General features: G+C 45.3%; 52 protein-coding genes, 2 tRNA genes, 1 rRNA gene, 3 pseudogenes and 2 riboswitches (1 of these 60 running past the window's edge). Of the genes and pseudogenes, 17 read left to right on the top strand and 41 right to left on the bottom strand.

From position 1 onward, the window contains the following. From purS to ACWHAR_RS17200, 12 genes are all read right to left on the bottom strand, one after another. Positions 1–133 carry the 5' portion of a phosphoribosylformylglycinamidine synthase subunit PurS gene (purS, locus tag ACWHAR_RS17255; RefSeq protein WP_003155758.1) on the bottom strand. The gene continues 122 nt to the left of window position 1, outside the view, so the window shows 133 of its 255 coding nt (coding positions 1–133); its start codon is at positions 131–133; the stop codon falls past the left edge of the window. After that, the gene (gene purC / locus ACWHAR_RS17250; RefSeq protein ID WP_032872544.1) at positions 133–852 is read right to left on the bottom strand and encodes a phosphoribosylaminoimidazolesuccinocarboxamide synthase; all 720 of its coding nucleotides are present in this window, start codon (positions 850–852) and stop codon (positions 133–135) included. Before purC ends, purS begins: the two co-directional genes overlap by 1 nt. Positions 853–927: 75 nt before the next feature. Beyond that, on the bottom strand, positions 928–2220 hold the full coding sequence (purB, locus tag ACWHAR_RS17245; RefSeq protein ID WP_032872546.1) for an adenylosuccinate lyase: 1293 nt from the start codon (positions 2218–2220) through the stop codon (positions 928–930). Continuing rightward, on the bottom strand, positions 2220–3401 hold the full coding sequence (gene purK, locus ACWHAR_RS17240) for a 5-(carboxyamino)imidazole ribonucleotide synthase (protein ID WP_042634928.1): 1182 nt from the start codon (positions 3399–3401) through the stop codon (positions 2220–2222). Before purK ends, purB begins: the two co-directional genes overlap by 1 nt. After that, positions 3355–3843 carry a 5-(carboxyamino)imidazole ribonucleotide mutase gene (gene purE / locus ACWHAR_RS17235; protein ID WP_003155768.1) on the bottom strand — a complete coding sequence of 163 codons (489 nt, stop codon included), beginning with the start codon at positions 3841–3843 and terminating at the stop codon, positions 3355–3357. The genes purK and purE overlap by 47 nt, the downstream gene beginning before the upstream one ends. 132 nt (positions 3844–3975) lie before the next feature. Beyond that, positions 3976–4077: riboswitch (purine riboswitch) on the bottom strand. A gap of 78 nt (positions 4078–4155) precedes the next feature. After that, positions 4156–4353 carry an NETI motif-containing protein gene (locus tag ACWHAR_RS17230; RefSeq protein ID WP_007609843.1) on the bottom strand — a complete coding sequence of 66 codons (198 nt, stop codon included), beginning with the start codon at positions 4351–4353 and terminating at the stop codon, positions 4156–4158. Next, positions 4350–4904, bottom strand: coding sequence for a DUF2179 domain-containing protein (locus ACWHAR_RS17225; protein WP_007609840.1), 555 nt, complete (start codon positions 4902–4904; stop codon positions 4350–4352). The genes ACWHAR_RS17230 and ACWHAR_RS17225 overlap by 4 nt, the downstream gene beginning before the upstream one ends. Before the next feature lie 121 nt (positions 4905–5025). Next, positions 5026–5199, bottom strand: coding sequence for a Fur-regulated basic protein FbpA (locus ACWHAR_RS17220; protein ID WP_003155777.1), 174 nt, complete (start codon positions 5197–5199; stop codon positions 5026–5028). Positions 5200–5337: 138 nt separating this feature from the next. After that, on the bottom strand, positions 5338–6120 hold the full coding sequence (locus tag ACWHAR_RS17215) for a hypothetical protein (RefSeq protein WP_032872549.1): 783 nt from the start codon (positions 6118–6120) through the stop codon (positions 5338–5340). 197 nt (positions 6121–6317) lie between these two features. Beyond that, the gene (locus ACWHAR_RS17210) at positions 6318–7640 is read right to left on the bottom strand and encodes an NCS2 family permease (RefSeq protein WP_007408891.1); all 1323 of its coding nucleotides are present in this window, start codon (positions 7638–7640) and stop codon (positions 6318–6320) included. Positions 7641–7771: 131 nt separating this feature from the next. After that, positions 7772–7873, bottom strand: a riboswitch (purine riboswitch). A 123-nt stretch (positions 7874–7996) separates the two neighbouring features. Continuing rightward, a complete protein-coding gene (locus ACWHAR_RS17205; RefSeq protein WP_032872552.1) occupies positions 7997–9436 on the bottom strand; it encodes a DUF4179 domain-containing protein in 1440 nt (479 codons plus the stop codon). Next, positions 9418–9951 (bottom strand): sigma-70 family RNA polymerase sigma factor, encoded by a 534-nt coding sequence (locus ACWHAR_RS17200; RefSeq protein ID WP_032872554.1) that lies wholly within the window; start codon positions 9949–9951, stop codon positions 9418–9420. The genes ACWHAR_RS17205 and ACWHAR_RS17200 overlap by 19 nt, the downstream gene beginning before the upstream one ends. 489 nt (positions 9952–10440) lie before the next feature. Here ACWHAR_RS17200 and ACWHAR_RS17195 point away from each other — a divergent pair, with 489 nt between their 5' ends. Beyond that, the gene (locus tag ACWHAR_RS17195; protein ID WP_223204432.1) at positions 10441–12348 is read left to right on the top strand and encodes a hypothetical protein; all 1908 of its coding nucleotides are present in this window, start codon (positions 10441–10443) and stop codon (positions 12346–12348) included. Positions 12349–12421: 73 nt separating this feature from the next. Here ACWHAR_RS17195 and guaA read toward each other — a convergent pair whose 3' ends face one another. The 4 genes from guaA to ACWHAR_RS17175 all read right to left on the bottom strand — a co-directional run bounded on the left by guaA (position 12422) and on the right by ACWHAR_RS17175 (position 18499). Continuing rightward, positions 12422–13963, bottom strand: a complete 1542-nt coding sequence (gene guaA / locus ACWHAR_RS17190; protein ID WP_007408887.1) for a glutamine-hydrolyzing GMP synthase — start codon at positions 13961–13963, stop codon at positions 12422–12424. 163 nt (positions 13964–14126) lie between these two features. Beyond that, positions 14127–16334 carry a DUF4129 domain-containing transglutaminase family protein gene (locus tag ACWHAR_RS17185; protein ID WP_032872556.1) on the bottom strand — a complete coding sequence of 736 codons (2208 nt, stop codon included), beginning with the start codon at positions 16332–16334 and terminating at the stop codon, positions 14127–14129. A gap of 18 nt (positions 16335–16352) precedes the next feature. After that, positions 16353–17537, bottom strand: a complete 1185-nt coding sequence (locus ACWHAR_RS17180; RefSeq protein WP_032872558.1) for a DUF58 domain-containing protein — start codon at positions 17535–17537, stop codon at positions 16353–16355. Next, on the bottom strand, positions 17537–18499 hold the full coding sequence (locus ACWHAR_RS17175) for an AAA family ATPase (RefSeq protein ID WP_032872559.1): 963 nt from the start codon (positions 18497–18499) through the stop codon (positions 17537–17539). Before ACWHAR_RS17175 ends, ACWHAR_RS17180 begins: the two co-directional genes overlap by 1 nt. A gap of 334 nt (positions 18500–18833) precedes the next feature. Here ACWHAR_RS17175 and gabP point away from each other — a divergent pair, with 334 nt between their 5' ends. The 3 genes from gabP (at position 18834) to ACWHAR_RS17160 (ending at position 22283) form a co-directional block, all read left to right on the top strand. Then, positions 18834–20219, top strand: a complete 1386-nt coding sequence (gene gabP, locus ACWHAR_RS17170) for a GABA permease (RefSeq protein WP_012116987.1) — start codon at positions 18834–18836, stop codon at positions 20217–20219. Between the two features lie 111 nt (positions 20220–20330). Further along, positions 20331–21869: an outer spore coat copper-dependent laccase CotA gene (gene cotA / locus ACWHAR_RS17165; RefSeq protein ID WP_032872561.1), complete on the top strand. Its 1539-nt coding sequence runs from the start codon at positions 20331–20333 to the stop codon at positions 21867–21869. 204 nt (positions 21870–22073) lie between these two features. After that, positions 22074–22283 (top strand): cold-shock protein, encoded by a 210-nt coding sequence (locus ACWHAR_RS17160; RefSeq protein WP_007408879.1) that lies wholly within the window; start codon positions 22074–22076, stop codon positions 22281–22283. Between the two features lie 286 nt (positions 22284–22569). On the opposite strand, the gene ACWHAR_RS17155 is transcribed toward ACWHAR_RS17160, so the two are convergent. Then, positions 22570–23616: a TolB family protein gene (locus ACWHAR_RS17155; RefSeq protein ID WP_032872563.1), complete on the bottom strand. Its 1047-nt coding sequence runs from the start codon at positions 23614–23616 to the stop codon at positions 22570–22572. 65 nt (positions 23617–23681) lie between these two features. After that, the gene (locus ACWHAR_RS17150) at positions 23682–24050 is read right to left on the bottom strand and encodes a septal ring lytic transglycosylase RlpA family protein (RefSeq protein ID WP_014417081.1); all 369 of its coding nucleotides are present in this window, start codon (positions 24048–24050) and stop codon (positions 23682–23684) included. Between the two features lie 363 nt (positions 24051–24413). On the opposite strand from ACWHAR_RS17150, the gene ACWHAR_RS17145 reads away from it, so the two are divergent. The 4 genes from ACWHAR_RS17145 (at position 24414) to ACWHAR_RS17130 (ending at position 29203) form a co-directional block, all read left to right on the top strand. Then, the gene (locus ACWHAR_RS17145) at positions 24414–25454 is read left to right on the top strand and encodes a 2,3-butanediol dehydrogenase (protein WP_007408876.1); all 1041 of its coding nucleotides are present in this window, start codon (positions 24414–24416) and stop codon (positions 25452–25454) included. A 188-nt stretch (positions 25455–25642) separates the two neighbouring features. Beyond that, positions 25643–26140: an RNA polymerase sigma factor gene (locus ACWHAR_RS17140; RefSeq protein ID WP_003155802.1), complete on the top strand. Its 498-nt coding sequence runs from the start codon at positions 25643–25645 to the stop codon at positions 26138–26140. Continuing rightward, positions 26140–27000 carry an anti-sigma-V factor RsiV gene (gene rsiV / locus ACWHAR_RS17135; protein ID WP_007609813.1) on the top strand — a complete coding sequence of 287 codons (861 nt, stop codon included), beginning with the start codon at positions 26140–26142 and terminating at the stop codon, positions 26998–27000. The genes ACWHAR_RS17140 and rsiV overlap by 1 nt, the downstream gene beginning before the upstream one ends. 271 nt (positions 27001–27271) lie before the next feature. Next, complete coding sequence (locus ACWHAR_RS17130) at positions 27272–29203, top strand: acyltransferase family protein (RefSeq protein ID WP_032872565.1); 1932 nt, start codon at positions 27272–27274, stop codon at positions 29201–29203. 41 nt (positions 29204–29244) lie between these two features. On the opposite strand, the gene ACWHAR_RS17125 is transcribed toward ACWHAR_RS17130, so the two are convergent. From ACWHAR_RS17125 to gutB, 8 genes are all read right to left on the bottom strand, one after another. Then, the gene (locus ACWHAR_RS17125; protein ID WP_029973761.1) at positions 29245–30249 is read right to left on the bottom strand and encodes an SPFH domain-containing protein; all 1005 of its coding nucleotides are present in this window, start codon (positions 30247–30249) and stop codon (positions 29245–29247) included. A gap of 26 nt (positions 30250–30275) precedes the next feature. Next, positions 30276–31034 (bottom strand): TPM domain-containing protein, encoded by a 759-nt coding sequence (locus ACWHAR_RS17120; RefSeq protein ID WP_032872567.1) that lies wholly within the window; start codon positions 31032–31034, stop codon positions 30276–30278. Beyond that, positions 31034–32059, bottom strand: a complete 1026-nt coding sequence (locus ACWHAR_RS17115; protein WP_032872569.1) for a TFIIB-type zinc ribbon-containing protein — start codon at positions 32057–32059, stop codon at positions 31034–31036. Before ACWHAR_RS17115 ends, ACWHAR_RS17120 begins: the two co-directional genes overlap by 1 nt. Before the next feature lie 50 nt (positions 32060–32109). Further along, positions 32110–32796 carry a PspA/IM30 family protein gene (locus tag ACWHAR_RS17110; RefSeq protein ID WP_032872571.1) on the bottom strand — a complete coding sequence of 229 codons (687 nt, stop codon included), beginning with the start codon at positions 32794–32796 and terminating at the stop codon, positions 32110–32112. Between the two features lie 113 nt (positions 32797–32909). Beyond that, positions 32910–33227, bottom strand: a complete 318-nt coding sequence (locus tag ACWHAR_RS17105; protein WP_032872573.1) for a YjdJ family protein — start codon at positions 33225–33227, stop codon at positions 32910–32912. Between the two features lie 233 nt (positions 33228–33460). Continuing rightward, entirely contained in the window at positions 33461–34423 is a 963-nt protein-coding gene (locus ACWHAR_RS17100) for a carbohydrate kinase family protein (protein ID WP_032872575.1), read from the bottom strand. Positions 34424–34524: 101 nt separating this feature from the next. Next, entirely contained in the window at positions 34525–35901 is a 1377-nt protein-coding gene (locus ACWHAR_RS17095) for an MFS transporter (RefSeq protein WP_032872604.1), read from the bottom strand. Between the two features lie 73 nt (positions 35902–35974). Beyond that, a complete protein-coding gene (gene gutB, locus ACWHAR_RS17090) occupies positions 35975–37036 on the bottom strand; it encodes a sorbitol dehydrogenase (RefSeq protein ID WP_032872577.1) in 1062 nt (353 codons plus the stop codon). 200 nt (positions 37037–37236) lie between these two features. Here gutB and ACWHAR_RS17085 point away from each other — a divergent pair, with 200 nt between their 5' ends. From ACWHAR_RS17085 to ACWHAR_RS17075, 3 genes and pseudogenes are all read left to right on the top strand, one after another. After that, on the top strand, positions 37237–39738 hold the full coding sequence (locus ACWHAR_RS17085) for a tetratricopeptide repeat protein (protein ID WP_032872580.1): 2502 nt from the start codon (positions 37237–37239) through the stop codon (positions 39736–39738). Next, positions 39713–40192: pseudogene (locus tag ACWHAR_RS17080) on the top strand (LuxR C-terminal-related transcriptional regulator); the annotation flags it as partial. The gene ACWHAR_RS17085 and the pseudogene ACWHAR_RS17080, both read left to right, overlap by 26 nt. A gap of 465 nt (positions 40193–40657) precedes the next feature. Next, positions 40658–40735, top strand: a pseudogene (locus tag ACWHAR_RS17075) (recombinase family protein); the annotation flags it as partial. A gap of 94 nt (positions 40736–40829) precedes the next feature. On the opposite strand, the gene ACWHAR_RS17070 reads toward ACWHAR_RS17075, so the two are convergent. After that, positions 40830–42857 (bottom strand): serine hydrolase, encoded by a 2028-nt coding sequence (locus tag ACWHAR_RS17070; RefSeq protein ID WP_032872584.1) that lies wholly within the window; start codon positions 42855–42857, stop codon positions 40830–40832. Between the two features lie 279 nt (positions 42858–43136). Here ACWHAR_RS17070 and ACWHAR_RS17065 point away from each other — a divergent pair, with 279 nt between their 5' ends. The 3 genes and pseudogenes from ACWHAR_RS17065 to ACWHAR_RS17055 form a co-directional block, all read left to right on the top strand. Further along, the gene (locus ACWHAR_RS17065) at positions 43137–43727 is read left to right on the top strand and encodes a sensor domain-containing protein (RefSeq protein WP_032872586.1); all 591 of its coding nucleotides are present in this window, start codon (positions 43137–43139) and stop codon (positions 43725–43727) included. Positions 43728–43731: 4 nt separating this feature from the next. After that, positions 43732–45522, top strand: coding sequence for a helix-turn-helix transcriptional regulator (locus ACWHAR_RS17060; protein WP_032872588.1), 1791 nt, complete (start codon positions 43732–43734; stop codon positions 45520–45522). A 177-nt stretch (positions 45523–45699) separates the two neighbouring features. Further along, a pseudogene (locus ACWHAR_RS17055) lies at positions 45700–45898 on the top strand (tyrosine-type recombinase/integrase); the annotation flags it as partial. 104 nt (positions 45899–46002) lie between these two features. Here the strand turns inward: ACWHAR_RS17055 and groL are convergent. Beyond that, entirely contained in the window at positions 46003–47637 is a 1635-nt protein-coding gene (groL, locus tag ACWHAR_RS17050) for a chaperonin GroEL (RefSeq protein ID WP_003155941.1), read from the bottom strand. A 41-nt stretch (positions 47638–47678) separates the two neighbouring features. Then, complete coding sequence (gene groES / locus ACWHAR_RS17045) at positions 47679–47963, bottom strand: co-chaperone GroES (RefSeq protein WP_003155970.1); 285 nt, start codon at positions 47961–47963, stop codon at positions 47679–47681. Between the two features lie 236 nt (positions 47964–48199). Between groES and ACWHAR_RS17040 the strand changes: the two genes are divergently transcribed. Beyond that, complete coding sequence (locus ACWHAR_RS17040) at positions 48200–48934, top strand: CPBP family intramembrane glutamic endopeptidase (RefSeq protein ID WP_032872592.1); 735 nt, start codon at positions 48200–48202, stop codon at positions 48932–48934. Then, a complete protein-coding gene (locus ACWHAR_RS17035) occupies positions 48931–49122 on the top strand; it encodes a YdiK family protein (RefSeq protein WP_003155975.1) in 192 nt (63 codons plus the stop codon). The genes ACWHAR_RS17040 and ACWHAR_RS17035 overlap by 4 nt, the downstream gene beginning before the upstream one ends. Before the next feature lie 37 nt (positions 49123–49159). On the opposite strand, the gene tatC is transcribed toward ACWHAR_RS17035, so the two are convergent. Genes tatC through moaC form a run of 4 tightly spaced genes read right to left on the bottom strand, consistent with a single transcriptional unit; the run spans position 49160 to position 51270 of the window. Further along, positions 49160–49918 (bottom strand): twin-arginine translocase subunit TatC, encoded by a 759-nt coding sequence (gene tatC / locus ACWHAR_RS17030; RefSeq protein WP_007609791.1) that lies wholly within the window; start codon positions 49916–49918, stop codon positions 49160–49162. A 6-nt stretch (positions 49919–49924) separates the two neighbouring features. Beyond that, positions 49925–50095 carry a twin-arginine translocase TatA/TatE family subunit gene (locus tag ACWHAR_RS17025; protein WP_003155981.1) on the bottom strand — a complete coding sequence of 57 codons (171 nt, stop codon included), beginning with the start codon at positions 50093–50095 and terminating at the stop codon, positions 49925–49927. A gap of 18 nt (positions 50096–50113) precedes the next feature. Further along, positions 50114–50761 (bottom strand): redox-sensing transcriptional repressor Rex, encoded by a 648-nt coding sequence (locus tag ACWHAR_RS17020; protein WP_003155984.1) that lies wholly within the window; start codon positions 50759–50761, stop codon positions 50114–50116. After that, positions 50758–51270, bottom strand: coding sequence for a cyclic pyranopterin monophosphate synthase MoaC (gene moaC / locus ACWHAR_RS17015; RefSeq protein WP_032872595.1), 513 nt, complete (start codon positions 51268–51270; stop codon positions 50758–50760). Before moaC ends, ACWHAR_RS17020 begins: the two co-directional genes overlap by 4 nt. 139 nt (positions 51271–51409) lie before the next feature. Between moaC and ACWHAR_RS17010 the strand changes: the two genes are divergently transcribed. Next, entirely contained in the window at positions 51410–53338 is a 1929-nt protein-coding gene (locus ACWHAR_RS17010; RefSeq protein WP_032872597.1) for an ABC-F family ATP-binding cassette domain-containing protein, read from the top strand. A gap of 222 nt (positions 53339–53560) precedes the next feature. Here the strand turns inward: ACWHAR_RS17010 and tsaD are convergent, their stop codons facing one another. The 8 genes from tsaD to rrf form a co-directional block, all read right to left on the bottom strand. Next, complete coding sequence (gene tsaD, locus ACWHAR_RS17005; RefSeq protein WP_020955419.1) at positions 53561–54601, bottom strand: tRNA (adenosine(37)-N6)-threonylcarbamoyltransferase complex transferase subunit TsaD; 1041 nt, start codon at positions 54599–54601, stop codon at positions 53561–53563. Continuing rightward, positions 54594–55049, bottom strand: a complete 456-nt coding sequence (gene rimI, locus ACWHAR_RS17000) for a ribosomal protein S18-alanine N-acetyltransferase (RefSeq protein WP_003155993.1) — start codon at positions 55047–55049, stop codon at positions 54594–54596. The genes tsaD and rimI overlap by 8 nt, the downstream gene beginning before the upstream one ends. A gap of 10 nt (positions 55050–55059) precedes the next feature. Continuing rightward, entirely contained in the window at positions 55060–55749 is a 690-nt protein-coding gene (gene tsaB / locus ACWHAR_RS16995; protein ID WP_007408854.1) for a tRNA (adenosine(37)-N6)-threonylcarbamoyltransferase complex dimerization subunit type 1 TsaB, read from the bottom strand. Further along, positions 55730–56206, bottom strand: coding sequence for a tRNA (adenosine(37)-N6)-threonylcarbamoyltransferase complex ATPase subunit type 1 TsaE (tsaE, locus tag ACWHAR_RS16990; protein WP_007408853.1), 477 nt, complete (start codon positions 56204–56206; stop codon positions 55730–55732). Before tsaE ends, tsaB begins: the two co-directional genes overlap by 20 nt. 15 nt (positions 56207–56221) lie before the next feature. Continuing rightward, positions 56222–57199: a thiamine-phosphate kinase gene (thiL, locus tag ACWHAR_RS16985; protein WP_032872599.1), complete on the bottom strand. Its 978-nt coding sequence runs from the start codon at positions 57197–57199 to the stop codon at positions 56222–56224. A 182-nt stretch (positions 57200–57381) separates the two neighbouring features. Continuing rightward, positions 57382–57458: transfer RNA gene (locus tag ACWHAR_RS16980), tRNA-Asp, on the bottom strand. Positions 57459–57465: 7 nt separating this feature from the next. Then, a tRNA-Met gene (locus ACWHAR_RS16975) sits at positions 57466–57542 on the bottom strand. Positions 57543–57561: 19 nt separating this feature from the next. Further along, a 5S ribosomal RNA gene (gene rrf, locus ACWHAR_RS16970) occupies positions 57562–57671 on the bottom strand; the annotation flags it as partial.

Here is a 57671-nt window from a genome sequence, read left to right as displayed (position 1 = left end):
GCTCCATGTATTTTCCGATGCGCACATCCTGCACTTCATTGTAGGTCATGCTGTGCAATGCATGCTGCACTGCGCTTCCTTGAGGATCGAGCACACTTTCTTTTAAGCTGACATAAACTTTCACTTTATACATTATGAAATGCCTCCCAGTCTTTTGAAAATCTCTTCATATGCGTCGGTTAAGCTTCCCAGGTTCCGTCTGAACAAATCTTTATCGAGCTTTTCGTTTGTGTCTTTGTCCCACAGACGGCACGTGTCAGGAGAAATTTCATCCGCTAAAAGCACCCGTCCCTCTGCGTCTAAGCCGAATTCCAGCTTAAAATCTATTAATCTGACGCCGCAGTCTTCAAAAATATGCTGAAGTTCTTGATTCACCTGGTTTGTAATCGATTTGATCGTTTTGACCTGCTCAGGAGCCGCAGCTTTCAAGAGCCGGATATGATCTTCTGTGATGAGCGGATCACCCAGTGCGTCATCCTTGTAGTAAAATTCGATAATCGGCTGCGGAAGCTCTGTTCCTTCCGGGATGCCGAGACGTTTCGACATGCTTCCGGCGGCAATGTTTCTGACCACGACTTCAAGCGGAATGATGCTCACTTTTTTGATGAGCTGCTCTGATTCTGAAACACGCTCCACAAAGTGGTTGTCAATTCCTTTGGCGTGCAGATGTTTGAAAATCAGGCTTGAAATTTCATTGTTCAGACGGCCCTTTCCGCTGATCTCCGCTTTTTTCTCACCGTTAAAGGCTGTTGCGGAATCCTTGTAGACCACGCGGAGAATCTGTTCGTCTTCAGTTTGATAAATTCGTTTCGCTTTTCCTTCATAAAGAAGATTATTGTTCACAATATTCACGGAAGGCCTCCTAACCCGAATGTTGGGAATATTCAATCTGCGGCGGCTGAAGAAGCCGCCTCCGGCTGGCTTCTTCTATAAACCTAAACGCTCAAAGATCAAGTCGACGTTTTTCAGATGATAATTGTAGTCAAAGCAATCGGCAATCTGTTCCGGTGTGAGGCGGGACGTGATTTTTTCCTCCGCTTCGACAAGCTGGCGGAACGGCACTTGTTTTTCCCAAGCTTCCATCGCTTTCGGCTGAACCGTGTCATATGCTTCTTCACGAGGCAGACCCGTGTCGATTAAAGCGAGCAGCACGCGCTGAGAATAGATTAAACCGAGTGTGCGGTCCATGTTGCGTTTCATATTTTCCGGGAATACCGTTAAGTTTTTGACGATGTTGCTGAATCGGTTCAGCATGTAATTCAGCGCGATTGTCGCGTCAGGAAGAATGATGCGCTCAGCTGATGAATGAGAAATATCACGCTCATGCCATAACGGTACATTTTCGTATGCCGTCAGCATGTACCCGCGGATCACGCGCGCCATGCCCGTCATATTTTCCGACCCGATCGGATTCCGTTTATGAGGCATAGCCGATGAGCCTTTTTGTCCTTTTGCAAAAAACTCTTCCACTTCACGTGTTTCACTCTTTTGCAGACCGCGGATTTCCACTGCGAATTTTTCAATGCTCGTCGCGATCAAAGCCAGTGCCGCCATGTAATCCGCATGACGGTCGCGCTGTAATGTCTGAGTGGAAATCGGCGCCGCTTTCAGGCCGAGTTTTTCGCAGACATACCGCTCTACGAACGGATCAATATTTGCATATGTGCCGACCGCGCCGGAAAGCTTCCCGACTTCGATCCCTTCTTTTGCCTGCTTGAAACGTTCAAGGTTGCGTTTCATTTCTTCGTGCCAAAGCGCGAGTTTCAGGCCGAAAGTCGTCGGTTCCGCGTGTACGCCGTGCGTGCGGCCCATCATGACCGTGTATTTATGTTCTTTCGCTTTTTCTTTTATAATGTCAACAAATCTCTCAATGTCCTTGAGCAAGATCTCATTCGCCTGTTTTAATAGATAGGAAAGAGCGGTATCCACGACATCTGTTGACGTCAGGCCGTAGTGGACCCATTTTCTTTCTTCGCCTAATGATTCTGAAACCGCCCGGGTAAATGCAACGACGTCATGGCGCGTATCCTGCTCGATTTCCAAAATGCGGTTGATGTCAAAAGACGCGTTTTCGCGCATGACCTTGACGTCTTCTTTCGGAATGACGCCAAGCTCAGCCCAGGCTTCACAGGCTAAAATCTCGACTTCCAGCCATGCCTGGTATCTGTTTTCGTCCGTCCAGATCGCGGACATTTCAGGTCTTGAATAACGTTCGATCATTATGCTCGTCCTCCGTCTCTTTTCATCCATATGTTCGTGATGTCCTGAATCCATGTTTCATCAGGCTTCCGCAAAAATGTCATATGCCCCATTTTGCGGCCTTTTTTAATCTCATGTTTTCCGTACAGGTACAGTTTGGCTTCTTTTAAAAGCTCCGTATGCTCCTCCGCAAGCTTCACTTCATCACCGAGCAGATTCACCATCATTCCCGGTTTGAGAAGATCGGTTCTGCCGAGAGGAAGTCCGCAGACCGCTCTGATGTGCTGTTCGAACTGGCTCGTTTCACAAAGGTCGAGCGTATAATGCCCGGAGTTGTGAGGACGCGGCGCCAGTTCATTGATCAAAAGGTCTCCGTCTTCCGTGACGAACATTTCCACCGCAAGCGGCCCGACAAGCTCCAATTTCTCCGCGAGCTGGACGGCAAGCGCCTCTGCCCGCTTTTGAACCGTTTCCTCCGCTCTCGCGGGCACGATGCTTTGGAACAGAATATTATTTTTGTGGATATTTTCAGCAGCCGGAAAGGTTGAAATCTCACCGTGCACCGATCTCGTCACGATAACGGAAAGCTCCATCCGGAACGATACCCAGCTTTCCAGTATGCACGTGCCGTTTTCTAGCAGCGCGGCCGCTTCGTCTGTCTGTCCTTCTTCCTTAATGACAAATTGGCCTTTGCCGTCATATCCGCCGCGGCATGTTTTCAGCACAGCCGGGAGCCCCAGTGCCTGAACAGCTTCCTCAAGCTCCCGTCCGCTGTTTACGATCCGATAAGGAGCGACTTGACAGCCTGCTGACTGGATCGCCTTTTTTTCCGTTTCCCTGTTTTGGGTGATGAGCAGCAGCTCGCTTCCCTGGGGAAGATATGCATGTTCTTTGAGCCAGTTGAGCGCCTCGTAATCGATATTTTCAAATTCGTACGTAATGATGTCACTGACTCCGGCCAATTTTTGAATCGCTTCACGGTCATTATACTGGGCGGTAATCTCAATATCGGCGATCTGTCCGCATGGCGAGTCTTTCACGGGATCGACGACTGCGACTTTATAGCCCATCTGTTTTGCGGCGACAGCCATCATTTTTCCGAGCTGTCCGCCTCCGATAATGCCGATGACGGCGCCGGGATAAATCGTTTTTTTATCAGACAAGCTGATCACTGCTTTCCAGCACCGTTTGTTTTGTCGCATTTCTTCTCGCCTCTAGTTTATCCGCAATGTCACCGTCAAATGCCGACAAAATCTGCGCGGCTAACAGACCCGCGTTCACTGCGCCCGCTTTTCCGATCGCCGTCGTCGCGACCGGCACGCCGCCGGGCATCTGTACGATAGACAGAAGAGAATCAAGCCCGTTAAGCGATTTCGTCTGAACCGGTACGCCGATCACCGGCAGCGTCGTTTTGGCCGCCGTCATTCCCGGCAGATGCGCCGCTCCCCCGGCTCCGGCAATAATGACTTTTAAGCCCCTGTCTCTGGCGCTTTCTGCATATTCAAACATCAAATCAGGCGTCCGGTGCGCGGATACCACCTGTTTTTCATAAGGAATGTGAAGTTCGTCAAGTATGTCGCATGCATGTTTCATTGTCTCCCAATCGGAGGTGCTTCCCATGATGATTCCTGCTAGCGGCTGCATTCTGTTCCCACCTTCTCATGCTTTGTTTTTCAGAAAAAAAAGCCCGGCTTATATTGCAACTATGAGGAAGCAATACAAACCGGGCATGGCGCGCGTATCGTCAGTCGTTCGCTTCTGCGATATCCATGTCAGCTGTTTATCACTTTCCTGCATAGTCCGGCCGTTTACGGCAGCCGGGTAGAAACTTATGGGCCATATTCCCAAGATTATATGAGGTCGTGTTTTGATTTCATGTTTATCTTAACAACGGACTTGGATAATGTCAACGACATTATCGAACGATATAAAAATTCTTTCTTTTAATGTTCGTGTTTAGATCAATTTCCCTTCAAATACGATTTTTTTCCCGCAAGGAACGACTTGAATTGATCCATTTTCTTTCTTTTCTGTAAAGATCGGCTCTTCCATCCGCCGGACGGGCATATAGCCCTCTTCCTTCATTAAAGTGAGAATGGTGTCAATCGTTTCGTCTTCCGTTACTTCAAACCGTTTCTTTTTTGGCTTTGTCATTCCTTAATTCTCCTCTTCTTCACTGCTTTCACCCAGAATCCGCCATGGATCGTTTTCGGCTCAAAAGCGATCATAAACGCTTTTTCATCAAGCGTTTTAATCGTATCATAAAGCTGAAGCTCATATTTGCGCGGTGTCAGTATCTGCATGGCGGTCCGGTCTCCTTCAAGTCCTCCCGCAACCCAGCTTGTAACCCCGTATCCTTTTTCCCGGAGCTGTTTCGGCAGGTCCAGATCGAGCTCCTTCGTAATGACGTTGACTGTAATATAGCCGAGCGCCAGTTTTTCTTCAATTTTCATTCCCACTATGACGCCGAGACCGTAGCCGAGTGCATAGGCAATGACGTTTTGAATTTGATTCAGATTGCCGAGCACGAGACTCAGGCCGGTCACATACACAAGGATTTCAATCGTACTGATGCCTGCGGCGAAATAGCGCTGTCCCTTTAATGTCAGAATCATCCTGATCGTAAAGAAAGAGACATATATAATGTTAATGATGAGAATAATGAGAACCATACCTATACTGTTGGATAAAATCGTCTGCATCATTGATTCCCCCTCCTCTGATAATTTGAAAAGCCAATCTTTCAATTAAGGATAGTTTACCCTCTTTTGATCATTTTCAAAAGAAAAAAAAGCCCGCCCCGCAAGGCAGACTTTCAAGCTCTTATCAGTGAAGCTCGGCTTTTTTCAATCGTTTGACGGCTTCATATTCCTTTTCAAGCTCACTCAGCGTGTATCCGGACAGTTCCTGAACATGGTCTTGATAAAACCCTGAGCGGATCAGTTTTGTCCTCAGGTGCTGTTTTTTCCGATTAATGGCTTCTCGCAACAACGGGGCCATCTTCATCATCCCTTTCCGAATCATAAAGAGTAGTGCCGCTTTCGAATTGCTGTTGCTCTCATCATATCTCGGCCGGGTCTTCAAAACAACACGCTTTATTAGAAAAATTTGTAAACATTGTGAAAGACAAATTTCGACTTATAAAGGGATCAGCGAAGCAGTAAAGTACTCTGAAATGAGCGGCCATGTCACAGCCGTAAAAATGAGCATGATGATGACCGCCGCGGAAATACAGTACATCACGTCAGCCGCAGGCTTTTCAGCCGATTTGTAAAGAATCTGCACAAATTGCACCATCGCCGAGGCGGCCAGAAACAAGGTCAGCGCCGTAAACACCACGGTGATGACCGGCAGATTCAATATCGCGAAAATCATCCACACGATAGAGCAGGTGACAGCCGGAACCAAAAGCGATCCGACCCCCGCGGCCGCATCCCGCATCGTGATTTTCTGTTTCATCATATAACGTGATACAAGCCAGACCGCCCCGGCCGCAGCGGCAAAAAAGACGAGCGTATACACGAGAACGACGGTAAAGCCGTCAAAAAACGTATGATGCCGCTCTCCGTATCCGAGAGGCCTTTGCTGGCTTGCCCTCAGCTGAAACCAATTTCCGATTGAGAAAAAGATACTGAACACAAGCATTGAAATAAGAGCATATTTAAAGCGGGAAAAGCCGTCTTCCCCAACGACCTTCACCGGTGATGTCAAAATGCGCAGCGCGAAACGGCAATAACGTTTGACCGCGGCCCATACAGAAGCGAGTTTTTCCGTAAAAGCCCGAGCCGGGCGCCGTTCCTTTTCTTTCTTCTTTTGCTTTTGATAACGTCCCGCTTTTCTGGACATTCTCGAGAGCGGTTCTTCATCAGTTCCCTGATGCTGTTTTTCTTCTTCCAACGTTTCTTTTCTTTCTTCCGTCATGTCAGCAACTCCTATCAAAAAAATACGGCGGAATTTGTTAAGCAAGAAAATAAAACACTTATATAAGGTACCGAAGCGTCCTTAAACAGTCAAGCGGTTTTCTTCACCCGGACACCCACATGACGTTTTATAGTATGTATTGGTTTTACGGAATAGGACAAAAACAAAAAACCGGCTGAACTCAGCCGGTTTTTCCGTTATTTCAAGAAGATGAAATACAGGATAAAGATGACGAACAGCCCGTACATAATCGGATGAACGCTTTTTCCTTTTCCTTTGCAGATCATTGTAATCGGGTAGAATATAAAACCGATCGCAATCCCCGTCGCAATGCTGTACGTCAGCGGCATCATAATCATCGTTAAGAATGCCGGCACAGCCACCTCGAATTTATCCCAGGCGATCTTACCGAGCGGCGCCACCATCAGCGCGCCGACAATAATTAAAGCCGGAGCCGTCACATTCGTGGTGACAACTGACAGAAGCGGCGAGAAAAACATCGCCAGCAAAAAGAGAATGCCCGTCACAACAGCCGCGAAGCCGGAGCGCGCCCCCGCCGCAACGCCTGAGCTTGATTCAACATAAGAAGTCGTTGTAGACGTACCGAGTACGGCTCCGATAACGATTGATGTCGAATCCGCCAGAAGCGCTCTTCCCGCACGCGGAAGTTTATTTTCCTTCATCAGCCCGGCCTGTGTCGCTACAGCCACCAGCGTTCCGGCCGTATCGAAAAACCCGACGAACAGGAACGTTAAAATGACAATCAGCATTTGGACGGAGAAGATATCCGGAAGATGCATCCACGCCTGTCCGAAAGTCGGCGCAAGACTCGGCACGCTGCCGACAATGTGCGTCGGAACCGGAATCAGTCCGCAGACCATGCCGGCAACCGCCGTCAGAAGCATTCCGATAAATACGCCGCCGTTTACGCGAAGCACCATCAGAATGACCGTCACAATAACACCGAAAACCGTCAGCAGCACAGGGCCGCTGTGAATATTGCCGATAGACACCAAAGTCGATGAGTTCGCTTCAATAATGCCCGAACCCTGCAAACCGACAAATGTGATGAACAAACCGATACCCGCGCCGACCGCCAATTTCAGCTCAGGCGGAATCGCATTAATGATTTTTTCCCGCAATCCCGTCAGCGAAAGCGCCACGAAGATAATTCCGGAAATCAAGACGCCGGAAAGCGCGGCCTGCCATGAAATCCCCATGCCGAGGACGACAGAGAAAGCAAAAAACGCATTTAATCCCATACCCGGCGCAATCGCGATCGGATACTTTGCAATGAGCCCCATTAAAATACAGCCGGCCGCAGACGCCAAGGCTGTAGCGGTGAACACCGCGCCCTGATCAATTTTTAATGCTTCGGGAAATCCCTTCACACCGTTTAAAGACAATGTCAGCGGATTGACGAACAGAATGTACGCCATTGACAAAAAGGTCGTTAAACCGCCGATGATTTCATTACGATAGCTTGTCCCCAGCTCATCAAACTGAAAAAATTGCTTCAAGCCAATTGCCTCCTTCATTCTCTCCCATTTATTCTGCCCGATATCCGCCAAATAAAAAACGCCCCAAATACATTTGGGACGCTTGACTACATACGTTCAGTCTGAATAAATAAGAATGGATTATTTATATCAAACGATTGAGATTGATCCGTAGTCAAGCCATTTACGGTAGCTTGGTAGAAACTTGCGGGCCATATCCCCGCCATTATACGATATCTGCATATTTGATTTCTGAGTCTATTGTATCAATTCAATTTTGAAAACTCAATAAAAAAAACGAACAATCCCGTTAAAAAAATTTGGTTTATTCGTTAATTGACCAAAAATGGAAGACGGCAAAAGCCGCCTTCCTGACATCATTTTCCGTCTGCAGGCCAGACCGGCACCGAGAATGTGATTCCGCTGTCATCGGCCAGCAAGTTCATAACCGTTTGATTGACGTACAAAGCATATGAATCGAATGAAAAATCGCGCAATGAATAGTCTTTATTGGTTGAATCATCCAATTCAAAAACGGATTCCATTTCACCCGTTTTAAGGTTCGTGACTTTCGCCTTATTCCCTTTCAGATAATAGCCTTTTTCATACTCATTAAGCGATGGCCAGGTTTTCATTTTTTTCGTATTGCCGAGACCGATAGACTCACCGACATTGATCAGCTGATCTTTATCCGTTTTGCTGTCATTAATTCCTGTGAATTGATAATCGACGATCACCCGTCTGCCTTGCTGTTTGATCTTTTTGATGGTAATGCCGACATGATGATGTTTCGTTTTATAGCTGGCGGGCAGTTTTGTTTTCAGAGGGACGATTTCTCCCGGCTCTGATTCTGATTTTAAATTACCCGTTATGAAAAGTGTTTTCGCTTTCGGGTCTATCGGTTTGCTGAATTGAGTTTGGCCGCGTATTCTTTTCCCGCCGCCGGGAAGGTTCTTTCTGCTGCCAAGTTCAATATTCGACATCGTCATTTCATAATGGTTTCCAGCATCATCCGTTGCTTCGTCAATCGAGATGGCATCATTTTTAGCTGCATCTTGAAAGTCGACTGAATACAGGAGAGCCGATCCCATCGTTCCGTTTTCCGCCCGGATATCGAAAAAGCGGTATAACCCGTTTACATTCACAGCTTTCGTCCCTTCAAGAGAAACGGACTTTTGTTTTTTAATCGGGAGTGTAAAGCGCCAGTTTCCGGGAATATCCTTGATCTGTGTAATGACAAGCGGAAGCTTATCACCGTCTTTCATCTTTGGGCCGTCCGCAAAAAAGCGAAGCTGCCCCCCGTACTGCCCGTCTTTCATTTTTTTCATGCCCTGACTGTCATAATCCAAAGATAATATATTCCGGATGTCTTTATAATCTACTTCAAAAGGAATATCCTCCTCATCAGATTTCAAATTGTCAACGGTAAAATTGTAAACGAGCTGTCCGCTGTCGTAATACACACTTTTCACTGTCACCGTGATTCCGCGTGATTCTGCTTTCTCATTCAGTTTTGTCACCAAATTGCTTTTAAACAGCGCAGAACCTGCCTTATCCTGAAATACCCTGTAAATCTGCCCGGCAACAGGGATGTTTCCCATAGCCGTATTAACGGAGGGTATGAATAAGCCTGAGGACAAATACAGAATAAACAAAGCGGCAGCAACCGCGAGTCCGTTTATCACTTTTCGTCCCCATCTCCGTCTGACGGCGCCTTCTTTTCCGGCACGGACAGCGGCGCTATGTATCACGTTTTTCAATTCAGCTTTCGGCACGTCAATGTCCTGATACAATTGCTTCATTTGATGCTTTTCCATATATGTTTATCCTCCTTTTCCAGCTCCTGCTTCAATGCTTTTCTCGCCCTGTGAAGATGCGTTTTTACAGTGCCTTCCGCCATACCGGTCTGTTCAGCGATCATAGCAATCGAGAAATCTTGAAAATAATAAAGCTGAATGGTCAGCTGTATATGTTCGTCAAGGGTTTCCAGGGCATTCCGAAGATCTATGTATTCTTCAATGTTCTTATTCTCCGCGCGCGTATCATGTTGCGGCTCAAACGGAATGACGTCTCCGTGCTTTTTCCTCATCGCAAAAATCGTATGAAGCAAAATCCGGATCAGCCACGTTTTAAAATATTTCGGCTCCTTCAGCTGTGCGATATAAAGAAAAGCCTTGTAAGCCGTTTCCTGAACAGCGTCCAGTGTATCTTCCTTGTGATGCAAATAGAGATAAGCTGTTTTATATAAAGTATCCTGGTGTGCTGTGATCAGTTTTTCAAAGGCTGCGGCATCACCTTTTTTCGCCTTTTTGATCAATCGTTCTTCCTTCACCTTATCCACCTCCTATGCTGTTAGATATGAATCAGGGCAAAACGGTTTCAAAAAGATGAAAAAAAACGCCTCTTTTTTAAAAAGAGACGTTTTTTATCTTCATTTATTCCCACTCAATGTTCTCTAAACAGTATAAGAGTTCTTTGATTAAAGCATATCTTGATTTCTGTTATTTGTAAATTGTTTGCACTCTTTTACAATGATACTTTTTATTTGTGGACTTTGTAGGAAATCTTAAATATGTAATCAAAACGAAAAAAACCTTAACGACTACTTTTTTAGGCTAAAGATAATTTAGATACTCATCATTCCATTCAACCATTTGAAATTGACTCTGACCGATTAAAAATGATTTCCCGTAGATCATGCTAAGTCTCATAGAAACTTGATTTCTAATCATAAATGTTAAAAGAAATTTAAAAAATTTGATGATATAATTTAAAAGTAGAGAAATCTACCTTTAAATTATAGACAAAGTGGGGTGTTTTTTTGCAATTAGATCAATTTAATAGAGATTCGCTATATAGTAAAGCATTGGAGTATTGGTATGAAGAATGGAAATCTTTAATATCACAAGTGAAAAATGGGACAATAGGAATTGATATAGTTAATATTCGTCTTGTGTTATTGGATGTGATTAATGAATATGAACTAAATAAATTTGAGAGTGACAACAATCGTAAAGTTTATATAAAATTAATCGAAAATCTTATTAGTGAAAGACATATGAAATTATATAGAGATGAATTACTCATTTTAAAAGGGAAATTGGAAAGGAAAGATAGTCAGGCAGTTTATGTTATTGCTAAGGAACTTTCTAAAAAAATTTCTAAAGCAAATTTTGCACAAATATTATTTGACGAATTATTAGAAATTATCGAAAAGAAATTATTCTTAAAAAAAGATAGAACTAAAATTAAAAATTTAACTAAGGATATCATTATAGACTTAGTAACTTCAGGGAAAAGTGTGAAGGATATCGAAAACTTACTCAGTGACGTATTCCAAACATATAATGTAAATGGAGAAGATATCTTTATTCTTTTCAAATATACTCCTGCTGGCTTGTCTCCTGAACAAGCCAAAGTATATATTGATAATTTAAGTGTAAAAGATAGATTAGAGATATTTAGAAAAAATTTAATAGCAAAGAAAAGTGACTATCTTTTTATATTTCCTGTATGGGGAATGATTGCACCTCCTCTTAAAGATGAAAACGATACAATATTTGGTTTTTATGTATATGATCCAGTCCGAGAAAAAAAAACTCCAGATGCCGAATTGTTTGACGAAACGTTTAACACAAAAAAACAAGAAGAAGTTGTTGAAGATACATATAAATTTGATAGTAGATGTAATGTACTAGTTAAAGTACAGGCTATTTCTAATAATGTGGCGAAAAAAATTGCAGAAGAAAAGTATTTAATTTTTTTAAGGTTAGCAAATTTGAAGTTTGCTAGCAAGTTTAAAGAGTTTTTTTGGGATGGACAGTATATAGGAAAAAATCTTGATAGCGAATCTAGTTTTGGTACTGCATTTAGCTTAGGTAGAGATGACAGAGTTTTTAGAAGAAAACTCAGCAAAGATAATCCAGTTTATTTTAGTAATGAAAAGTTTAAACAAATGAAAGATTATTCTAAGGTAATTGATGCCCTTGAAAAAAGGAATATGTTCATTGAATTAAATTCTATTATTAATGTAATTGAATTGATGTCTAATTCTATTTGGGAAACCGAGAACAATAAGCTGTTGAATTATTGGATTTGCATTGAAAGTTTAGCAAACATTTCAAAGGCATATAATGAATCTAAATTTACTTTTATTAAAGAAGCAATATCAAATATGTATTTTCTTTGGGAACAATTTAGACCAATTCATAATCTCTTTTTATTAACTGTAAAGTATACTGAACACTCATTTAGAAATGATGATTCCATCAATATACCGGAGGAATTTGCCCATGATGTTGGCATTTACCAAGCGCGGTCTGAGGACTCAGTAGTTTCACTGGTTAAATTTCACAAACGGATGAAGGATTTATTGTCTTATACCACAAAAGAAAGCTTTTTAGATAGTATTGAAGATACTCTTGATTTTTATCAAAATAATAAAAAGGCTTTACAGATGCTCCGAAACAAAAAAGATGAAGTTAAGTTAACAATTGATTATATATATAAGTCTAGAAATCAAATTGTTCATAATGGTTATGTAGCAAAAAACCTTATACCTTACTTAGTAAATTTTGCAGAGAGTTATGCAGAGTCATTATTCCAGAGAATTATAGACGTATATCTTGAAGATGAATTTGATCTTCAGAACTATTTTATCAAAGAACAATATGAAGGTGTTTTATTGGAAAAGAAGCTTTCAAGTGAGACTTTTATAAAATTGGTTTAGAAGAATAAATTTATTTTTTGAAAAAACAAGAGCTTAGAACCCTTATAAACCAAGGATTCTAAGCTTCTTTTGACTATTCCCACTCAATCGTTGCAGGCGGCTTGCTCGTAATGTCATACACGACGCGGTTGATGTGTTTCACTTCGTTGACGATCCGTGTCGAAATCACTTCAAGCACATCCCAAGGGATACGCGCCCAGTCAGATGTCATGCCGTCGATTGATGTTACGGCACGGATACCGATTGTGTAATCATACGTTCTCGCATCTCCCATGACACCGACGCTGCGGATGTCAGGAAGAACCGTGAAGTACTGCCAGATGTCGCGCTCTAGGCCGTGGTTCGCCACTTCTTCACGCAGAATCGCGTCTGATTCACGAACGATCTCAAGTTTTTCTTCCGTTACTTCACCGAGTACGCGGATGCCAAGGCCAGGGCCAGGGAACGGCTGACGCCATACGATATCATCCGGAAGGCCGAGCTCCGTGCCAAGCGCGCGCACTTCGTCTTTGAAAAGGGTGTTCAGCGGCTCTATCAGTTCAAACTGCATATCTTCAGGAAGTCCGCCGACATTGTGATGCGATTTGATCGTTTGCGCCGTTGCAGTACCGCTCTCGATAATATCCGTGTAAAGCGTTCCTTGCGCAAGGTAATCGATGCCTTTCAGCTTGTCCGCTTCATCATCAAACACGTAAATGAATTCGTTGCCGATGATTTTGCGTTTTTGCTCAGGATCAGAAACACCTTTCAGCTTGTTTAAGAATCTGTCTTTCGCATCAACTTTAATGACATTCATATTAAAGCCTTCGCTGAACGTTTTCATGACGCCTTCCGCTTCGCCTTTACGGAGCAGGCCGTGATCGACGAAAATACAAGTCAGCTGGTCGCCGATCGCTTTATGAATTAAAGCAGCCACAACAGAGGAATCAACACCGCCGCTTAGCGCGCAAAGAACCTGTTTGTCTCCGACTGTTTCACGGATTTTTTGCATTTCGATTTCGATAAAGTTTTCCATTGACCATTTGCCTTCACAATCGCAAACGCCGAATACAAAGTTTTTCAGAAGATCATTGCCGTATTCAGAGTGGCGCACTTCCGGGTGGAACTGAACGCCATACCAATTCTTGTCCGCTTTGCTCATCGCTGAATTCGGGCAGTGATGGCTTGTTGCGTCAACAGTGAAGCCTTCAGGAACTTCTACAACCAAATCGCCGTGGCTCATCCACACAACCTGTTCTTCCGGAAGATCCTTGAACAAGTCAGGAGTTCCTTGAATCTGAATGTTCGCTTTTCCGTATTCGCGCTGGCTTGCCGCCTCGACTTTCCCTCCGAGGTAATGAGTCATCAGCTGCATGCCGTAGCAGATGCCCAATACAGGAATATCGAGTTCAAAGATTTTTTCATCACAGCGGAAAGATCCTTCATCATATACACTGTTCGGTCCGCCTGAAAGGATAATTCCTTTTGGATTCATTTCTTTGATTTCCTCAGCTGTCAACGTATGGGGGTGCAGCTCGCTATATACGCCAAATTCACGGATCCGGCGGGTAATCAGCTGGTTATACTGACTGCCGAAATCAAGAACAAGAATCATTTCATTCACTAACTTCGTCATGGTTGTCACCTAATCTCCTCTAAGTTTTTGACACAGAAAAAACGGAGGACAAACGTTCAGCCCTCTGTCGCGCAAGACTTGTACGGAAGCCCGGCTTTTTAACGCTCCCGGGCTCCCATTTAACATTCATTTATTCTAACAACAGGACGATATGCGGTCAAGACTATCTTGTTTTAATTATATTTTCCCACAACTGTCCTGATTCATTCCAAAGCTTTGCGGCATTATCCCTGCGGTATAAGGCCCGCTCATAGCGCAACGTCAGCTCGGACATGTCGTTTGTATGGTGCGCCTCGTCAATCCTCGCAGCAAAATCGCGCAGTGTTTCTCCGTCTCCCCTGCTGAAACCTTTTCGTTTCAGCTGGCGGAGCAGCGCGGCATATGCGTCGAAAAAGACGTCTTCATCCGTGCGCCGCTTCAATCTGGCTGCTGTAACGTGCGGAATCCAGCGCGCCCGGAACAGCCAGACGAGTGCCGCCGCGGCTGAAATCACGATGGCGATGGCTGCATACGGCCACAGGTGTGCCGCGGTTTTGTTGCGGATCACAGGATGCGGTACCGCGCTGTGATCCCGCTTTTTCGGTGTTTCTTCTTTTTCCGGCTTTGTTTCCTGACGCTGCTTGTCAGACGGTGCATCCGAATTCCCCGCTGAGCCTCCGCTGTCTTTTGCCGCGGTATGATTTTGCTCTGACGTAAACTCCGTCGGATTGGTGAAGCCTTTTGTCGGCTCAAACGTCACCCAGCCCTGATCGGGAAAATACACTTCTACCCACGAATGGGCGTTGTTGTTTGTGACTTCATAAATGTGGCCGTTATGGTCGCCTGCCCCTTTATATTCGCCGGATGTATAGCCCTTCACCCAACGGGCGGGAATTCCCGCGGAGCGGAGCAGCACCGCCATTGCCGATGAAAAGTTATCACAATATCCTCTTTTCGTTTCAAACAGAAATTGATCGACATAATCCTGATTGTGCTCCGGAACCGCGACATCCTGTGTATTATACGAAAATGCGGAAGATCCGAGATAATCCTCGATCGCCTTCGCTTTATCGAACATATTATGATGATCCCGCGTCAGTCTGTCCGCAAGCTGTCTCACTCTTTTCGGAAGGCTGTCGGGGACCTGTAAATACCGGTCATTGAATTGATTCTGCTCACGGTATCGTTTCACTTTCACTTTTCTGAGATCATTCAGCTTAAAGACGGGCGCCTGAAAGGTCACCGTGTACCTTCCCATATTGCGGATGTTGCCCACTTGTTCACTGACCGGCGTAATTTGCTCGGTGTTTCCGTTCATTTCAAGCTGAATCGAGTGCTTCGGTTTAATATTGGAGACGCCGATCGGATACATGACGTGATTATAGAGATAATTCTCATCAATGGACACCTGTGCCGTATACCGTCTCGTCTGCACACTCCGGTCAAACCATATATCTTCCACGTTGCCGCCGTTCAGTTTATAAGACATGCCCTGATCGGTCTCCACCCAGCCTTTCCCCGTGTATGTATCCTTCGTTTCCACCCGGAAGTACGCCCGTTCTTTTCCTTTCCATGTAAAAACCGGCGTATCATCCTGCTGAAAAGGACCGCCCAATGTTTCATCATGATTGCCGTAGCCGATTTTGCTTTCGGCGGCGGGCACTTCTTTGTGGTTTGTTATTTTTTTAAGAAACGGCACGGGGTCCGGCCAGTTCGGGTCTGATTTCGGAGCAGCCAGACCGAACACGACGGAAGCGCAGATAAACAGCATCAGCGGCAGAAACCATTTGAGTATCAATCTTTTTTTAAACGCTATATGTTCCGTAAGCCGGATGCGCTCCATATACAAAAGCCCCATCATCAAAAAGCCGATAAAGACGATCCGGATGACGGCGTACGCGGCATCATAGGGAGTAAACGTATCAAGCACGGTGATATACGCTACCGTCATGATAAAAAAGAATAATATTTTCCGCTGATAGATCACCCAGTAATGCAGCAAATACACGAGCAGCCATAAAAGCACAAAAAACAGCAACGTGCGGAATGACGGGTTCATGTCATTCCATCTTCCGGACCCGATGTGGCGGGCATTTTGCATCACGTCCCGCAAAAAAGAAACGAGCCATTCCGGCTGAAAAACCGAACCTTTATAAAACAGGATGTGAATACTGATCAACGTAAACAGAATGCAGGACGGCACGGTGACGTACCACCTCATCCGGAAGAATGACAGCAGAAATGCCAAACCGATAAAAACGATGAAAAAACCGGTATGTTTTGTATCCGTAAAATTGTGCAGCGGCCTGAGCCATTCCCATAACAATAAAAAAGCGAGAAAATAAAACAGCAGCAGACTCAGCCTGCTTCCCTGGTTCTCGTCATGCGGCATGGCGCGCCACCTCTCTTTCTAAACAACATGGGACACCCGTTTGTCCCTGATCATTTGCACCTTAATATTTTTTTGAGCGAAGATGAGAGCGAGTTTCCGTTCTTTCTCCGAAAGCGCGGCATTCGTTTCTTTCGCCAAAAACACCGTCATGTCAGCACGGCCGGGCTCAGCCTGTTTGAGAAGGTCTTCTGTAAGACTGCCCGTCACGACGGCAATGGAAGCTTTGCGGACACGCGGATCCGCCAGCTCTTTTCCTAAACGCCCGCCTGCATCGGCTTCTTCCGATTCTGAAGCTGATGCCAGGTAACGCAGCATCTTTCTGAAATGCCGGTCTCCCTCCCGGACGGGAAATACAGTCCGGTCTCTCCCCAATGAGATAAATCCTGCGGGAGAGCCCTTCACAAGCGCCGTGTAAAGCAGGGATGCCGAAGCGGATACCGCGGCTTCAAACGATGGGGACGGCCTGCAGTCCAAAAGGAGAATCATATTCACACTCTGCAGCGGGTCAAATTCCTTCGTCATCAGCTCATTTCGCCGCGCCGATGTTTTCCAGTCAAGTGCGGAAAACCGGTCGCCCGGCTGATAATTTCTGACGCTCGCAGCCATTGCGGAGCGGTGTACCTGAAACGGAGCGCCGGCAGCCGCACCCTCTTCCCCGGAGGCAGCCTGCGGCTTATAGTGAACAGACCCGTACGCCGGGAAAACCAGAACCGTATCCGTAACGGAAAACGACGCCGTCTTGTCCAAAAGCCCGAGAACATCTCCCGTCCGCACTCTTATCGTATGTAAATGATGCTCTCCGCGCGGCACCTGCGGCAGCTCATATTGTAACGTCAGCTTCCTTTGAAACCACGGAAACACAAGCTGTTTCGCACTGCGCCTCTCGCCAAGCGTTTCCGGCATCACATCTTCAATGACCATATATGTCAGCGGAAACGGCAGGCGCCTCGCCAGCCTGATGGTGACAGACAGCCTGTCGCCTGAGGTTAACTGGGCGGAGGACACGTCACGCGTCACCTGAAACGCCCGCAGCGGGTACACAGCGACCAGCCCGGCGTAAACGGTAAACGGCAAAAACGCATAAAATAAAAACCAGCTCACAAATCCGCCCTGAAACATGGCATAAGAAAAGACAGCCGCCGTCAGTACGGCCAACATAAGCAGCTTCCATCCATATAGAAGCCAATGCATCTTCTTTCTCATTAGCGGACCGACATCCTTTGGACGGGGACTTTTTCCGTTTGCATGATGTCTTCTATAACCGCTTCCGGTGTCACATCGTTAAATTTCGCCTCGGCGGTCAAGATCATTCTGTGCGGCAGCGTATACGGAGCCAAATACTGGACGTCATCAGGAATGACGTAATCGCGGTCATGAAGCAGCGCGTACGCCTGCGCGGCTTTCATTAATGAGATTGAACCGCGCGGACTTACGCCCAGATGTACGGACGGATGCCGGCGGGTATGCTGAGTAATGTCGACGATATACGCTTTTATTCCATCATCCACCCGCACCTGCTCCAGTTTTTGCTGAAGGCTGATAAACTGTTCTTTAGAAATGACGGGCTCGATTGTTTCAAGCGGATTGCGCCCTTCCTGCAAAGACAGAACCCGAAGCTCCTCCTCGGCAGTCGGGTAGCCCATGCGCAGCTTAAATAAAAACCGGTCAAGCTGGGCTTCGGGAAGCGGATACGTTCCTTCATATTCAACCGGGTTTTGTGTGGCCATGACGAAAAACGGCTCAGCCAGCCGCATTGTCTTTCCGTCAATGGTGACATTCCCTTCCTCCATTGCCTCAAGCAGAGAAGACTGCGTTTTCGGAGAGGTTCTGTTAATTTCATCAGCCAGCACGATATTCCCCATGATCGGTCCAGGGCGGTATTCAAATTCCATCGTTTTCGTATTATAAATAGAGACACCCGTCACATCTGACGGCAGAAGATCCGGCGTGAACTGAATCCTCTTAAAGTCAGCTCCGATCAGTTTGGCCAAAGCGCGGACCATCATCGTTTTTCCGACTCCCGGCACGTCTTCCAGCAGCACATGCCCTTTTGCGAGAATGGCGGCCAGACTGAGTATGGCGATATCCCGTTTTCCTATGATGATGTTTTCAATATGCTCAACGGCTTTCTCCAGCAGCGGATGCAGCTCTTCTTTATAAGCCATTCTTCTCCTCCTAGTCATCTCTCAAATTTCAATTATCGTAACCTAACTTTACCACAAAATATAAACAGTATAAAAAAACGTTTCCAGCGAATTGTTTCCAGTCTGAAAAAGGAAAAAGCTCCCTTTAGAAAGGAAGCTTTATTTCAGCTGGAGAGGCTCCATATGAACGTGTGAATGGTCAATGGCATGTTCCTCTTTCATCCCGGCACCTTCTGCTGTACGGACGAGAAAAAATGTCATATTTTCTTACATCATTTTCAACTGCCTGTGGCATTTATGATAGAATAATACTTGTCGGAATATTCAGCATAAACAAACCAAAAGGAGGCAAAGAATGAATCAGCCTAACTCTTTATCAAAGGGATTAAAAACCCGGCATATGACTATGATTTCAATTGCCGGCGTGATCGGCGCCGGATTATTTGTCGGAAGCGGATCCGTCATTCATTCCACCGGACCCGGAGCGATTGTCTCCTACGCATTAGCAGGACTATTAGTTATTTTTATTATGAGAATGCTGGGGGAAATGTCCTCCGTCAACCCGACAAGCGGTTCGTTTTCACAGTACGCGCATGACGCCATCGGTCCTTGGGCCGGTTTTACGATCGGATGGCTGTATTGGTTTTTCTGGGTCATCGTCATTGCCATTGAAGCCATTGCAGGCGCCGGAATCATACAGTACTGGTTCCCGGGCATTCCGTTATGGCTGACGAGTCTGCTTCTGACCGTGCTGTTAACACTGACGAATATTTATTCAGTTAAATCGTTCGGCGAATTTGAATACTGGCTTTCCTTAGTGAAGGTAGCGACGATCGTTGTCTTCTTAATCGCGGGATTTGCGTTCATTTTCGGAATCGTCCCCGGCAGCAAACCGGTCGGGCTGGAAAATCTGGCGGGCAGCGGCGGATTTTTCCCTAAAGGTCCAAGTTCCGTTCTGCTCGGCATCGTCGTTGTCATTTTTTCTTTCATGGGATCTGAAATCGTCGCAATCGCAGCGGGAGAAACGTCAAATCCGGTCGAATCCGTCACAAAGGCGACCCGCTCAGTCGTTTGGCGGATCATTATTTTTTACGTCGGTTCCATTGCGGTTGTGGTCACACTGCTGCCGTGGGATTCAGCCAATATTTTGGAAAGCCCCTTCGTTGCCGTTTTGAGCCATATCGGGGTTCCCGCAGCCGCTCAAATCATGAATTTCATCGTCCTGACAGCCGTTCTGTCCTGCCTGAACTCCGGGCTTTATACGACGTCACGGATGCTGTATTCACTGGCAGAGCGAAATGAAGCGCCGCGGCGTTTTATGAAACTGAGTAAAAGAGGCGTACCGGTTCAAGCCATTATCGCCGGCACCTTTTTCTCCTATATTGCCGTTGTTATGAACTACTTTTCTCCCGACTCCGTATTTTTGTTCCTGGTCAATTCATCAGGGGCGATCGCACTGCTCGTTTATCTCGTTATCGCCGTCTCACATCTGAGAATGAGAAAGAAAATCGAACGGACAAACCCTGAATCTCTTAAAATCAAAATGTGGTTCTATCCGTACTTAACCTACCTGACGATCATCGCCATTTGCGCCATCTTGTTATCTATGCTGTTTATCAGTTCAATGCGGTCTGAATTTCTGCTGACAGGATTTATTACTCTGCTGGTACTTGCCTCATATGTATTCCGCAAAAAACAAAAACCGAAAGAGAGCGCTTCCGAAAGCCGGGTTGCGCAATAACCGCAAACACCCCCCCCCTCAAAAAAGGGCGGGTGTTTTTTTAACCAACCTGTTCAAGGCAGCATTAACTGTAGTACAGGATTTCAATAATTGATAAGGACAGGATGAAAAATGGCACTAGAAAAATTTGCAGATGAACTGCCGATTATCGAAACACTCCAGCCGCAGAAGAAATCAGACGGCAGCACGTATTATGAAGTCACCATGAAGGAATGCTTTCACAAGCTGCACCGCGATCTCCCGCCCACCCGGCTGTGGGGGTATAACGGTTTATTTCCCGGCCCGACGATCGAGGTGAACAAAGATGAGAACGTCTATATTAAATGGATGAATGACCTTCCGGATAAGCATTTTCTGCCTGTGGATCATACCATTCACCATTCAGAAAGCGGCCATCAGGAACCCGATGTCAAAACCGTCGTCCATTTACACGGAGGAGCAACCCCGCCGGACAGCGACGGCTACCCGGAAGCCTGGTTCACAAAGGATTTTAAGGAAACGGGTCCTTATTTTGAGAAAGAGGTATACCATTATCCAAACAAACAGCGCGGGGCTCTGTTATGGTATCACGATCACGCCATGGCGATTACGAGGCTCAATGTGTACGCCGGGCTTGCCGGGATGTATATCATTCGCGAGAGAAAAGAAAAGCAGCTGAAGCTTCCCTCCGGAGAGTACGACGTACCGCTTATGATTTTGGACCGCACGTTAAATGACGACGGTTCCTTGTCTTATCCGAGCGGACCTGCTACCCCTTCCGAAACGCTGCCCGACCCTTCCATCGTCCCGTTTTTTTGCGGAAATACCATTCTCGTCAATGGTAAAGCGTGGCCGTATATGGAAGTTGAACCGCGGACATATCGTTTCCGCATCCTTAATGCCTCCAATACAAGAACATTTTCTCTCTCGCTCAATAACGGCGGCAAGTTTATCCAAATCGGTTCTGACGGCGGACTGCTTCCCCGCTCTGTCAAAACACAATCTATCAGCTTAGCCCCGGCAGAGCGGTATGATGTGCTCATCGATTTCTCCGCCTTTGACGGAGAACATATCATTTTAACGAACGGCACCGGCTGCGGGGGCGACGTCGATCCGGATACAGACGCCAATGTGATGCAATTCCGCGTCACAAAACCGCTGAAGGGAGAAGACACAAGCCGGAAGCCTAAATATCTTTCAACAATGCCTAATGTAACATCAAAGAGAATACACAATATCAGGACGCTTAAACTCACAAATACGCAAGACAAATACGGCCGGCCCGTTTTGACGCTGAATAACAAGCGATGGCATGATCCTGTGACAGAAGCGCCGAAGCTCGGCACAACGGAAATCTGGTCGATTATCAATCCGATGGGGGGAACCCATCCGATACACCTGCATCTTGTTTCCTTCCAAATCCTTGACCGGCGTCCTTTTGACTTAGAGCGTTATAACAAATTCGGCGACATTGTGTATACAGGGCCAGCCGTCCCGCCTCCTCCAAGTGAAAAAGGCTGGAAAGATACCGTGCAGGCGCACTCGGGAGAGGTCATCAGAATCGCGGCGACCTTCGCTCCTTACAGCGGACGCTACGTATGGCACTGTCATATTTTAGAACACGAAGATTACGACATGATGAGACCGATGGACGTCACGGATAAGCAGTAAACAAATATCACCCCTTTTAGAGAAGGGGCTTTTTTATTTATCCAAAAAGAAAAAATAAGAAGACACTTATTTGCATATACTGTAATAACAGGAAGACGATGCACCCTCATTGGAAATCTGGATAGAAAAAGGAATTAGGAGATTAGGGAAAAGTATGAGACAATGAAGGAGTGCACGAAAATTCATAAGGGAAGAAGTGACTTTATGTCTTACTACAACAAACGTAATCAGGAACCGCTGCCTAAAGAAGATGTCAGTACGTGGGAATGCACAAAAGAGGACTGTATCGGCTGGAGCAGAAAGAATTTTGCCGGCAGTGATACCCCGACTTGCCCCCTTTGCGGCAGTAAAATGATCGACGGCGTCCGTTCGTTGGTAAATCTCCAAAACAATAATCAAACGGCATCAAGTTAGACCTCCCTTTTACGAGTCTCAACATAGAGAAGGCCTCCATGTCTCATGAGAGGCCTTTGCGTTATCATGCCCTTTTATGATGTAAAGGAGCAATGAACATGAAAAACGATCGGCAGCAGAAAGATCTGAAGGAAATGGCAAAACGGCGGAAAATGAACCTTGCCGCCAGTCATTCATCGAAACGCTTCATTTTGCCGTTCCGATTCTCCGTTTTTTCAAATGGCTCGCCTCAGCCGCAGCCAGCTTTGTTCATTAAAAAACACCCAGCGGGCGCTGAGTGTTTTTTTCATGATTGGATGACGGAAAAACTGTTGATAATGCCGTTGTCATTTTCCCAGACTTTTTCGCATTTTTTCGTATCCAAATGATAAGCATAAATGGTCCGGACCTTCGCATTCCGCCCCGTTTCATCCTTCAGACGCTTAGCGCCTTTTGCTTCCGCCATGAAATAAATAATGCTGCCGTCTTTAGAAAACTGAGGCTGGGCATCAATCAGCGGAGTGAAGTCCTTCCCGTTTGAGATAATCGTTTCATCTTTTTTCGACTTGACATTCATCAGACGGATGGACGCTTTTTGTTCCGTCCCTTTTTGTGTATAAGATGTAAAGACAAGGTTCTTTCCGTCCGGTGACACCGCCACGTCGCTGATAAACTGTTCAAGGTTTGTCAGATCCTGAAGGTGTTCTCCCGCTCCTGCTGCAAACCGGATATTCGTCGGTTCAGGGTCAATCCCCTTCTCATTTGCCTCATCCGTTTTTTGATAATCCTCTTTCACGGAATAATGCAGAAGCGCAAAATCGTTTTGGCTGCGGTTATAAAAGAAGCTGCTCACACTGTCGTCTTTCTCATCGGCGGCGGGATACAGATTTTCGTAACGTTTCGTTTTCAAATCAAAAGATGCGAGACGGAAAATATCTTCATCCGCTTTTCCGAGACGGAAATAAATGTGCGTCAGATCCTTTGATAAAAACAGACTGTCAGCGCTTGCCGTTCCTTTATAAAGCACCGTCTTCTTTTTCGTCTTCAGATCAAGCTTATACAGACGCATCTCATTTTGGTCATTATTCCCGACAAAATAGAGCACCTGATGGGCGTCATCCAGCGCAAACGCCGGATATGCCGAAAGCTTTTCCTCGTACAGCACGCGGCCGTCTTCGTAATATTTCGTCATCAGATCTTTGTCTGTAATGGAAACAAGCAGCTTGTCATGGCCGCCGGAGACAACGGCTTTCCCGCCGCCGTCGCTTTTTCCTTTAATCAGTAAAACGGCCGCGATGACCGCCGCCGCCAAAACGGCGGCCAGCAACATCCAGATCCATCGTTTCTTCTTCATTATCAATCTCTCCGTCAATCAGAAAAAGCAAGAATCAGTGTCCTTGCTTTTTAAGATGGTCTATTTTAATAGCTGTAGTGTCCGGATACTCTTCCTTTGCTTAATGGATATCCGAGCGCTTTGAACGCTTTCGGGCTGACATCCAATACGGCATTCGGCATACGGCCTACATCATTTTTGTATACGGTAATAACCTTTTTCGGTTTTGCTTTCGCATAAGCTCTGATTTTCGTTCCGTTTCTCGGAACGTCAAATCCTAATTTTGTCGCGCAATCCCAGTGTCCCAGTTTTTTACCGGAAGATCCTTTTTTACCGACTCCATTATACCATGTAATATTTCCGTTCACTTTTTTAGCACTTGCATCAGAAGAGTAACTGATCGCTCCCAGCGTGCTTCCTGCTAAAATCAATAAGGCTAAGAATAACTTCTTCAAGCTTTCGTCCTCCTGATTCTTTATTCTAGGCAAAATTATACACCAAGAAGACGATTATAATATTTCAATCACTTTACATGTTCATTACAACGTGATGAGACGTGCACATAACGACGGCACAATTTCCTGTTCTATATAATTCCATGGTAAATTATACTACAAAATTTAATTCATTAGCGTTATAATATTCATAGAGTATTTCTGCATTCAATATGGACTTTTTATAAGGCCTATTGATAGTTGCATAATATGATATATTTTGAGAAATCAGGCTTTAGGAAGCAGGCACTTTATTCCTTTTAACCGTGGTTCATATTGATCATGTACCTATACTCGTTTCAATCAGACTAGGAGTGATAATCAATGAAAGCGGCAAGATGGCACAATCAAAAAGACATTCGAATCGAAAACATTGATGAACCTAAAGCAGAACCGGGTAAAGTCAAAATTAAAGTCAAATGGTGCGGGATTTGCGGAAGCGACCTTCATGAATATTTGGGAGGCCCGATCTTTATTCCGGTCGGCAAACCTCATCCGTTAACAAACGAAATGGCTCCCGTCACGATGGGTCACGAATTCTCAGGAGAAGTCGTGGAAGTGGGCGAAGGCGTCAAAAATTACAGCGTCGGCGACCGTGTCGTCGTGGAACCGATTTTTGCCACACACGGACACCAGGGAGCCTATAACCTTGATGAACAAATGGGATTCTTAGGCTTAGCCGGAGGCGGCGGCGGATTTTCTGAATATGTATCCGTTGACGAAGAATTGCTGTTTAAGCTTCCTGAAGAGCTTTCTTACGAACAGGGCGCGCTTGTTGAGCCGTCAGCGGTAGCGCTTTACGCCGTCCGCCAAAGCAAATTGAAAGCGGGCGACAAGGCGGCAGTTTTTGGCTGCGGACCGATCGGGCTGCTTGTGATTGAAGCCCTGAAAGCGGCCGGCGCCACAGATATTTACGCGGTTGAACTTTCACCGGAACGTCAGGAAAAAGCGAAAGAACTCGGCGCTATCATCATTGATCCGTCAAAAACGGACGATGTCGTTGAAGAAATCGCTAAACGCACAAACGGCGGCGTTGATGTTTCTTATGAAGTAACAGGCGTTCCTGTCGTTCTCCGCCAGGCGATCCAGTCAACAAACATTGCCGGTGAAACGGTTATCGTCAGCATCTGGGAAAAAGGAGCGGAAATTCATCCGAACGATATCGTCATCAAAGAACGGACCGTAAAAGGCATTATCGGATACCGTGACATCTTCCCTTCCGTTCTTGCACTGATGAAAGAGGGCTACTTCTCAGCAGATAAGCTCGTCACGAAAAAAATCGTGCTCGACGATCTGATTGAAGAAGGCTTCGGCGCTTTAATCAAAGAGAAAAACCAAGTGAAAATCTTAGTCAAACCGAACTAAACCGTTCAGCTGAATATCAGACACATCCGAAAAAGAGCCGTTCCGGCTCTTTTTTTCATCTCTTCGTCTTTCCTTCCTTTTCCTTTTAAAAATGATCCCCTCTGCGCAAACTATTTTTCACCCTGTCCCGTCTATCCTTAGGCAGCAGCCTATGATACGTATTTTTAAAAAAGGAGCCCTTTGAAGCAATGAAGAACGAAACAGCCAAAGCGTCGCTTGTGACGTGCATAACTGAGCGCAAGGAAGACTTTTACCGGCTTGCGTACAGTTACGTAAAGAACAAGGATGACGCGTTAGATATTGTTCAGGAATCAATTCAAAAAGCGCTGACATCGGTCGAATCCGTCAAAAACCCCGATGTGATCAAAAGCTGGTTTTATAAAATTTTAGTGCGCACGGCCATTGATTTTCTCCGCAAACAGAAAAAACTGAAAGTGATGGACGATGAAACGATTGAGTTTTTAAGCCGCGGAAAGGAAGATCACTACAAAGACACGGACCTTCACGAAGCGCTTGATGACCTGCCGCATCAATATAAAACCATTATCATTCTGCGTTTCTTTGAAGACCTGAAATTAGAAGAAATCGCGGACATCACGGGGGAAAACATCAACACCGTCAAAACACGCCTTTACAGGGGGCTGAAGCTCATGCGCATTCAGCTGACAAAGGAGGATCTTTCTTAATGGAAAAGAGATTAGAACAATTAAGAGAAGAGTATAAAAGTGTGCCCATTCCTAAGGAACTGGACAGCATTGTCGAAAAAGCCCTTCAGCAGAAACCGAAGAAAAAACGAATCGTGATGTGGCCGACATCCGCGGCAGTCGCTGCGGCCGTCTTATTTACCGCCGTTGTCAATATCAATCCGGATGCCGCACAAGCCATGTCTAAAATCCCCGTCATCGGCAAAGTCGTCCAAGCCATCACATTCACGGAGATGAAGGAAGAAAAGAACCAATCAAGCATTGATGTGAAAACGCCCGCTCTGTCCGGCCTTTCCGATCATAAACTCGAAGACAGCATCAACCGGCATTATATGAAAGAAAGCAAAGAGCTGTATCAGGAATTTATGAAGGCGACCTCAAAAAGCAAAAAAGGCCACCTCAGTATTTACAGCGATTATGAAACCGTTACTGACACAGCGGATTTGATCTCAATCCGCCGTGATATCGAAAAAACGCAAGCTTCATCCTATACGCAAAGCCGTTACATCACGATTGATAAAAAGAATGAGGCCGTGCTTACATTAAAGAGTTTATTTAAAGATGACCGTTATATTAAAGTCATCAGCCAAAATATTAAAGAACAAATGAAAAAACAGATGAAAGAAGATCCGAATAAAATATACTGGGTCGAAGATGATGATATGACGGAGCCTTTTAAAGCCATCCGCGCCGACCAGAATTTTTATATTACAGATAAGCACAAACTTGTTATTTCATTTGATGAATACGAAGCGGCACCCGGATATATGGGCGTTACAGAGTTTACAATACCGACCTCCGTCATCTCCAAGCTGCTTGTCGGAGACCGCTACATCAGATAAAGAAAGAAAAAAATCCATGATATCCGCAGATCATGGATTTTTTCTTTCGTCCCGCAACAGCCAAGATGCATAAGGGACCCTTTTCATATAACAGACGCCGGACGGGGGCTGAAAAGTTTAAGAAAATCACAGCATTTCATTCATTTTTTCTGAAACAAAATCCCCTTCCGAATGCGTCTAATTAACGGAACAAATGGAAGACTGTACAGAAATCTGCCATAGCCATCCGCAAAACAGCGAGAATTTCCGCACACATTATTGGAGGAATACCATGTCAGACAAGTCACTGCATCACCGCTATATTCCCGGACTGGATGGACTTCGCGCCTTTGCCGTCCTCGCAGTTATCGCATATCATCTGAATTTCAACTGGGCCGACGGCGGTTTCATTGGTGTTGATATCTTTTTTGTTTTATCGGGGTATTTAATTACATCTATTATATTGCCTGCCCAAGGCAATGCCATTACCCTTGATTTTCGTGATTTTTGGGTGCGCCGGATCAGGCGGCTTCTGCCGGCGGCTTATCTCATGATTATCACGACGGTCATTTGGGTCGTATTGTTTAACAGCGAGCTCCTGCATACCGTACGCGGGGATGCGGTCTCCTCACTTTTTTACATAAGCAATTGGTGGTTTATCTTTCATCAACTTTCTTATTTCGACAGCTTCGGCTCCCCTTCGCCATTAAAAAACCTTTGGTCGCTGGCGATTGAAGAACAGTTTTATATCATATGGCCGTTCCTGCTGCTTGCGGGAATGTACATATGTAAAACACGGGCCCGGCTTGCGGCCGCGGTCATGTTCCTCGCGTTATGTTCTGCAGTCGTAATGAGTATGATGTATGTGCCCGGCGGAGATCCGAGCCGCGTTTATTACGGGACGGATACCCGCTCATTTGAATTGCTGATCGGCTGCGCTTTAGCTTTAGTGTGGCCGATGAAACGATTATCTTCCAAACGGCTGCCGAGCAGCATGAAACACCTGCTTCACGGGACGGAGCTTGCCGCTTTTGCCGCGCTGCTGCTTTGCGTCTTTTACACGGATGAATATGAACCCTTCCTGTACAAGGGCGGCATGCTTTTGATCAGCATCACCGCAGCGGTTCTTGTCGCATGTTTATGCCATCCGAGCAGCTTTTTGGGACATGTCCTTTCATGGAAGCCGCTTCGCTGGATCGGAACGAGATCATACGGAATCTACCTTTGGCATTACCCGGTTATCGTGCTGAGCACACCCGTACAGGAAATCGGAAATCCGGTTTATTGGCACTGCGCCGTCAGAATCGGCGCCACTTTCATTCTTGCCGAGCTGTCTTACCATTTCATTGAACAGCCGATCCGCACTGCGGGCTTCCGGCCATTTTTACGCCGCGTGTTTCTGAACCGCTTTCTGGAATGGAAGACGTCCTCTGTCATCAGCCGAATGTCGCTCGGCCTTATTCTTGCCGCCATTCTCGTATTTGCGGGCGGGCTGTCAGGGATAGCCGAAGAGAAAAAACAGCCGCAATGGACGTACGCGCAAAATGATCAGCAAGAAACCGCCGCCTCTTCGCACAAAACGGCCGATCACGATCAGCCTGCAAAAGAAGAAGACAGCAAGAAAAAACACGGCGGCGAAAAAACGGACACCGCGTCAGACAAAAACAAGAAAGAACCAGCAGACAAATCAAATACAAAGAAAAACGAAGAGAAAAAGGAACGGTCATCTCAAAAAGCGGCTGATTCAAAACAAACACAGCCTCAGCAAGACGTGCTGGCCATCGGTGACTCGGTGATGCTGGACATTGCGTCATACCTGCGGCAGTCCCTCCCTCATGTCACCATCGACGGAAAGGTAGGAAGACAAGTCTCTCAAGCACTCCAGCTCACTTCGGAATATGCGTCATTTAATCAGCCGGACAAAGCGGTCATCATCGAGTTAGGGACGAACGGCTATTTCACAAACAGCCAAATTGAATCACTGATCAGCTCCTTTTCAAAAGCCGATATCTATCTTGTCAACACACGTGTGCCGCGGCAGTGGGAAAGCAAAGTAAACGAATCATTGCGCCGGCAGGCCGAGTCACGGAAAAATGTGACGCTTGTCGATTGGCACGCAAAAGCATTGCAGCACCCTGAATACTTCACACCGGACGGCGTCCATCTCATACCTGAGGGATCAAAAGCGCTGACATCCCTCATCGTTCAAACAATGAAATCATGACAAAAAAAGAGGCCCAAAAAAGGCCTCTTTTTCGTATATCGTCACGCAAGCTTCTGTCCGCAATTCGGACAAAAATTCGCGCCTTCCGTTTTCGTTCCGCAGTTCGGACAGAATTTCGGCTTAGCCGCTCCTTCCGAGCCGTTTGCCGGTGCCGTCCCCTGATTCTGCTGACTTTGATCTTGCTGCGGCTGGTTCTGCTGATTTTGGTTCATTTGGTTCATCATTTGATTTGCCACATTCATTCCCATCATCATGCCCGCCATGTCTGAGGCGGCGCCGCTTCCGTTCATTTTGCCGGATGACATTCCGTCCGTCATGGAAATCTGCTGATAGCGGTTCACATCGCCCACCATACCGTAAGAGGCATTTTTCGTAATCATATCCTGAACTTCCTGCGGATAGTTAAAGCTCATAATATTGAAGCCCGTAATCGACATGCCGTCTCCGATCAGCTGCATATCAAGATCTTCTTGAATCCCTTTTCCGATTTCAAAGGAATTCGACTGCAGATTGAACATGTCTTTTCCTTCTCTGGTGATCCATTTCATCAAAAGCTGATCGAGAATAGACGTAATCCGGATTTTAATGTCCTCCACTAAATAGCTGTCTTTGACACCCGCAATCTTATCAATCAATCCGATGTAGTCAATGACCTTGAAGTTAAATGTGCCGTTTGCGCGGATCGGCATACCGCCCGGCATACCTGCCGCCGGAATGTTGATGGCGTTTTTTGTGCCCCATTTCACGGTGAACTCCTTCGTATTCACAAACAGCACTTCAGCCCGCATGCCGCTGTTAAAGCCAAACTTAAACCCTTTTAGTGTAGATAGAAACGGAATGATTTCTGATTCGATATCATAATCGCCGTCATCACGGAAAATCCCTTCAATTTTCCCGTTGTATAAAAAGATGGCATCCTGTCCCGGCCGGATGATCAGACGGCTGCCTTTTTTAATTTCACGGTTGTTCCATTTATAGAAAACCATGTCGTCTCTGAATTCTTCCCATTCCACCACATTTGCTAACTGATTTCTGAAAAAACCCATGTATGCTCAAATCCTTTACATATAATTTAAAAACTACCCTTGCTTCCGCTGTAACTCGTGCCGCCCCTCGTGACTCCGCCGTCATTGTCATTATCTTTATCAGGCTTTTTTTCTCTTGTAACGTCGGTTCGGATATATGTGTCGTGCTGGCTCAGCACTTCAGACGTATCGTGATCCATATACGTGCTGCCGGTGACGGTGACCTTGCCGCCGGAATTGTACACCATCACAGTGACGGCGATTCCGGCCGCGGCTGCGGCAATAATGAGCTGAAACCACCATGTGAGCAGCAGATTGTCAGACTTGTCGTCCGGGCTTTTCCCCATATCTTTATAAGCCAACTTGATGTAGGTCTGAAACGCCTTTTCATAATGGCCTGCGGAAATATCTGACGAGATCGTATTTCTGATCGTATTCAGCCGGCTGTTATTCAAATACGTCTCCGCCTTTTTATATCCGGAGATAAATACTTCCCGATTTTTCATATCAATGGTCAAAATCGCCGTGCTTCCGCTAAAATGACTGTCATAAAAATCACCGGCGTACTGCTCGATATCCTTACCGCCCGTTCCATTTGCGGTCAGAATGATAAAATCGGTATGGCGCTTTGCCCCGAGCTTCCCGGCCAATTCCTCAAGTTTCTTCGTTTCATCCTTCGTTAATAAATGAGCATTGTCATAAACATGCTTCTGTTCCGCGGCAGACGCCGATGTATGTAAACCAAAAGACAGCATCAGAAAAAGGACGAAGCAGAAGAGACACGCTTTTTTCATCGATACTTTCATCAAAAACCGCCTCCTATCATAAGTGAGACGAGTCTTAATGCTAAAAACGCACCGGCGGTTATGCCGCCGAACCACGCGGCCACTTTTCCGGCACTGATCGGCGGTTTGCCGACAACCTTGCCCGTCTGCCCGTTCATCGCAAAAATGTGTTCAGCCCGCTCATAGTCGTAGCTGACCATCCAGACCGGAAGCAGTACGTAAAAGCTGCTGATTTTATCGGTCTGAATCTGCTCATCCGTAATGTCAGCCTTCGTATATCCGGAGAAGGTGGATCTGATATAAGAATCAATATAATGGCTGATTTTATCCTTCGCCCGCGGAAAGAGATCGTCATCGGTATAATTGTACTTTTCCGCTATATATCCCGCTAAATAGGCCGTATTAAACTCCTTCAGCTCACTGTATGAGTAAGGCTCCAATTTGTCCATTAATTCATCACTCATTTTTTCTGAAGCGTCGACCGGAATTTTGAGATAATCAAGATTGATATCGCGGTACGCGTTGTAATACTCGGTCTCCGTCACCCGGTATTCTCCATCATCATAGTGATGCACTCTCGTACAAACGGCATTGACCTGAACCTTGCTGTTTAAGTCAAACATCCAAAACGGCACGTACATGCCCGTTATGCTCTTCACCCGATCGGCAGACATAAATCCTTTCGGTGTCAGACGGCCGTTTCGGCACCACTTTTTAAAAGCGTTCATGGCTTCTTCTTTACTGATCGTAAAAGGAATCACCATCGAAGGCGCGAGATTTCCCGATAATCGGTCGGCGAGAACGGCGGCTCCTCCGCAAAACCCGCACGTCGTGGCCGTCGTTTCCGCCTCAGTCATTAATACCGCGCCGCAATTCTCACATCGGTACTCGTTCGCCTCATTTTCGGAAAATCTCGTCGTTATATACTCTTTTGGCAGGCTCTCAATCTGATCCTGCCGCCCGCAGCTGTGACATGTCAGCATGCCGGATGAACTGTCAAAGACCATATCATCGCCGCAGTTCGGGCATTTATAAGAAATGATCATTCTGTTTCTCTCACTTTCTCTTTATATCGGACAAAACTGCAGCCCGCTGTCTATTGATCTTTACTGAAAAGCATTTTCTGCTTGAGCGCCGCCAATTCATCATCGACACTGCTTTGATTGCTGTCATATTTAGCCGTCAGATCGTCAATATCGTCTTTCGGAGACGCGTTCAGCTCAGCCATCGCATTGGCATGATCAAGCGCTTGGTTGACCTTGTCTTCCATTCTGCCGAAAGCTGTCATCGATTGGCCCGCATTTGACACAGAGGACCCCAATTTGTTCATTCTCTCCTGCGTCTTTGCCACAGACCACTTCGCTTTGATGGCATTTCGGCGCGACTCAAGCTCTCCGATATCAGCGACAAGCTTGTCATGCATTTTGCGCATTTGAGACGCGTTGGAAGAAGCGAGCTGATAAGCCGTCTGCAGCTCAGTCAGTCTTGATTCAACAGCCGCTTTCCTTTCCAAAAATGTCCGCGCATCGGCTTCATTGCCGGCCTGCAACGCTTTCATCGCATAACTTTCCATCTTTTTGGCATCAGCCTGGCATTCTGTTAACGCTCTTTTCGCCCGCTGTTCCTCAGCCATGACAGAAGCCGTCTCCGCTTTCACTTTTCCTAAATCATTGTTCAGATTCCGCAAATATTGATCAACCATTTTTTCAGGGTTTTCAGCTTTATCCAGCAGCGCATTGATATTGCTTGACATGATGTCTTTAAATCTTCCTAAAATACTCATTTTTCATTTTCCTCCCAAAATTAAATAGTAACAAGTTCATAGTTATATATACTGTTTTTTTCAAAAAAAGTTTCATTTTCTCATGAATTTATGTATTTTATATGAAAATAGTCTCATTCAACCCATTTGTACCGGCGGAAATTTTTCACGACCAGATACAGTGAGAACAAAAAATAAATAAAAAGCCCGATCATCAACCCGCTCACTAACGGATAATGCTTCGCCGCATACACAAAGAAATCCAGCTGCGAAATCTGTTCCGGACTTGTAATCGTATCCGTCCCATTCAAAAGCTTTGAGAATTTAGCCGTATAATTCCAATCAAACGAATCAGAAACAAGCTCACTCCCCTGATACCAATTGACAGCGGCGAGACAAAGAAAACAAAAAACAGAAAACGCGCATTGCACAATAAGAAAAACATGTTTCATGAAAAACATTCCTCCGCGGTTCAATATCACAGGCCGTCACACTATACATGACGGCAGCAGCAGAAACTTGGTTTTACTCAGAACTGATAAAAAAGTTATTGTATGTACTTCACAGCGGTTCAATTTACTGGATGCCTTTCTAAAGTATACCGTATATCGAAAAGGGTTTCAGACCTAAATAAAAGAGGATGCTTCCCGAAGTCCGATGACTTTCAAGAAGCATCCTCGATATTTTACAGTGATACTTCAACCTCTTTTAAACTCGGCAAAGCATCGATCGCACCGATTTTGGTGCACACGAGCGCCCCCACCTTATTGGCAAATGAGACAATATCACGCAGCTTCGCAAAATCTTCGGCTGCTGTCTGAATCTCATCGGTGCGTGCCAGCTGATACAGCGCCGCGCCGACAAACGCATCTCCCGCTCCCGTTGAGTCTATTGATGTCACCGGAATGCTCGGAATGATGTCAATATCCTTCCCATTTGAAAGAAGGGTCCCGCTTTTCCCGAGTGTCACCGCCACAATATCGGCCCCGAGCTCATGAAGAACCGCAACACCTTCTTTATGATCCTTCGCACCGCTGATGATCTCAAGCTCTTCGTCACTGACTTTCACAAAATCACTTACGGCAACGGCTTTTTTTGCGGTGTTTATAAACTCTGAAACTCTTCCTTTCCATAAATCCTCACGGTAGTTAGGATCGAAGGAAATAAACTGTCCATTGTCTTTCGCAATCGACATCAGCCGTAAATAGGCTGAGCAAAACGGATCAGATAACAATGCCGTCGCTGATCCGAAATGAAGGATTTTGGCATCGTTTACCTTTTCCAGATCAATATCATCCAGCGTAAACAAAGCGTCCGCTCCTCTGTTAAACACAAAGTCGCGCTCCCCGTTTTGTTTTAATGAAACAAACGCAAGCGTTGTAGACGCTTTCTCATCTATGACGAGCATAGAGGTATCGACATGTACGGCGTCCAATGTCTGCTTCAGAAAATACCCGAACGGATCTTTGCCTGTTTTTCCGCTGAAAGCCGCGTCTCCGCCCAGCTTAGCAATCGCTGCCGACACATTCGCCGGTGCGCCGCCGGCACTTTTTAAGAAATTGCGCCCTTCCGTCAAATCAACATCCACATCGGTACAAAAGAAATCAATTAACAATTCTCCAATACAAATAACAGATTGGCTTCCCACATTATCACACTCATTTATCAATTCTCGATTATAGTTTCAGTATAGTGCTTTCTGTCATAAATACAACCGTTTACATAGAATATTTTAAATTTTACGTATACTTATCTGGCAGCCCTTTGCTCCAGATCAGACATCATCTGCTGATATTTTTTTTCAGTTAAAGGATAAAAAGAAATAAGAATAATAGACAGCAGAATGAACAATCCCGGAATGAGCGCATTCATATTTTTAATCGCATTCAATGACGAGACCGTCTGATCGGTATTCGCGGCATATCCGGCGATTCCGAGATAAACGGCCGAAAATGACCCGGCTAACGCAACTCCGAGCTTATTGATGAAACTCATGCTCGAAATCACCACGCCATCAGCCCGGACTCCGGTTTTCCATTCCGCATAATCGACACAATCGGCAACCATTCCCCAAGCAAGCGTATTTAAAGGCGTCGTAAAAAATCCCGAAACGAAAAGCCAAAAGAAAATAAGCGGCAGCGAAGAATACGATGTAAACTGAAGGCCCGCATAAGAAATCAGCGATAGCGCCGCCGTGATGATCATAACCTGCTTCCGGCCCCGCTTCTCAGAAAAGAAAGGAATAAACAGATTGCTGATCAGCGCTGCGCCGAAAAACAACACGGTTCCTAAAAACACAAATTCCTTATGGCTGACGTTATACGTAAAATAGTACACCATCGTGCTGAGCTTAATGTTAAACCCAATCGCAAACGCCAAAAATGCAGAAACCAAAATGAGCAAAGGCTTGTTTCGGAACAAAACAGACAACGTCTTTTTCATTCCTTGTTTTTTTCTTTTTTCAGGCTGAATCCGTTCCCGCACAGTAAAGAAACTGAACAGATTCAATGCGATGCTCACCGCCGCATAGATAAGCGCCGTCATTTGGAATCCAAACGCCTGATCTTTCCCGCCGATGGCGTCCGCAAGCGGTGTCGCACAGGAAATCGATAACAGAATTCCGATATAAACCAAAATCATCCGGGTCGTCGTCAGAACCGTCCGTTCCTCCACGGAATTCGTCATCCGCCCCGTTAAGCTGTTGACCGGAATCGTCTGCATGCTGAAGGACATCCCAAGCAGAATATAAGTGATATACGCATAAACCATGTTCCCCGTCTCGCCGAAATGGGGGGTCGTGAAGCATAAGAACGTAAATAGCGCAAAAGGAAACGCCACCCACAAAAGATACGGCCTTGCCTTTCCCCATCTTGTATTCGTCTTGTCTAAAATCGCGCCCATAATCGGGTCAAAAATAGCGTCCAGCACCCTTACGATAAGAAACAAAGCTGCAATGACCGCAGGCTTAATGCCGCCGACGTCTGTATAGTAGAATAATAAGTATGCGTTTACAAACTGAAAGATAATATTGTACGACATATCGCCGAATCCGTAGCCGATCCGTTCCATCCAGGACAGGCCGCGATATTTCGTCTTTACTGCCGCTGCTTTTTCTGTTTCAATCATCATTTCCCACCCCAAGAATCCGTTTTCATTTTTGATAAGCAAGAGGGAGAATGCAAAGATCCTCCCCGTTCACTCAGCGATTTGGATACACCATCACTTTTAAGCATTCATTTTTGTATTGAAAGGCCCGTTCCATCGCCTCTTGCGTCTGCTCCAGCGGATATTGGTCCGTTATAAGGTGCTTCGTGTCCACTATGCCGGAAGCGAGAAATTCAATTCCATTCGGATACGTATTCGCATAACGGAAGATTCCGTATATATCAATCTCGTTATCTGCAATAAACGGCACATTGAGCGGAATCTCATTCTGAGAAGGCAAACCGACAATCGCCAGTTTTCCGCCCCGGCGCACGGAAGCCAGTGCGGATTGCAATGCCGCCGGATTCCCCGCTGTTTCCCAGGCAGCATCAACGCCTCTGCCATTCGTGATCGTTGTGATTTCTTCACCGGCATCCTGTTCCCGGACATTAATGACATGCGTCGCGCCCATTTTTTTCGCGGCATCTAACCGCAGCGGCTCCAAGTCGGTCACAATGATTGTGCCTGCCCCGTATGCTTTCGCTGCCGCAACAGCCATTAATCCTACAGGCCCCATTCCCATAATCGCAATTGTTGATCCGGGCTGAAGCTTTGTTCTCGCGGCCGCATGAATGCCGACAGAAAACGGTTCGATCAAAGCCGCATCTTCATAGGATAGTGAATCCGGAATCGAGAAAACAAAGTCCTGACGCATTTTGATATATTGGACAAACGCGCCGTCAACCGGCGGTGTCGCCAAAAACTGTACATCCGGGCAAAGATTATAACGCCCCTCCTTGCACGCCTCACAGCGTCCGCATGTGACACCGGGTTCGACGGCGACACGGTCTCCCACCTTGAATTGATCGACAGACGATCCGACGGCGGCAATTTCCCCCGCGCATTCATGACCGAGGATAAATGGTTTTTCCACTACATAATTGCCTATTCTGCCATTTGTATAGTAATGCAGATCAGATCCGCAAATTCCGACAGCCATCACCTTTATCAATACTTCATCATGATTGATCTCAGGCACGGGCAATGTTTCGATTTTGATTTCTCTCGTGTTGTGCATAACCGCCGCTTTCATGTTTTGAGGCACTGTGTGAGTCATTTGGCAAAATCCTTTCTCTGCTTTGAAATGTAAGTGCATACATTTTTGTTTTCTCTATTACTGCCCCTATTTTATCTGCTTTTCAAGACGTACAACAGCCTTTCCTGCTGTATAAAAGGACAGCCGCACTGTACTTTTTATTTTTTCATATACAAAAAACACTGAATTGATAAAATAGTACTAATAGGAGGTGCAGGCTAATGGCTGAACTTGAAAACCGGACACAATTTGCAGAACTGCTGGCACCTGCCGTCAAATCGCTGAAACATCATCCTGATTTCAAAATTAAAAGGACAAAGAACGTAAAATCCAGACAGTCTTATATAGAGCAAATCGCACTCCGAATAGGCGTTTCCTCTAACACGATCAAAAGCTGGATCGGACAGATGGGCGCAAACTACATTCCCGGACGAATTGACGACGGAAAGCTGTTCGGGATGATCTGGATTATTATAGAAAAGACTGACATGGATCCTGAATGGCTGACCGGCCTTCTGGAAACCACCACCATTCCCGTCATCAAACCCGCATTGCCCGTTTGGACGGCGTCTTGTCTAAAAAAAGCAAAAATACTCCGGAAAGACGGATCATTCGGAGCGCCGAGTGATGAAGATGTTGAAAAAGCAGTAAAGCGGCTGTTTCATGACAGACAAAGCCACGAAACGAATGCGCTTACAAGAAAGTCCGTCACGCATAACCTACCATCACGCCGGACGGGGAACTTTATCGGACGCGGCTTTGATATGGAAGCGATCCGACAATGGATGCTGTCTCCGTCACCGGTCTGTTTAATCACAGGCTGGGCCGGCATGGGAAAAACAACGATCGCTCTTGAAGCAGCCTACCTTTGTGCCGGCGATTCACCAGATTGGCCGGCATTCAACAGCATCATCTGGATCAGCGCTGACTGGAAAGGATTGAGCTTCAGCGATTTTTTAAACACGATCGCCTATCAGCTCGGACGCACCGAACAAATCGACAAATCAATCAACGAAAAACGGTTCGTCGTCCGCAATGCATTAGCCGCTCATTCAAATGAAACACCGGTATTGCTGATCGTTGACAGCATTGATACAGCGGAACGTGACATTCACGAATTTATCATCGGCCTTCCGCAAGGCGTAAAAGTCCTCCTTACGGCACGGGAAAACGTAAAACAGACATACCGGGACGGCCTCGGGGAACTGGCGGCCATCCAGCTGAGCGGCCTTGAACAAACGGATGCCCTTGAATTTTTCCATCAAGAAGTGCACCGCTGTCTGCAAACATGCAACCTCCCGCATAAACGGGAAAAGCTGGAGCAGCTGTTGCAGCTATCACCTAACCTTAAGAATGAATTCGTCTCGGCAGCTGCCGGCAACCCGAAGGCCATGGCACTGAGCATTGCATACATGTCAGACGACGACATCCCCGCTCCCCAGCTCATACAAGAGCTTAAACAAGCGGGTTACTCATTATTGGAATTGTTTGAGGTTCTCTTTGGCCGCACATGGGACAGATGTCATGAAGACACACGAAAACTATGGCAGACGCTTTGCTTTTTCTCTAAGCCCCCTGACGAAAAAAGCTTGGCTCAAGCGGCCGGATTAGACGCCCGCCGTTTTCATTACGCGATTGAGCAAATGAGGTCATTTGCTTTAATACAGCCGGAACGAAGCGAAGGAAGAATTCAATACGCAGCCCATCAAACCGTTGTCGCTTACGGAGAACAGCACTTATCCGAAAATCATGATTTTGCAAAAGAAGCCCGATGCCGCTGGGCGCATTATTATATGGATTATGCGGAAACCCATATAAAACGGGAACAGCCGAATTCCATCTATTGGAGCTATCTGCTGGGACGGAATTTAGAGCTAATGAAAAAGGAATGGCCGAACATCCTAAAGGTCATCGAATGGTCGAGCGAAACCGGACAACATGACATCCTGATCAAACTCATCACCCGCATCAGCCATTTTCTAAGCAGAATCAACCTGCCCTTACGAATCGAATACGGCCGTAAAGCCGCCGACGCCGCCCATCAATTAGGCAAACACACGCTAGAAGCGTTCTTCCGAATCGACACAGCAGGCTGGGCACTCATGGAAGTCAATGATTTAGACGGGGCACTTCAACAAATTGAAGACGGACTGAAGATTCTGGAACAATCAGACACTGAAGAGCAAGACGTTCACGATCTAAAGGTATGGGGACTCGCACTGCAATCGAGGCTGTTTTTAAAAGCCGGAAGTCATGAAAAAGCAGAAGTGATTTTAATCGATATCAAAGATCAACCGATTTCCCCTGCGATTCAGCACAGAGTTCTATTGGTTCGCGGAGATCTGAGCTTTGTGAAAGGTCATAATGAAGAAGCCATTCAATTATACGAAGCGGCAAATGAGATCAGCTCCATGTATGGGGGCGAAAAAACGATAGAAGCCTATTTCAATTTGGGTATAGCTTACGTGAAGTGTGATCTGTTTGAGAAAGCGGAAGAAGCTTTTGAGCAGATGCTTTATGACAAACATAACGCGAATCAGGTTGAGTTGATTTATTATTATTACGGGATGGCACTCCTGCTGTTCCGTAAAGGCGAGCATACGAAAGCGATGGAATTTAATCAGAAGGCAATTCTTTTGATTGATTCGTGGGAGCCTGCGATTGGGATTCGAGGAGAGGTGGAACAATTGGGTAAGGCGCTTGAAGGAAATGGACGGGCTTGAGGCTTTACTTGAGATGAAACAACGATGGCCTGATATGAAGATTGTGCTCATGACAACGTTTGAGGATACCTTGCAGGCGTCAACTGCATTGGAGAACGGGGCGGAAGGCTACATGCTGAAGTCGATTCATCCGCGGGAGATGAAGGAAGCCTTGAAACTTATTTATAACGGTGGAACCTGGATCGACCAATCGGTCGCTACGCGAGTTTTCGAAGAGATAAAGCGTCAACGCGAGCAGTTGGAGAAGATCGGCTCAAGTAAGGACAGCTACCCGTACGGGCTTACGAAACGAGAAATGGAGATTCTGGAGCATCTGTCAAACGGCCTGCGCTACAAGTCAATCGCCGCAAAGCTATTTTTATCGGAGGAAACGGTCCGCAATTACTGCTCGAAGCTCGACGTCAACAACCGTGAAGAAGCAATAAAAATGGCGCGAACGGAGAATATTGTGTAGGAGCAGGAGAACTTTTTCGATATTTCTCTTGTTTTTTTCAAATGCTTCTTCCCCATAATAATCAAATCGTTTATCAACCTTAACAAGCTAAAGTCACATAATAGTAGTTTGAACCATTATAGAAATTTAAACTGTTTTTCAACAAAAAAAGTGCATTAGTCCTTCTTGGATCAACACACTAGTTAAATTTATAAGCTCCTTATATGTTTTTTTATTTTTAACACGTTTCTTATTAAACCCTTTTTATATGTATCTTAGTCAGAATGTTTAATAGATTAACTACAGGAATGCTATCCTGCCCCGATAGTTCATTACGGAAGTCCAAAATCAAGTATTGATATCGCATCTTTTTTATAAACATCGTGACTTTATTTCAAAGCTACAAAAAGCCCTCCAGTTAATTTGGAGGGCTTAGCATGCGTTTTTTCCATAATCATATACTAAGTCTTTCTGAATTGATTAAACATAGAAGAAACTCATTCAAAATGGAGGAATGGAGAAATAACAGCTGTTATGTTTATGGAAATGTTAGAAGAAAAGTAGCATCTCTCCTATAGGAAATGCTATTTTTCCTCCTATTGTAAGAATGATGGTACTCCCCTTAAATATTTGCTATGATTCATGTTTGGATGAATCCTTACTTCTGCTTAATAGGCAAAGCATGATAACCAAAAGCCAAATCGAGTAAGGCACTCGCTTCTTGACGTAGTAACAGATCCTTCGGACGGAAGGTAAAGGATCCGTCGGCGTGGATGGTAGTATCAGGGTCTACGATTCCTTGTGAGGCAAGTGCTTGAATGGCTTGGACCCCCCAGTCATCCGCAGCATCAAGCAATTTTACTTTAATAGCTTTGTCAGGCTGAATCGGTTTCATGTCATGAATTTGCTTTAAGTTTTGAATCATGGTTGCTGCGACCTGTCGGGTAATCGGAGTAGCACGGTCATACCCTGGAATTCCTTTCATAATTTTTTCCCTTGCCTCCTTGGAGTCGTCTGGAAAACCGTTCCATCCATAAGCAAGTAACAACGTATCCGCAAACTCTCCTTGTGTCATGATGTCCATCGGATTGAATAGATTACCTGTTTTAGCACCCATAATATTTAGAGCATGAAGATTATCAATGTGACTTCTATAGTTACTCTTTTGTGGAACGTCATCAAAAGGTGGTTTGTTGTTAATTCTCTGGGCATCTGCTACAAAATCAAGGCTTTTAGGAGAGTTGTAGTGAAAATATGCGATTTCTCCAGCTGAATTCTTTTTGAAAGCAACTTTGTTGCCTTTCGAATCTTCAAATAACAACGGATGAATCATTTTGAGAACTTGTTTTCCAGTTGTTCCACCCTCCATGACCAAATTCCCATTTTCATAAGTAAAATGAGTGCGAATTGCAGCGAAACGCGTATTTTGGAATAAGCCCAAGTATTTATGAGCTTCTTTTTCCTCTAACGGGAGATAACTTGTTTTTACTTCATTCTTCTTAGCAGGGAAATAGTGATCCATGAGAGTTTCATATATGTCTATACTCATCATTGAATCATTATTGTAAGACATGAAGAATGCTGTTTTTTGTTCAGGCACTAAAATCAGCATTGATTGATGTCCCGGCATGCTTCCCCCTTTTATTACAACGTGTTGACCGTTAGCAAATTCATTAAAAGGCGTTTCAAATCCAATTGTTGCAACAGGAATCGTCTTATCTGCGAAAACTTGGTAGTCATGCATCATATCCATGCTTCTTTTACTTACGATTTCTTTACCTCCAAACTTTCCATTCTGTAGCTGCATAATCATGTACTTTGACATGTCTTCTCCAGTGGACAAAATGCTTCCTTGTGGTGCATCTGTTAGACCATGCCCACTTGTTGGAATAGGATCGCCAGTGGGACCGTAATGTGTAGCCATTCTCTTGAGAAGATCAGGCGTAAAACGTACACTTGTAGACTTCATGCCTAATGGTTTGAAAATATTCTTTTCCATATATCGTGAGAAAGATGAGCCCGTAACATTCTCCACTGCATATCCTGCGAGTGCAAATGCGAAGTTGTCATACGTATAAGCTTCACCGGGCGGCCGTACCACCGTCGGCATATGTTTAGAGAAAAACTCCTTCATCGGGATATCTTGATTAACGTATTCTGGTCCGGTTATTGTAGTGATATCGGGAAAATCCACGCCGCTGGTATAGGTCAGCATATCAAACAGGGTGAGGGGTTTTCCTGTTTTATTGGGTATTTTCAATCCACCGAGATATTGTTGTACATCTTGATCTAGTTTAAGCTTTCCTTTATCGACTTGTTGCATCACGGCCAAGGCAGTAAAAGTTTTCGAGACTGAAGCAATTTGGAAGACCGTTTCCTTATTGACGGGAATCTTCTTTTCTTTATCTGCATAACCGTACCCTTTATTGATGACGACCTTTCCATCATGGACGACGACAAAACTTGAACCGTTTACATTGTACTCCTTCATTTTTTCCTCAAATAACGGATCAGCAAAAGATTCTATTTCTTTTGCATTATTGGGAGCTTTCGTCATTTGGACATCGGGCGTGGATGTCGATGGTTTTGATTCTCCAACTTCTGATGATTGTGGGGAACATGCAGAAATCATGCTAGTAGAAGTGAGAAGAATTGCGAGACTGAGTGTATTGATTGCTTTTTTCATTTTCGGACTCTCCTTTGTTTGACTGAAATTTTCTTGTCAGCACAACGAGTAGTCAGCTCGTCAGTGTATAAACCGAGTGTAGCAATCGGAAAGTCATAGTAGCTAGTGACCTTTCGTCATCTTCATGCATGACATAAAAAATAGAGCGTAGTACGGATAGTTTTATAGTCATGACCTATAAATCATGACACTTTGACACTACCGTATGTGACAGGCGAAAAGTTAGAATCGAAGAGCGGCTCATAACGTATTAGTAAAGAAAAAGGAGGAGAAACTCTAATGTCGAAAGAAGCAGCTCAAAAAAGTTTGCAAGATTTCTACTTTTTTTTGTTTACCTTCGGATCTGGATTGTTTTACTTTTGCTTCTATTTGGCCAGCATTACATTTGCACTCGTGATGACAGTTATCTTCGTAGGTATTCCCTTGTTAGCGAGTGTGTTGCGGACAACTCACACGTTTGTCCAGTATGAACGTATTCAGACGAAGGTTTATACGGATATATCGATAGAGCCAATCCTACCAAGGACAAAAAGTGGAGGGGATAAATGGATTGAAGCGAAAGAAGCAATTCTTAATAGTAACAATTGGAGGGCTATTTTTTGGCTCATGCAGAAGTTTCTTATTGGGGTAATTAGCCTCTTATGTGCCGTTATATTGTATGTAGCTCCGCTTGTATTTATCGTTACACCGTTACTTTTTCAATATCTTGATGTATATTTATTAGGAATAACTGTGAATTCATGGAAGGAATCTATATGTGTCATGATCGCTGGGGGTATTCTCTCCTGGATACGTACTTGTATTGGAAACAGTTTAGTTCAAATGATTGGAAAGTACACGATTTCCATGTTCAAAGCTATTAAGGGGTGATAATTTGTTTGGGATTTTGAAACAATGGTTTTGGTATGACTGGGTATTACTTTGTATACGTTTTGTCATCTGGCTCTCAATGATGTTAACTACTATCCAACATCAAGACCATTTGACTGTGCCACTTTGGATCATCATTCTTTGGGAAGTAGCCTCATTTTCAGTACCTTGGATTTGTTTAATGTTCAGTTATCGCTATTATCTGTTTACTGAGATAATTTTGTTTGGTGGAGTTTGCTTCTACTTAATCTTATTATTTCCAGCGGCTTATCTTGCTTTTTTAATGCCGACTTTCATGATCGCGGCAAATAGTGCCCATAAATCATACCGTTGGTCGGGTTCTATCACAATTGTTTTGTTTCCGTTTCTCATTGCAATATTTTCCCGTGAAATAGATGTATGGGTGATTATCCTACAAATGGGTCTGGCTTTTGCAATGGGATTTTCCTTTCGCTTACTCGTTGTTAATTACCGTAACAATGAAATTATTCGTAACCAGAAGCGTGTATTGGAACAGTATTTATCCCAGATTGAACGAATTACTTTGCTAGAGGAGCGTGATAGACTCTCAAAAGATTTGCACGATACGATGGGACATTCCTATACCTCAATCATTATGGGGATGGAAACATTACGTACGGAATTAAAGACAAAAGATGGGGAACAAAAGCTTGACTCATTATTGAAATTGGCCCGTAACAGTATGGCAGAAGTGAGAACGTATTTACATCAAATGGATTCACAACAGGAAGCACTTCCGCTAATTGTTACCTTGAAACAATTAGCGGAAGAGTTTCAGAAACATGCAAAAGTAAATGTACGCACTCGAATAATAGGGGAAGAGTACACGGTCCCCAAACAAGTGAAAATGACACTGTATCGGAGCTTGCAGGAAGCACTGACTAATGCTGTGCGACACGGACAATCCACCGAAATCATTGTGTCACTGCATTTTGAGCCGCAACAGACGAGATTGGATGTGCAAGATAATGGCTGCGGAGTGGAGGAATGGAAAGATGGCTTCGGGTTAACTGCGATGAAAGAACGTACGGCACAATTACAAGGTAGAGTCACTATATACTCCGAAAAAGGCGAGGGGACGCTCATCTCATGTGCGTTACCTAGGTTGGAACAATTATCCAATGAACGAATCCGCTTGTGTATCGTCGATGATCATTCGTTTATTCGAGAAAGTCTCTATACAATCTTGGATGAACAGAAGGACTTGCAGGTAGTGGGCATGGCTGAAGATGGAGAGCAAGCTGTAGAATTGTGTGGAAGGCTGAATCCAGATTTGGTATTAATGGATTTGGAGATGCCCAATCAGGATGGGATTCGTACCACCAAAATAATCAAGGGGAAGTGGCCTGACATTCGTGTCCTCATCCTGTCAACGTTTCAGGATATAGAAAGGGCGAAGGAAATCATACGAAGCGGCGCTGACGGCTATCTGCTAAAATCCATAGAGTCACGTGAACTAGCTGAATCGATTCGCCTCGTCTATCGGGGAGCCACTATGATTGACCAAGATTTGTTCCATAGAATGTGGGATGGAAATGATGAGGCAGAGCCAGCCGGATTGAAGTTAGATGGAAAAGAGTATGGCTTAACGAAACGCGAACTAGAGGTTTTGAATCTTTTGTCTCAAGGAATTCGTTATAAAACAATTGCTTCGGAACTTTACTTATCAAACGGCACTGTAAGAAATTACGCTTCCACTCTCTATGATAAATTGGGAGTCAAAAATCGAGAAGAAGCCGTGCAAAAGGCAAGAGATACAGGATTACTTTCATAAGAGGGATTACTTTCATCTGCTAGGGGTGTGTGAACGTTCAAGGTTTCAGGGGACCACATGTCAAAAATATGTGTTATAGGCGATTTTACAGCTTCTATAAATAATGTTTTGTTTTTGTTATAAGTTTTTAAGTAATTCATGTTTAATTTTCAATGAATCATATAAAGATATAAAGACAAGCATATTACACCCCATAGCTTTAGACATACTCATACATCCCCTTCTCATTGAAGCTGGTGCAGGCGTAAAGGAGATTCAAGAAAGATTAGGGCATTCAGACATCAACACGACGATGAATATTTACGCTCATATGACAAAAAATATCGAAGAAAAGACCTCCCATAAGTTCAGTGAACTTACGAAAGGTCTTCTCTAATTGGTGAAGTAAATTTGTTTCAAAAACTGAAAGTTAGCAAAAAGTTAGCATTTCACTAATCTCCACCTTCCAAACCCCTATATATCAAGGGTTCTAGGCGATGATTACATCATTCCGCCCATACCGCCCATGCCGCCCATGTCAGGCATTCCTGCGCCGCCGGCGTTTTCTTCCGGTTTGTCAGCGACAACGGCTTCAGTTGTTAAGAGCATTGCTGCTACAGAAGCTGCGTTTTGCAGAGCAGAACGTGTAACTTTTGTCGGGTCAACGATACCTTTTTCGATCATGTTTACCCATTCGCCGGTTGCAGCGTTGAAGCCTACGCCGATTTTTTCGTTTTTCAGGCGCTCAACGATGACAGATCCTTCAAGGCCTGCATTGTGCGCGATTTGACGGATCGGCTCTTCAAGCGCGCGAAGCACAATGTTGATACCTGTTTGCGCATCGCCTTCAGCTTCCACTGCAGCGACTTTGTTGTATACGTTGACAAGCGCTGTACCACCGCCGGATACGATGCCTTCTTCAACAGCTGCGCGAGTTGAGTTGAGGGCGTCTTCGATGCGAAGTTTACGCTCTTTCAGCTCAGTTTCAGTCGCAGCGCCGACTTTGATGACAGCTACGCCGCCGGCAAGTTTCGCAAGACGCTCTTGTAATTTTTCTCTGTCGAATTCAGAAGTTGTTTCTTCCACTTGAGCGCGGATTTGGTTGACGCGTGCAGCAATTTTTTCAGTGTCGCCGGCGCCTTCTACGATTGTTGTGTTTTCTTTCGTTACCACAACTTTAGAAGCGCGTCCCAATTGTCCGATTTCAGTAGATTTCAGGTCAAGGCCTAAGTCTTCTGTGATCACTTCTCCGCCTGTAAGAACAGAGATGTCTTCAAGCATTGCTTTACGGCGGTCACCGAAGCCAGGAGCTTTAACGGCAACAGCGTTGAATGTGCCGCGAAGTTTGTTGACAACGAGTGTAGCAAGAGCTTCCCCTTCAACATCTTCAGCGATCAGAAGCAATGGTTTGCCTTGCTGTACAACTTGCTCAAGCACAGGAAGGATTTCTTGAATGTTTGTGATTTTTTTGTCTGTGATTAAGATGTAAGGATTGTCAAGAACCGCTTCCATCTTATCAGAGTCAGTCACCATGTAAGGAGACGCATATCCGCGGTCGAATTGCATACCTTCAACAACTTCAAGCTCAGTTGTGAAACCTTTAGACTCTTCGATTGTGATGACGCCGTCGTTTCCTACGCGCTCCATTGCTTCAGCGATAAGGCTTCCGACTTCCTCATCAGCAGCAGAGATCGCAGCAACCTGAGCGATAGACTCTTTGCCTTCGATCGGCTTAGAAATTTCTTTTAAGTTTTCGATTGCAACGGTTACAGCTTGTTCCATACCTTTACGCACGCCGACAGGGTTAGCCCCCGCAGTTACGTTTTTAAGGCCTTCGCGGATCATAGCCTGCGCAAGTACAGTCGCAGTCGTCGTACCGTCACCGGCAACGTCGTTTGTTTTGCTGGCTACTTCAGCTACAAGCTTCGCACCCATGTTTTCAAACGCATCTTCAAGTTCAATTTCTTTTGCGATTGTCACACCGTCATTTGTAATTAACGGAGAACCGAATTTTTTCTCCAGAACCACGTTGCGTCCTTTTGGCCCTAAAGTTACTTTTACAGCGTCAGCAAGCGCATCGACACCGCGAAGCATAGCGCGGCGTGCTTCTTCACTAAACTTAATATCTTTTGCCATGTTAACGAAACCTCCTCGAATTTTTAAAAATATTTATTTGCTTAGCCGATTACAGCTAAAATGTCGCTTTCACGTAAGATTAAGTATTCAGTACCTTCGTATTTCACTTCAGTACCAGCGTATTTTGAGAAGATAATGCGGTCGCCCTCTTTTACTTCTAAAGCAACGCGCTCTCCGCTTTCCAACACGCGACCTGAACCGGCTGCCACGATTTTGCCTTCTTGCGGCTTTTCTTTTGCAGAATCCGGTAATACGATTCCGCTGGCAGTTTTTTCTTCAGATTCTACGAGTTCAATGACAACGCGATCACCTAATGGCTTTAACAATGTAATAACCTCCTCAATAGTATGAATATGTAATTTTAGCACTCAGCTCTAAAGAGTGCTAACACAGTTATTATAATAAAGAATCTCACTTCCAATTTCAAGTCATAAGAATAAAAAATTTTCACGCTTACATGTTTCTCTCTCGCACTGATTTTCTCCTTTTTTCACGTCAAGTTCACTTGTGTTACAATAAGAACAAATAAGTTGATTTTATAGGATAAAGGAGTACATATCATTTGAGAAAACAGTATTGGTATATCATTTTGACATATGTTATCATGCAGCTTTCCGCATTGATCGGCATTCCTTTAATGTACAAATTCGGCTATGCGGGCGGGCACCCTACGAATGAGAATCTCACCATGGCTCAGGGGATTTATTCCGTCGTAAGCTTTTTTATCTGCCTGATTATCGTTCTCTTGATTTTGAGAACCGTGCCGAAGCAGACATTAAGAAACGGGAAGAAAGCATCCGCCGGCATGTCAGTTCTCTGGGCGGTCGCGGGAATATGGCTCGCTTTATTTTCTCAGGGAATCGCCGGGATGATTGAGCAGTATGTCTTTCATGTGGGCAGCGGTTCTGAAAACACGAAAGCCATTCTCAACATTATTAAAGCCATGCCGCTCATGATTATCGTTTCTTCAATCGTCGGGCCGATTCTTGAAGAAATCATTTTCCGGAAGATCATCTTCGGTGTATTATGTGAAAAAACGAATTTCTTTATCGCCGGACTGATCAGTTCCGTCATTTTCGGCATTGTGCATCAAGACCTCACGCACCTGCTGCTGTATACGGCCATGGGCTTTACCTTTGCGTTCTTGTATGTGCAGACGAAACGGATTATTGTGCCGATATTCGCCCATGTCATGATGAATACCATTGTCGTGGTCATGCAGCTCGGCCCCGCCCAAAAATATATTGAACAGCATAGTGAGCAAATGCAATTAATTATTGGAGGATTGTTTGTATGAGGAACCCAATGACTTGGGGCTTGATTTATTTCGCAGTCGGCTGTATCTTTACGTATTTGGCCGCAAGCTCTCCGGGAAGCATGTGGTCTTTTTATTCCATACTGCTGATGGTTTTCGCCGCTTATAATATCAGCATCTCGTTTAAAATGTTCGCCTTCTCATTTAAAGTGAAAAAAAATCAAAAATAAAAGAAAAGCCATTTCTCATCATTGAGAAATGGCTTTTTTATGCTGATACGTCCTGGTCAGATTCACTGCCGGTCTGCCTTTTCCGATACGCCGCTTTTGAAATCAGGATACTGATCTCGTATAAAATGCAAAGCGGAATGGTAATCATCAAGTGAGACAGCAGCTCAGGCGGCGCAATCATCGCGGCGATCACAAGCAGCACAAAATATGCGTACTTCCTGATCTTCGATAAAAACCTAGGCGTGATAACACCGAGTCTCGTTAAAAACATGATCAGCACCGGCATCTGAAACAGCAGTCCGAACGGAATCGTCAGCTGCAGCAGAAAATGAAAGTACTCAGTGATCCCAATCACCTGGTTGACATCGAGGTCATTCGAGACCCGCTTCATAAAATCAACGACCAGCGGAAATAAAATATAATAAGAAAACGACACACCGCCGACAAACAGCACGATCGAAATCGGAATATAGCTGAGTGTTACTTTGCGCTCCTTCTCATACAGACCCGGGCTGACAAACGCCCAAATCTGATAGAGAATAATCGGCGAAGTCAAAATGATGCCGATGATAAACGCGAACTGCAAAAAGATAAACAGCGGATCCGTCAGGTTAAAAGCATTAAGGGTGAGCTCTTTTACTTCATCGGCTTTTTGAAGATACACAATGATAGGTTTTGCCAGAAAAAAGCCGGCAATAAAGAAAACCGTAAAGGATAACGCCACAATCAGCAATCGTTTCCGAAGTTCGGCAATATGCTCCACAAGCGTCATTTGATTCACTCTCATACGCGTCATCCTATCTTACTGTTCTTCTTTCTTTTTTTCCTCTTCTTCACCGGCTAATCCCTTAGTAGCGTTCTTAAATTCACGAAGCGTGTCCCCCGCCGCTTTTCCTAATTCGGGAAGCTTCTTCGGACCGAAAATAATCACCGCCACCACACCGATAACCGCCAGGCTTCCAGGACCAATCATGTGCAGCTCCTCCTTTCGCTATTCAATTTCTTCCAAAACAGAATAATGCTTTAAGAAATAAACCAATGATTGAAGCTCTACAGCTAAATCTATATGATGAATTCGAATGTGATCCGGCACATTCAAACGGGCCGGCGTAAAGTTAAGGATTCCCTTGATTCCGAGCGACACGAGCCGGTCGGTGATTGACTGGGCGGCAACCGCCGGAACGGTAAGAATCGCCACGGGTTCATCCTTAATGTGAAGCTCTAAATCATTAAGATCAAAGACAGGCACACCGCCTACCTCAGTTCCTATTTTACTCTGATTCACATCAAAAGCCATAGATATTTTTGTGTTATTATTTTTTGTGAAATTATAGTGAAGAAACGCCGTCCCTAAATTCCCGACACCGATCAAAATGACGTTCGTCGTTTCATCCTGATCCAGTGTTTTTCTGAAAAATGACAGCAGGTAATCCACATTATAGCCGTATCCTTTTTTGCCGAGCGCCCCGAAATAGGAAAAATCCCGGCGGATCGTGGCCGAATCGACTTTTACCGCGTCGCTCAGTTCAGCTGATGAAACGCGCTGCTTTCCTGACGCGTGTAAATTCTTTAAAAAGCGATAATAAAGCGGCAGCCGTTTTGCCGTCGCCTGTGGAATTTTTGATTGATCCTTGTTCATGATTGGTCCTCCACTTTATACTCAGATGCATCTCTTTTAAAATCACCGTTTTTCCCTCCTGTTTTTTCCAAGAGGCAGGTCGGGCCGATGACCATTCCTTTATCCAGCGCCTTGCACATGTCATAAACGGTCAAAGCGCAGACTGAAGCGGAAGTTAGCGCTTCCATTTCCACACCTGTACTCCCTTTCGTTTTTACGCTTGCCTGTATATGAAGAACGGCTTCGGAATTCTTTTCCTCCCAGCCGAATGAAATGTCAACGCTGCTTAAAGAAAGCGGGTGGCACATCGGGATAATCGCTGACGTCTGCTTTGCGGCCATAATTCCTGCCACCTGTGCGACAGCCAGCACGTCTCCTTTTCCGATCTCGCGGTTTTTGATTCTGCTGTACACGTCATGCTTCATGTGTACGCTGGATATCGCAGCGGCAGTACGGACTGTTGAAGATTTATCGCTTATATCCACCATGCGGGCATGGCCTTCTTCATTAAAATGAGAAAATCCATTCATATTTAAACTCTCCTTACTTCTGATCATACACTATTTTCTCCCTGATGTCTTATCCTATAATGTTCCAATTCTGATGTATTGTTTGCTGACAGCAGGTTGATAAGCTACACTTAACTTATTATAACAGAGGTGAAATAATATGATGATCTTACAAATTAATCAGCTATCCAAATCTTTTGGCGCTGATCCTATTTTAAACAATATAAAGCTCGAAGTCAGATCTCGGGATCGCATCGCCATAGTAGGCAGAAACGGAGCCGGCAAATCAACTCTCCTTAAAATTATCGCAGGTCACCTTTCATATGAAAAGGGTGAATTAATCAAACCGAAAGAATTAACGATGGGATATCTTGCCCAGCACACAGGCTTGGAATCCCAGCTTACCATAAAAGAAGAACTGCTGAGCGTTTTTGATTTCCTGAAAGCAATGGAAAAAGAGATGCGCTCTATTGAAGAAAAGATGGCCACAGCCGCCCCCGCGGAGCTTGAGACGCTGATGAAAACCTATGACAGGCTTCAGCAGGATTTCAAGGATAAAGGCGGCTATCAATATGAAGCGGACGTCCGATCTATCCTTCACGGCCTCGGCTTCGGAAAATTTGACGATTCCGTGAAAGTGCAAAGCCTGAGCGGCGGTCAGAAAACAAGGCTTGCGCTCGGAAAGCTGCTGCTGACCCAGCCTGATCTGCTTGTTCTGGATGAACCGACGAACCATCTCGACATCGACACGCTTACATGGCTTGAGCATTATTTACAGGGATATTCAGGCGCAATCCTGATCGTTTCCCACGACCGATACTTTCTTGATAAAGTCGTCAGCCAAGTGTACGAGGTCTCACGGACAGAAAGCAAAAAATACCTCGGCAACTACAGCGCCTATTTAGAACAAAAAGCTGAGCAGTATGAGAAAGACCTGAAGCTGTATGAAAAACAGCAGGACGAAATCGCCAAGCTTCAAGATTTTGTCGACCGCAATCTGGCCAGAGCTTCTACAACGAAAAGAGCCCAAAGCAGACGAAAACAGCTTGAACGGATGGACGTCATGGCAAAGCCGCTCGGGGATGAAAAATCAGCCGCCTTCCGTTTTGACATTACAAAACAGAGCGGAAACAACGTCCTGCGCGTACAGGATGTTTCCATCAGCTATGACGGCCAGCCTCCGCTCTTGAAAAACCTGACCTTCGGCATCACAAGAGGCGAAAGCGCCGCCCTCGTCGGACCGAACGGAATCGGCAAATCAACCTTGCTGAAAACCATTATGAATACAATCAGTCCGGAATCCGGATCGATCACGTACGGTTCCAATGTCACAATCGGATATTATGATCAGGAGCAGGCTGAACTGACCTCGTCCAAACGCGTGCTGGACGAGCTGTGGGATGAATATCCGGACATGCCGGAAAAAGAGATCAGGACATGCCTCGGCAACTTCCTGTTCAGCGGAGACGATGTCCTGAAACCGGTCCGCTCGTTAAGCGGCGGGGAGAAAGCAAGAGTCGCGCTTGCCAAGCTGATGCTTCAAAAAGCAAACTTTCTCATCCTTGATGAACCGACAAACCATCTTGACCTGGACAGTAAAGAAGTGCTGGAAAACGCCCTGATCGACTACCCGGGAACACTGTTATTTGTATCGCATGACCGCTACTTTATTAACAGGATCGCCACAAGAGTGCTGGAGCTGTCACCTGATCATGCAGAAGAATATTTGGGAGACTATGACTATTACACCGAGAAAAAAGCCCAGCAGCTGGAACTGGAAGAAATGAAGCGGCAGGAAAAGGAGCAGGCTCAGCCTGCCGGCAAGGTCAAACAGGATACGAAAAGAACTTACGAGGAAGAAAAAGAATGGAAGAAGAAAGAACGGCAGCGCCTGAGACGCATTGAAGAAATCGAAGCAGCCGTCTCATCCGCCGAAGAGAAAATCAGCGCCAATGAGGAGCTGCTGTGCGATCCTGACGTGTATCAGGATCATGAAAAAGTACAGACCATTCACGCGGAGAATGAAGCTCTGAATCAAGAGCTCGAAAGCTTATTAGCAGAATGGGAGGAACTCTCCTCAGAAGAATAGAAAAAGTCAAGCACCTCTTTAAGGGGTGCTTTTTTATCCACAGCTATCCTCCTTGTCAGCCATGTAAGTAAGCGTTTTATACACACTATCCACAAAATTTTCTGACTTTATCCACTTTACTAACAACTTATAGTCCCTTATCCAGCCTGGATTTCTGGATATATTCACAATCCTGTGGATATGTTAGAATTGTCTGTTAATAAGTAAAAAAAGCCTCACGTTTTACAACGTGAGACGATCAAAGGATGTTAATTCCAAACCGGGCTGTCCGTTCATATCATATGAGCCCCGAATCCCCTTTTCAAAAGCAACGGTTCCGGCAGCCGCAATCATCGCTGCATTGTCCGTGCATAAAGAAAGCGGCGGGATGACAAGCTCGGGATCTCCCGAATGGCTGAATTCCTGCTGCAGTGCGGCTCTCAGCCCTTTGTTAGCGGCTACGCCCCCTGCCAGCAGCACTTGTTTAACCCCGTATTCTTTCGCGGCCTTAGAGGTTTTTGCCGTCAGTACATCAATGACACTCTGCTGAAAGCTTGCGGCAAGATCCTCCGGAGGAATCACCTCATTTTTTTGCGAGGCGTTATGAAGTGTGTTAATCACAGCTGACTTTAGGCCGCTGAAACTGAAATTGTAAGACCCTTCTTCCAGCCACGCACGCGGAAGCGGAATGGAATCCGTTCCCACAGCAGCCAGCTTATCAATCTGCGGCCCTCCCGGATAAGGAAGCCCCATCGTTCTTGCCACTTTGTCGTAAGCTTCGCCTGCGGCATCATCCAGCGTTTCACCGATAACCTCGAATGAACCGTGCTCTTTCATATAAACCAATTCCGTATGTCCGCCTGACACAACCAAAGCAAGCGCCGGAAATTGAAGTTCTCCTATCAGCCTGTTTGCATAAATATGGCCCGCGATGTGATGGACGCCGACTAACGGTATTTGATGGGCAAAGCTTAACGCCTTTGCCGCATTGACTCCGATTAACAGGGCTCCGACAAGTCCGGGTCCTTCCGTTACGGCAATCGCATCAAGATCATCAAAGCCCATCTCCGCTTTTGAAAGAGCTTCTTCAATCACAAGGGTAATCTGCTCCACATGATGTCTGGACGCTATTTCAGGCACGACCCCGCCGAAACGTTTATGGCTTTCAATTTGAGAAGCGACAACGTTTGAAATAATTTCATTCCCGTTTTTTACGACTGAGGCCGCTGTTTCATCACAGCTTGTTTCGATTCCTAATACATAAATATCTTGTTTTTCACTCATGTAATGTCACCCACATTAATAACGCATCTTCCCCGTTATCTGTATAGTATTGTTTTCTGATTCCTCCGGCCTGAAGACCGAATTTTTTATATAAGGATTGGGCGGGATGATTTGAGACCCTGACTTCGAGAGAGAGCCTTCTTGCCTTTTTTTCTCTGCACAATTCTATCGCAGAGCGAAACAGCGCTTCTCCCAATGATTGGCCCCGATATTCCGGCTTAATGGCTATATTCGTAATCTGCGCGTCATCTATAATAATCCAGATTCCGCAATACCCCGCCAGACAGCCGTCCTTTTCAATGACAAGGTAGTGGGCATACGGATTTTCCAAAAGCTCATGATAAAATGAATCCTTCGTCCACGGAGAAGTAAAGGATGCTGTTTCAATTTCATAAATTTGATCAATATCTTCCGGACGCATGCTTCGAATCGCCGTTTTCGTTTTCATCCCTATCACCCTATTTTTGAGATTCCATCCATTTCGCTTCAGCCTCTGCCAGACGCAAATAATCCGGAACAAGGCTGTGGACATCCGCTTCTTCTTTTTCCAAGCCTAAAAACGCCAGCTCTGACGGCCGCGGATTATGCTGTGCAGCCGTTCCAATCACTGCTTGAGATGTCAGCTCATGCAAAATGGTTTCTTCATGAATGGCTGTATCGTGTCCTAAAAATAAAACCGGAGACGCTTTTTCTTTCAGCATGCCGAGCCAATCAGTCAAAAGGACATTCTGATCAGGAAGAACGGATTGTAATCGGCCATCCTGATATTCATAAAGTCCCGTATATACCTGTCCGCGCCGGGCATCAAATAACGGGCAGATCAGTCCTTGAAAGTGCCGTCCGTTAGCCGCCAGCACCTCCAGACTCGAGACAGCGGAAACCGGAAGCTTCAGCGACCATGCCAATGTTTTTGCCAGCGTCACACCGATTCTGACACCTGTGTACGATCCCGGTCCTTTCGCCACCGCTATTTTTGTAAGGTCCTGCGGTGTTAGGCCGCAATCCTTCAGCAATGAATTGACAGCAGGCATGGCCCGCACGGAATGATTCTTTTTTAAATATGTAATATACTCCGCCATCACCGTTTTGTCACGAACGAGCGCGGCACCCAGCGTGTAATTTGACGTATCAATTGCCAGTATTGTCATGTTTATTTATCTCCTCACAAAGCGTTTCATACCGTGTTCCGCAAGCCGTAAAGGTAATGTCCCTTGCCTCATCACCGGCTCTTGTGATGACGATCTGCAGCCGTTCAGCAGGCAGCTGATCCTGAATTAAATGAGCCCATTCAATTAAACAGACGCCTTGTCCCTCAAAATATTCTTCAAGCCCTAAGTCTTCGCTTTCATCCTCCATACGATACACATCCATATGATATAGAGGAAGCGAACCGTCATGGTATTCTTTTATAATTGTAAAAGTCGGGCTGTTTACCACTCTCGTGATTCCCAGTCCTTCGGCAAAACCCTTTGTAAAAGTCGTTTTTCCCGCGCCTAAGTCGCCTTCCAGTGTCAAAATGTCTCCCGGCTTTGCCAAAGAAGCGGCAAGCTTGGCTACGGCTTTCGTTTCTTCGGGGTTTTTCGTTCTCCATTGTAATGTCTTCAAAGTGAGTCACCCGTCTTATTTAAAATGATTGTATCCTTTTTTCTCAAGGACGATTTGTCTCTGATCATTGGCTGTCAAAAGAACACAGGCTTCCTTCCGTTCAGATACCGCTCCTATCTTCGCAATCGGAATGCCTGATTGAGTGCAGTAATCAAGCAAAGAAATCCACTCTTGCTGAGAAACCGTTCCAACCAATTCAAAATCTTCACCGCCGAATAACACCCATTTTTTCCACTCAGAATCTGCCTCAGGCAAATCCGGATGCACCGGCAGAAGTTGTTCTTCAATTTCTATCGTAACTGAACTTGCCGCAGCTATTTCATGCAGCTCACTGGCCAATCCGTCACTGATATCATTCAGCGCCGCACGCTGAAGCTGAGAGCAGAAGCGGCCGACCTGAACTCTCGGAACGGGCCGTTTATGTTTTCGGATAAAATAATCAGTCGCATGAAAAGCAGAAGGGAGTGTCTCTCCCAATAAAAGAGACAGTCCTGCTGCGGACGAGCCGATATCCCCCGTAACAAACACAACATCTCCGGGTCTTGCCGAGCTTCGCAGACAAGCGCGATCCTTCTCAACTTCTCCGATGACAGTAACGGTAATAACAGCTTGACCGGAAGCGGAGACGGTATCTCCCCCGATCAAATCCATTTGATATAGTTTCGCCAGTTCCGCCATTCCTTCATACATTGCCTGGACGTGAGCTTTCTGCCAGCAAGAAGGAACCGCTAGAGACACCAAATAAAACTTCGGAATGCCTCCCATCGCCGCCACGTCACTAATGTTAACAGCAAGCGCCTTATAACCGATATCATGAGGAGAGGAATACTCTAATTTAAAATGGACATTCTCCACCATTGTATCAAGGCAGACAATTTGCTGCATATGGGGTGACGCTGTATAAACCGCACCGTCATCACCGATCCCTACATCGACGGAAGGATGATAATGCGAATGCGGCGTAATACTGTGAATCAAATCAAACTCATCCATATATCTCCCGTCTCCCTTTCTGACGCTCTTGTGAAATACAGCTCTTTCTAGTGTATCGGATTATGTTTCAATATCCAAGACTTTAACGATATAAAGAAAGCTTGGTTAGATACCAAGCTGCCAGCATTTAAAAGAAAACACAAAAAAAAACGAAAACATGATCGTTTCGTTTACAATAAAAATGGCGGTCCGGACGGGACTCGAACCCGCGACCTCCTGCGTGACAGGCAGGCATTCTAACCAACTGAACTACCGGACCATTTTTTTGGTTGCGGGGGCAGGATTTGAACCTGCGACCTTCGGGTTATGAGCCCGACGAGCTACCGAACTGCTCCACCCCGCGATGATAAAATTTTAGAAAAGCTTGGCGGCGTCCTACTCTCACAGGGGGAAACCCCCGACTACCATCGGCGCTGAAGAGCTTAACTTCCGTGTTCGGCATGGGAACGGGTGTGACCTCTTCGCTATCGCC

This window comes from Bacillus sp. LR--39 (assembly GCF_053613335.1).
The sequence above is the reverse complement of the archived record's forward strand: the minus strand, read 5'-3'. Positions and strand labels throughout refer to the sequence as shown.

Coding starts and splice junctions, on each gene's coding strand:
- ACWHAR_RS17020 (WP_003155984.1), bottom strand. CDS start 50,761: ATGAACAAGGATCAATCAAAAATTCCACAGGCGACGGCAAAACGGCTG.
- gutB (WP_032872577.1), bottom strand. CDS start 37,036: ATGACTCACACAGTGCCTCAAAACATGAAAGCGGCGGTTATGCACAAC.
- ACWHAR_RS17110 (WP_032872571.1), bottom strand. CDS start 32,796: ATGAGTATTTTAGGAAGATTTAAAGACATCATGTCAAGCAATATCAAT.
- ACWHAR_RS17205 (WP_032872552.1), bottom strand. CDS start 9,436: ATGGAAAAGCATCAAATGAAGCAATTGTATCAGGACATTGACGTGCCG.
- ACWHAR_RS17185 (WP_032872556.1), bottom strand. CDS start 16,334: ATGCCGCATGACGAGAACCAGGGAAGCAGGCTGAGTCTGCTGCTGTTT.
- ACWHAR_RS17065 (WP_032872586.1), top strand. CDS start 43,137: ATGTCGAAAGAAGCAGCTCAAAAAAGTTTGCAAGATTTCTACTTTTTT.
- rsiV (WP_007609813.1), top strand. CDS start 26,140: ATGGAAAAGAGATTAGAACAATTAAGAGAAGAGTATAAAAGTGTGCCC.
- ACWHAR_RS17120 (WP_032872567.1), bottom strand. CDS start 31,034: ATGAAAGTATCGATGAAAAAAGCGTGTCTCTTCTGCTTCGTCCTTTTT.
- groL (WP_003155941.1), bottom strand. CDS start 47,637: ATGGCAAAAGATATTAAGTTTAGTGAAGAAGCACGCCGCGCTATGCTT.
- tsaD (WP_020955419.1), bottom strand. CDS start 54,601: ATGAGTGAAAAACAAGATATTTATGTATTAGGAATCGAAACAAGCTGT.
- ACWHAR_RS17160 (WP_007408879.1), top strand. CDS start 22,074: ATGTCTTACTACAACAAACGTAATCAGGAACCGCTGCCTAAAGAAGAT.
- ACWHAR_RS17010 (WP_032872597.1), top strand. CDS start 51,410: ATGATGATCTTACAAATTAATCAGCTATCCAAATCTTTTGGCGCTGAT.
- ACWHAR_RS17145 (WP_007408876.1), top strand. CDS start 24,414: ATGAAAGCGGCAAGATGGCACAATCAAAAAGACATTCGAATCGAAAAC.
- ACWHAR_RS17115 (WP_032872569.1), bottom strand. CDS start 32,059: ATGATCATTTCTTATAAATGCCCGAACTGCGGCGATGATATGGTCTTT.
- ACWHAR_RS17220 (WP_003155777.1), bottom strand. CDS start 5,199: ATGGCCCCGTTGTTGCGAGAAGCCATTAATCGGAAAAAACAGCACCTG.
- gabP (WP_012116987.1), top strand. CDS start 18,834: ATGAATCAGCCTAACTCTTTATCAAAGGGATTAAAAACCCGGCATATG.
- ACWHAR_RS17125 (WP_029973761.1), bottom strand. CDS start 30,249: ATGGGTTTTTTCAGAAATCAGTTAGCAAATGTGGTGGAATGGGAAGAA.
- purB (WP_032872546.1), bottom strand. CDS start 2,220: ATGATCGAACGTTATTCAAGACCTGAAATGTCCGCGATCTGGACGGAC.
- ACWHAR_RS17070 (WP_032872584.1), bottom strand. CDS start 42,857: ATGAAAAAAGCAATCAATACACTCAGTCTCGCAATTCTTCTCACTTCT.
- thiL (WP_032872599.1), bottom strand. CDS start 57,199: ATGGATGAGTTTGATTTGATTCACAGTATTACGCCGCATTCGCATTAT.
- purK (WP_042634928.1), bottom strand. CDS start 3,401: ATGCGACAAAACAAACGGTGCTGGAAAGCAGTGATCAGCTTGTCTGAT.
- ACWHAR_RS17035 (WP_003155975.1), top strand. CDS start 48,931: ATGAGGAACCCAATGACTTGGGGCTTGATTTATTTCGCAGTCGGCTGT.
- ACWHAR_RS17230 (WP_007609843.1), bottom strand. CDS start 4,353: ATGACAAAGCCAAAAAAGAAACGGTTTGAAGTAACGGAAGACGAAACG.
- tatC (WP_007609791.1), bottom strand. CDS start 49,918: ATGACGCGTATGAGAGTGAATCAAATGACGCTTGTGGAGCATATTGCC.
- ACWHAR_RS17085 (WP_032872580.1), top strand. CDS start 37,237: ATGGCTGAACTTGAAAACCGGACACAATTTGCAGAACTGCTGGCACCT.
- purE (WP_003155768.1), bottom strand. CDS start 3,843: ATGCAGCCGCTAGCAGGAATCATCATGGGAAGCACCTCCGATTGGGAG.
- ACWHAR_RS17025 (WP_003155981.1), bottom strand. CDS start 50,095: ATGATTGGTCCTGGAAGCCTGGCGGTTATCGGTGTGGTGGCGGTGATT.
- tsaB (WP_007408854.1), bottom strand. CDS start 55,749: ATGACAATACTGGCAATTGATACGTCAAATTACACGCTGGGTGCCGCG.
- ACWHAR_RS17095 (WP_032872604.1), bottom strand. CDS start 35,901: ATGATTGAAACAGAAAAAGCAGCGGCAGTAAAGACGAAATATCGCGGC.
- ACWHAR_RS17155 (WP_032872563.1), bottom strand. CDS start 23,616: ATGAAGAAGAAACGATGGATCTGGATGTTGCTGGCCGCCGTTTTGGCG.
- rimI (WP_003155993.1), bottom strand. CDS start 55,049: ATGAAAACGAAAACGGCGATTCGAAGCATGCGTCCGGAAGATATTGAT.
- ACWHAR_RS17130 (WP_032872565.1), top strand. CDS start 27,272: ATGTCAGACAAGTCACTGCATCACCGCTATATTCCCGGACTGGATGGA.
- ACWHAR_RS17215 (WP_032872549.1), bottom strand. CDS start 6,120: ATGACGGAAGAAAGAAAAGAAACGTTGGAAGAAGAAAAACAGCATCAG.
- moaC (WP_032872595.1), bottom strand. CDS start 51,270: ATGAATGGATTTTCTCATTTTAATGAAGAAGGCCATGCCCGCATGGTG.
- ACWHAR_RS17180 (WP_032872558.1), bottom strand. CDS start 17,537: ATGAGAAAGAAGATGCATTGGCTTCTATATGGATGGAAGCTGCTTATG.
- cotA (WP_032872561.1), top strand. CDS start 20,331: ATGGCACTAGAAAAATTTGCAGATGAACTGCCGATTATCGAAACACTC.
- ACWHAR_RS17140 (WP_003155802.1), top strand. CDS start 25,643: ATGAAGAACGAAACAGCCAAAGCGTCGCTTGTGACGTGCATAACTGAG.
- guaA (WP_007408887.1), bottom strand. CDS start 13,963: ATGACGAAGTTAGTGAATGAAATGATTCTTGTTCTTGATTTCGGCAGT.
- ACWHAR_RS17175 (WP_032872559.1), bottom strand. CDS start 18,499: ATGGCTTATAAAGAAGAGCTGCATCCGCTGCTGGAGAAAGCCGTTGAG.
- ACWHAR_RS17105 (WP_032872573.1), bottom strand. CDS start 33,227: ATGAAACATGTTTTTCTTATTGTGCAATGCGCGTTTTCTGTTTTTTGT.
- ACWHAR_RS17225 (WP_007609840.1), bottom strand. CDS start 4,904: ATGATGCAGACGATTTTATCCAACAGTATAGGTATGGTTCTCATTATT.